This window comes from uncultured Parabacteroides sp., assembly GCF_947855115.1.
In the GTDB taxonomy this organism is placed as follows: Bacteria; Bacteroidota; Bacteroidia; order Bacteroidales; family Tannerellaceae; genus Parabacteroides.
On record NZ_CANTZW010000032.1, the window covers coordinates 1 to 45272 of the forward strand.

At 45.6% G+C, this 45272-nt stretch carries 31 protein-coding genes and 1 pseudogene; 18 read left to right on the forward strand and 14 right to left on the reverse strand.

Features of this window, described 5'->3' with window-relative positions; genetic code table 11:
• Positions 1-152: 152 nt before the first annotated feature.
• From Q0110_RS15660 to Q0110_RS15675, 4 genes are all read left to right on the forward strand, one after another.
• Positions 153-3350 (forward strand): TonB-dependent receptor, encoded by a 3198-nt coding sequence (locus Q0110_RS15660; protein WP_297908496.1) that lies wholly within the window; start codon positions 153-155, stop codon positions 3348-3350.
• Positions 3351-3370: 20 nt separating this feature from the next.
• Positions 3371-4975 carry a SusD/RagB family nutrient-binding outer membrane lipoprotein gene (locus Q0110_RS15665; RefSeq protein WP_297908498.1) on the forward strand — a complete coding sequence of 535 codons (1605 nt, stop codon included), beginning with the start codon at positions 3371-3373 and terminating at the stop codon, positions 4973-4975.
• Positions 4976-5092: 117 nt separating this feature from the next.
• A complete protein-coding gene (locus Q0110_RS15670; RefSeq protein ID WP_297908501.1) occupies positions 5093-7291 on the forward strand; it encodes a DUF4838 domain-containing protein in 2199 nt (732 codons plus the stop codon).
• A 97-nt stretch (positions 7292-7388) separates the two neighbouring features.
• Positions 7389-9623, forward strand: a complete 2235-nt coding sequence (locus Q0110_RS15675; RefSeq protein WP_297908504.1) for a glycoside hydrolase family 20 protein — start codon at positions 7389-7391, stop codon at positions 9621-9623.
• 190 nt (positions 9624-9813) lie between these two features.
• Here Q0110_RS15675 and dprA read toward each other — a convergent pair whose 3' ends face one another.
• The 3 genes from dprA to Q0110_RS15690 are packed head-to-tail and all read right to left on the reverse strand — an operon-like array spanning position 9814 to position 12605.
• On the reverse strand, positions 9814-10932 hold the full coding sequence (dprA, locus tag Q0110_RS15680) for a DNA-processing protein DprA (RefSeq protein WP_297908508.1): 1119 nt from the start codon (positions 10930-10932) through the stop codon (positions 9814-9816).
• Positions 10933-11346 (reverse strand): acyl-CoA thioesterase, encoded by a 414-nt coding sequence (locus Q0110_RS15685; protein ID WP_297908511.1) that lies wholly within the window; start codon positions 11344-11346, stop codon positions 10933-10935.
• On the reverse strand, positions 11346-12605 hold the full coding sequence (locus tag Q0110_RS15690; RefSeq protein WP_297908514.1) for a peptidase U32 family protein: 1260 nt from the start codon (positions 12603-12605) through the stop codon (positions 11346-11348). Before Q0110_RS15690 ends, Q0110_RS15685 begins: the two co-directional genes overlap by 1 nt.
• A 190-nt stretch (positions 12606-12795) precedes the next feature.
• On the opposite strand from Q0110_RS15690, the gene dusB reads away from it, so the two are divergent.
• The 13 genes and pseudogenes from dusB (at position 12796) to Q0110_RS18360 (ending at position 32643) form a co-directional block, all read left to right on the forward strand.
• Positions 12796-13785 carry a tRNA dihydrouridine synthase DusB gene (gene dusB / locus Q0110_RS15695; protein ID WP_297908517.1) on the forward strand — a complete coding sequence of 330 codons (990 nt, stop codon included), beginning with the start codon at positions 12796-12798 and terminating at the stop codon, positions 13783-13785.
• A gap of 312 nt (positions 13786-14097) precedes the next feature.
• Positions 14098-15141 carry a sugar kinase gene (locus Q0110_RS15700; protein ID WP_297908520.1) on the forward strand — a complete coding sequence of 348 codons (1044 nt, stop codon included), beginning with the start codon at positions 14098-14100 and terminating at the stop codon, positions 15139-15141.
• A gap of 22 nt (positions 15142-15163) precedes the next feature.
• Complete coding sequence (locus Q0110_RS15705) at positions 15164-15832, forward strand: bifunctional 4-hydroxy-2-oxoglutarate aldolase/2-dehydro-3-deoxy-phosphogluconate aldolase (protein ID WP_297908523.1); 669 nt, start codon at positions 15164-15166, stop codon at positions 15830-15832.
• A gap of 2 nt (positions 15833-15834) precedes the next feature.
• Complete coding sequence (uxaC, locus tag Q0110_RS15710; protein WP_297908526.1) at positions 15835-17244, forward strand: glucuronate isomerase; 1410 nt, start codon at positions 15835-15837, stop codon at positions 17242-17244.
• 137 nt (positions 17245-17381) lie between these two features.
• Positions 17382-17963 carry an RNA polymerase sigma-70 factor gene (locus tag Q0110_RS15715; RefSeq protein ID WP_297908529.1) on the forward strand — a complete coding sequence of 194 codons (582 nt, stop codon included), beginning with the start codon at positions 17382-17384 and terminating at the stop codon, positions 17961-17963.
• 54 nt (positions 17964-18017) lie between these two features.
• A complete protein-coding gene (locus Q0110_RS15720) occupies positions 18018-18998 on the forward strand; it encodes a FecR family protein (RefSeq protein WP_297908532.1) in 981 nt (326 codons plus the stop codon).
• An 889-nt stretch (positions 18999-19887) separates the two neighbouring features.
• On the forward strand, positions 19888-23031 hold the full coding sequence (locus Q0110_RS15725; RefSeq protein ID WP_297908584.1) for a TonB-dependent receptor: 3144 nt from the start codon (positions 19888-19890) through the stop codon (positions 23029-23031).
• A gap of 42 nt (positions 23032-23073) precedes the next feature.
• Complete coding sequence (locus tag Q0110_RS15730) at positions 23074-24705, forward strand: RagB/SusD family nutrient uptake outer membrane protein (RefSeq protein ID WP_297908535.1); 1632 nt, start codon at positions 23074-23076, stop codon at positions 24703-24705.
• Positions 24706-24863: 158 nt separating this feature from the next.
• Positions 24864-27737 (forward strand): GH92 family glycosyl hydrolase, encoded by a 2874-nt coding sequence (locus tag Q0110_RS15735; RefSeq protein ID WP_297908538.1) that lies wholly within the window; start codon positions 24864-24866, stop codon positions 27735-27737.
• A gap of 143 nt (positions 27738-27880) precedes the next feature.
• Positions 27881-29032 carry an alkaline phosphatase gene (locus Q0110_RS15740; protein ID WP_297908541.1) on the forward strand — a complete coding sequence of 384 codons (1152 nt, stop codon included), beginning with the start codon at positions 27881-27883 and terminating at the stop codon, positions 29030-29032.
• Between the two features lie 140 nt (positions 29033-29172).
• Complete coding sequence (locus tag Q0110_RS15745; protein ID WP_297908544.1) at positions 29173-30801, forward strand: trehalase family glycosidase; 1629 nt, start codon at positions 29173-29175, stop codon at positions 30799-30801.
• Between the two features lie 141 nt (positions 30802-30942).
• Positions 30943-31704 (forward strand): annotated as a pseudogene (locus tag Q0110_RS18355) (metallophosphoesterase); the annotation flags it as partial.
• 180 nt (positions 31705-31884) lie between these two features.
• Positions 31885-32643: a hypothetical protein gene (locus Q0110_RS18360; protein WP_366139692.1), complete on the forward strand. Its 759-nt coding sequence runs from the start codon at positions 31885-31887 to the stop codon at positions 32641-32643.
• 455 nt (positions 32644-33098) lie between these two features.
• Here the strand turns inward: Q0110_RS18360 and Q0110_RS15755 are convergent, their stop codons facing one another.
• The 11 genes from Q0110_RS15755 to rpoN all read right to left on the reverse strand — a co-directional run bounded on the left by Q0110_RS15755 (position 33099) and on the right by rpoN (position 44338).
• Positions 33099-33332: a trypsin-like serine protease gene (locus tag Q0110_RS15755; protein ID WP_297908549.1), complete on the reverse strand. Its 234-nt coding sequence runs from the start codon at positions 33330-33332 to the stop codon at positions 33099-33101.
• A gap of 21 nt (positions 33333-33353) precedes the next feature.
• Positions 33354-33836: a hypothetical protein gene (locus Q0110_RS15760; protein ID WP_297908552.1), complete on the reverse strand. Its 483-nt coding sequence runs from the start codon at positions 33834-33836 to the stop codon at positions 33354-33356.
• A gap of 1105 nt (positions 33837-34941) precedes the next feature.
• Positions 34942-36261, reverse strand: coding sequence for a M23 family metallopeptidase (locus Q0110_RS15765; RefSeq protein WP_297908555.1), 1320 nt, complete (start codon positions 36259-36261; stop codon positions 34942-34944).
• A 6-nt stretch (positions 36262-36267) separates the two neighbouring features.
• On the reverse strand, positions 36268-37113 hold the full coding sequence (locus Q0110_RS15770) for a DUF4292 domain-containing protein (protein ID WP_297908558.1): 846 nt from the start codon (positions 37111-37113) through the stop codon (positions 36268-36270).
• The gene (locus Q0110_RS15775; RefSeq protein WP_297908561.1) at positions 37110-38831 is read right to left on the reverse strand and encodes a tetratricopeptide repeat protein; all 1722 of its coding nucleotides are present in this window, start codon (positions 38829-38831) and stop codon (positions 37110-37112) included. The genes Q0110_RS15770 and Q0110_RS15775 overlap by 4 nt, the downstream gene beginning before the upstream one ends.
• 28 nt (positions 38832-38859) lie before the next feature.
• On the reverse strand, positions 38860-39294 hold the full coding sequence (gene dut / locus Q0110_RS15780; protein ID WP_297908564.1) for a dUTP diphosphatase: 435 nt from the start codon (positions 39292-39294) through the stop codon (positions 38860-38862).
• 111 nt (positions 39295-39405) lie between these two features.
• Entirely contained in the window at positions 39406-41241 is a 1836-nt protein-coding gene (locus tag Q0110_RS15785; protein ID WP_297908567.1) for a 4-hydroxy-3-methylbut-2-en-1-yl diphosphate synthase, read from the reverse strand.
• A 106-nt stretch (positions 41242-41347) separates the two neighbouring features.
• Positions 41348-41854, reverse strand: a complete 507-nt coding sequence (purE, locus tag Q0110_RS15790) for a 5-(carboxyamino)imidazole ribonucleotide mutase (RefSeq protein ID WP_297908570.1) — start codon at positions 41852-41854, stop codon at positions 41348-41350.
• 2 nt (positions 41855-41856) lie between these two features.
• On the reverse strand, positions 41857-42237 hold the full coding sequence (gene gcvH / locus Q0110_RS15795) for a glycine cleavage system protein GcvH (protein WP_297908573.1): 381 nt from the start codon (positions 42235-42237) through the stop codon (positions 41857-41859).
• Positions 42238-42253: 16 nt separating this feature from the next.
• Positions 42254-42874: a hypothetical protein gene (locus Q0110_RS15800; RefSeq protein WP_297908576.1), complete on the reverse strand. Its 621-nt coding sequence runs from the start codon at positions 42872-42874 to the stop codon at positions 42254-42256.
• A gap of 6 nt (positions 42875-42880) precedes the next feature.
• On the reverse strand, positions 42881-44338 hold the full coding sequence (gene rpoN / locus Q0110_RS15805; protein ID WP_297908579.1) for an RNA polymerase factor sigma-54: 1458 nt from the start codon (positions 44336-44338) through the stop codon (positions 42881-42883).
• Positions 44339-44725: 387 nt separating this feature from the next.
• On the opposite strand from rpoN, the gene Q0110_RS15810 reads away from it, so the two are divergent.
• The coding region (locus tag Q0110_RS15810) for a GAF domain-containing protein (protein ID WP_297908581.1) at positions 44726-45272 on the forward strand (547 nt) is incomplete at its 3' end.

The window sequence follows — 45272 nt, forward strand, 5'->3', positions numbered from 1 at the left end:
AGTTCTATCAGGACAAAAGCCTTATTCGTTAAAATTATAATCCTAACATCTTAAACACTAATAAATTAATGCCTATGTAGAAACACGCTAGCAGAACCGGTTGTGCCGGAATTAAACAAAGTCATCAGTTAATCTTATAAACAAAAAAACGTATGAAAAGAAAAAGTAAAAACATTACTTCTATCATGCATTTATGTGTCGGACTATCCCTATGTTGCGGTATCACAGAAGTACAAGCTACGTCCGATAAAAATGCGGCAGGAACACCTAATTATGTTTCAGCAACAGCACAACAAACAAAAAAAATCACCGGTATCATAACAGACGCCAACGGCGAACCGATTATCGGAGCGAATGTAGTAGAAAAAGGAACAACTAACGGCGTGATTTCCGGACTAGACGGAAGCTTCATGCTCGAGGTTCCCGGCAATGCGGTAATCGAAATCAGTTATATCGGCTACACACCACAAACAATCGCCTTAAAAGGGCAGACAACCCTTAACGTGACACTAACAGAGGATACACAGAAAATAGACGAGGTTGTCGTAACCGCATTAGGTATCAAACGCCAGGCTCGTTCATTAGGATATTCTACCACTCAAGTAGAGGGAGATGATTTCACCATGGCACGCGACCCGAATATAGGTAACGCCCTTTCCGGAAAAATCGCCGGAGTAAGCGTATCCGGTAACGCTACAGGTACAGGCGGTTCCAGCCGTGTCGTAATTCGAGGTAATGCTTCTTTGACAGGAAATAACCAACCTTTATACGTAGTAGACGGGGTACCCTTCGATAATACCAATATGAGTAGCGCCGGACAATACGGAGGCCTCGACTTGGGCGATGGCTTGTCTAACATCAACGCGGATGATATCGAGAGTATCCAAGTATTAAAAGGAGCGGCCGCTTCCGCTTTGTATGGTTACAGGGGAGGTAACGGCGCAATCTTGATCACGACTAAATCCGGAAAGAAGAACCAACCGGTCAGCATTGATTTCAATAACAACCTTACATTTAACACGATATACGACTATCGAGATTTCCAAAACGTATTCGGACAAGGCTCCGAAGGGCAACGCCCGTTAACAGTAGACGCTGCTAAAGCGACAGAAACATTAAGCTGGGGTGAACCGATGGACGGAGGAAAAGCCGTGAACTTCCTGGGGAATGAATACACCTACTCGCCGGTTAATAACTGGGACAGTTTCTACCGTACAGGTATCAACAATACGACCTCCTTATCACTTAGCGGTGGCGGAGAGAAAATCACATATCGTTTCGGCGTGTCCAACATGGCGGAAAAAGGTATCCTGCCCAATGCCCATATCAATCAACAGGCATTGAACATGAACACGACATATGATATTTTAAAGAACCTTCACCTCACGGTAAACGCCAACTACGTATTCGAGAAAAACCAAGGCCGTGCTAGCTTGTCTGATGGAAACGGTAGTACGAACGCTTCTCTGCTATATCGAGCCAATACATTCGACATCAATTGGTTGCAACGTGAGAATGAGAATTGCGACTGGGGTACTTCCGCTGATGGAAAAGAATTGATAGGAGGAACCAATGTATACTTCAACAACCCGTATTTCCTGCAATATAGAAAAGTTAATACGACCAACAAGAACCGTTTGACAGGGGGTATTACGTTGAAATACGATATTTTCGACTGGTTATATGTGCAAGGGGCCGTAACTCGAGATGGTTATAGCTTTGAATATAGGAATGTCCAACCTTACGGAGCCGCCGCAGATGCTTCCGGTTACTTAGACGAGTACGAGAAGAATTTCTCTGAGATGAACCTGAACTACTTGATCGGTTTCAATAAGGAATTTGGAGATTGGAGCATCGGGGCTACATTAGGAGGTAACAGACAACGTAACATATTAAAACAATGGGGTACAGACGGTAATATCAAAGGATTCTTATTCCCCGGTTTTGAAGGAGCCAATAGCGTAAGTAACCGTCTTTACAAAAAAGATTATACGGAGTATCGGGTAAATTCTGTTTATGCGACCGCTGATTTCGGCTGGAAAAACCAATTATTCCTGAACCTAACAGGACGTAACGACTGGTTCTCTACGCTGAACCCAAACAACAATAGCTATTTCTACCCTTCCGCAACTCTATCATGGGTATTCACCGATAGTATAGAGATGCCGGAATGGTTCACATTCGGTAAAATCAGAGGTTCTTACGCTTCTGCCTCCAATGGAACAGACCCGTACCAGAACTATTTGACATACAAAATCCAAAGTTACAAGATCAACGGAAACTCAACCGCTACGGTCAATAACTCGTCATTACCCAACACAAACCTAAAACCGGTTCGTATATCTGAATGGGAAGTCGGCTTAAACGTAGCGTTCTTCAATAATCGTTTGTCTTTGGACGCCGCATACTACACGAAAAATACGAAAGACGATATCGCCCAAGTATCTATCAGTAACGCATCCGGTTTCTCTTCAGCGATCATGAATGTTGGCGAGATCCAGAATAACGGTGTGGAAGTCATGTTAAACGGTGTCCCTGTACACACAAAAGATTTCCAATGGAACTCTACGTTCAACATCGCTTACAACAACAGTGAGGTCAAATACTTAGGAGAAGGTGTAAAGAACCTGACTATTAACGGAGCGATCGCCCGTAGCGGTAACGTATCTGTCCAGAATATCGTAGGACAGCCATATGGCGAATTGGTAGGTTTCAAATATTTACGTGACGAAAATGGAAATATCGTTCACAAAGACGGTATACCGCAGGCTACCTCCGAGACATATAGTTTAGGTTCCGGCGTATATAAACTTACCGGTGGTTGGAGAAACGAATTCTCTTACAAAGACTGGACTCTCTCATTCTTGCTGGATTTCAAGGTCGGCGCTAAATTATTTTCCGGAACGAACTATAACCTATATTCCAACGGTTTGCACAAGAACACATTGGAAGGTCGTGGTAGCGATGGAAAAGGTACGATCGTAGGTGACGGCGTGAAGCTAGATGCCAACGGCAAATATGTACAAAACGATGTCGCGGTAACCGCACAATCTTATTGGCAAGGAATCGTCAACAATAATATCGGAGAGGAGTTTATTTATAACGCCAATTTCCTGAAACTACGCGAATTGTCTCTCGGTTATACATTCCCGAAAGCATTCTTGGCTAAACAAAACGTAATCAAAGGTATTACTTTATCATTGGTAGGGCGTAACCTCTGGACAATCATCAAGCATACGGACAATATAGATCCAGAATCCGCTTACAATAACGGCAATGGTCAGGGCCTTGAGTTAAATGGTTATCCCGCTACGAGAAGCGTTGGTTTCAACGTAAATGTTAAATTCTAAATAAAAGGAGAAAAGACGATATGAGAAAAACTATATTTTATGCCTTGACAACACTTACCTGTCTTGCGGGTATGACTAGTTGCAGTGATTTTGACGACGTGAACAACGATCCGGAACAGATACTAGACGAGACGATGGACTACCGCATCATGTTCACCAGCGTAGTAGCCCAAGCTTGTGGCTCGGACTGGGATGTATGGCGTAACGGTTTAATTTATGGGGCCAACATGATGCAACATACATCTTCGGTAGACTGGCAACACGGAATATTTTATACTTATTCCGACAGTTACAATTCTGCCTATTGGGATGCGCTTTACAGCGGCGACCGAGGTGTCTTACGCGACGTAATCTTAATCATGAACTCGTGGAAAGATAAGGAAGGATATGAGAATGAATATCAAATGTGTCGTATCATACGTGCCTATATGTTCCATCGTATGACCGACTTATATGGAGATATTCCCTATTCGGAAGCCTCTCACGCATATGATCAGAACATCCTTTACCCGAAATATGATACACAAGAATACATTTATAACGACCTATTGAAAGAATTGGATGAGGCACAGGCAGCCATTGACCCATCGCGGCCGGCGGCGATGACGAACCAAGACCTGATTTATGGAGGAGATGCCTCGAAATGGAAAAAGTTTGCCAATTCTTTAATGTTACGTATCGCGATGCGATTGACAAAGGTAGATCCGGCAACCGCACAGACATGGGTGAAGAAAGCAGTTTCCAATGGATTATTCACCAGCGCGGACGACAACGCCATGGTTAAGCATCCGGACGGCTCCGGCCTTGATGATGGTTCTGAACCTTACGGAAAAGTATTCACGCATGAAGATCCTCAAGCATTCTATATGAGCGACTATTTCATCAACATGCTGAAAGATACAAACGATCCTCGCTTGGCCTTGATCGCTACCGTTTGTGAAAACCCGGGAGAAAAATGGGAAGGTAGTTTCGATTTCGGAGATACGACCCCTGAAAAACAGGTAGGATTACCCATAGGCTATGACCTGAAAGGTGGTGAATGGGATTTATCCAAGGCCCCCGGTTATCCAGGCGCCGAGTGGAGAAGCTACTATTCTTTACCTAATCGTTACACTTATGCCCGCCCAGATGTTCCGACAATGCTGGTTACTTATACAGAGAATCAACTGTTATTGGCAGAAGCTGCTTACCGGGGTTGGGTAACAGAGAAGAGCGTAAAGGAGTATTATGAAGAAGGGGTAAGAGCGGCTATGCAACAATTTTCCGTATATACCGCCGCGAAGGATCTGTATAATAAGTATCTGACATCCTCGGCTATAGATACTTACTTAAAAGAGAATCCGTTCGATATGAACAAGGCTCTTGAGCAAATCAATACTCAATATTATATCACGACCTTCTGCGATGAGTATGAGACATTTGCCAATTGGCGCCGCACTGGTTACCCGGTATTAACACCGGTTAATAAGGGATATTCCACTTGTGTAACCAACGGTACGATCCCACGTCGTTTCACATATCCGACAACCGAGTCGCAGGTAAACGCCACCAATTATAAAGAAGCCGTATCCAGGTTGTCTGGTGGAGATGTCATGACATCACGTGTATGGTGGGATAAAGAATAATCTCAGCAACTACCAAATATCCAAATAACCGGTCCCTAAAAAGACCGGTTGTTTTTTATTTACTCATATCCCCTCGCCCTATCCGGCCCGACCGGGGAATAATCTAAAATAAATATCATGAAACGATTTATTCAACACCTGAGTTTATGTGTGCTGGCTTTATCTTGTACACTAAACGTAAAGGCTCAACTAACGATTGTAAAAGACAAGAAAGCCTACTCTCGCATCATCCTGAAAGAAAAAACAAACGTAAACGAGCAAGCCGCAAATTTATTACAAGACTTCATTAAACGAATCAGTGAGGCCACATTACCAATTGCCACCGATACGAAAGCCCGAAAAGGTGATATCCTGATCGGTTCCGGAAATACCGGAAACATAGGAGAGGATGGCTTCTCTTTACAAACTGAGAACGATCAGCTACACATTTATAGCGGGGGTGGGAAAGGTGCGATCTACGGAGTTGTCACCTTGCTGGAACAATATTTGGGTGTCTCTTATTATGCCAAAGACTCCTATACGCTAACTACAAGACCGACGATTACCCTCCCGGCTATCCATCGGGCAGAAACTCCCGCTTTTCGTTATCGCCAGACCTGGAGCTATAACAACGATGACCCGATCTACAAAATGTGGTTTCGTCTGGAAGAGCCAAGCGATCTATTTATAGAGAATATGTGGGTACATACCTTCAACCGTATCCTTTCTTCCGACGTATTTGGCAAGAAACATCCTAAATATTACTCATTCATCAACGGGAAACACCGTCCGGGGCACAATAGCCAATGGTGTCTTACCAACCCCGACGTATTCGATGCTGTTGTTTATCAACTGGATTCTATCTTTAAGGTACATCCTGATATGAAGATGATCTCTGTCAGCCAAAACGATGGTAACAATACGAATTGTTCCTGCCCGGCCTGTAAAGCGGTCGATGAGTACGAAGGCTCACCCTCCGGCAACATCATCCGTTTTTTAAACAAACTGGCAGAACGTTTTCCGGACAAGGAGTTCTCCACGTTGGCTTATCTTTATTCTATGCAGCCCCCCAAGCACGTAAAACCACTCCCCAATGTCAACATCATGCTATGTGACATAGATTGCAAACGGGAGGTTCCTCTGACAGACAACGCTTCCGGCCAGGAGTTCATGAAAGCCCTAGAAGGATGGTCTAAAATATCCAATAACATCTTTGTGTGGGATTATGGGATCAATTTCGATAATATTATCTCGCCATTCCCCAATTTCCATATCTTACAAAAGAACATGCAATTATTCAGGAAAAACCATGCCACAATGCTTTTCTCGCAAGTAAACGGTATCAAAGGTGGGGATTTCTCTGAGATGCGGGCTTATATGATCGCTAAATTAATGTGGAACCCATACCAAAACGCAGATTCTCTCATGCGTACTTTCATGGACGGATATTACGGAAAAGCCGCACCTTACCTCTATCAATACCAGAAGATCATGCAAGGAGCCCTGCTCGCCAGCGGACAACCGTTATGGATATACGATTCTCCAATCTCCCATAAAAACGGAATGCTGAAACCGGCTTTGCTAAAAACCTACAACGAGCTATTCGATCTAGCGGAACGGGAGGTAGCTCAAGACACACTCCTTTTGCATCGTGTACAACAATCCCGTCTTTCCCTCCAATACGCGGAACTGGAGATCGCACGTACGCAAACGGAAACAGACAAAACAAAAGTTCGCGAATTACTGGATTTATTTAAGCAACGTACGCTCCATTTTGGTATCGCTACCCTGAACGAGCAAAAAAACACACCCGATAAATATTGTGATTTATACGAGAAACGTTTTCTTCCGCAAGCTGAACCCAATAAAGCGGCCAATGCCAAACTTACGTGGATCATTCCTCCGCACGACCGTTACAAGGCGCTGGGGGAGACGGCTTTGACCGACTGCCTGTTTGGAGGAACAACTTACGTAGAAAGCTGGGTAGGCTGGAACGGTACAGACGGCGCTTTCATCCTCGACATGGGAGAGGAAAAAGATTTCTCGCGGATCGAGACCGATTTCCTACATCAATTGGGAGGATGGGTCTTACTGCCTCATAGCGTTACTTATTCCGTATCTTCCGATAACCAGACATTCCACCCCTTCGGATCTTACACCTTTACAGAAGACCGGGACCTACAAGTAAAATTCGTAAGCAGTACGGTTCAATCAAGAAAAAACATCAAAGCTCGTTATATAAAAGTAGAGGTTAAAGGGATCGGTTTATGCCCGGCTTGGCATTATGGAGTCGGTTATCCGGCTTGGTTTTTCATAGATGAAGTAAGCGTATATTAAAATAACAGGAGATGAAAAAATGAGAAAATTATTTATAGGTATATTGGGGTTAGTTTTTTCTATAGGACTCATGTCCGGATGTAAAAAAACTCCCGATATGGCCACGAGCGATTACCGGATAGTACCCTTACCCCATTCAATAGAACCTCAAAAAGGAAGCCCTTTTATACTGACGGCCTCTACCGGCATCGTTTATCCACGGGGAAACGAATCGCTAAGACAAACAGCTTGCTTCTTGGCTCATTATATCCAAGAGACATACGGCTTCACGCCAGAGGTAAAAGAGGGAGAAGCCCAGCCTAACTGTATAAATCTGGTGACAGACAATACGGAGGTTCTACCCGAAGAAGGTTATCTATTGGATATATGTAAAAGAAACATCGTTATTACGGCCCGTTCGGGCGCCGGTTTTTTCTATGGCATACAAACCTTACGTAAATCAATGCCAGTAACCGACCAAAAAAAGCTCTGTTTCCCGGCCATCCGTATCAAAGATGAGCCCAGATTCCGGTACAGAGGGGCACATTTGGATGTAGGACGTCATTTTTTTTCGGTCGATTTCATCAAAAAATATATCGATATACTGGCGCTTCACAATCTCAATACATTTCATTGGCATCTGACGGAAGACCAAGGTTGGCGTATCGAAATCAAAAAATACCCGCGGTTGACCGAGATCGGTTCCAAACGTAAGGAGTCACTCCTGAATGATGGCTCCGGAAAATACGATGGCACACCTTATGGAGGATTTTATACGCAAGACGAGATACGGGATATTATACGTTACGCAGCAGATCGTTATATCACTATCATCCCAGAAATAGATATGCCCGGTCATATTACTTCTGCCTTAGCAGCTTATCCGGAACTAGGTTGCAACGGAGGTCCTTATGAGGTAGCGACCTCTTACGGGGTCCATAAGGATGTCTTATGCGTCGGTAACGAACAATCCCTGCGTTTCATGAAAGATGTCTTATCCGAGGTAATAGATATCTTCCCTTCCCGCTACATACACGTGGGAGGAGATGAATGCCCACACGACCGATGGTTACACTGTCCTAAATGCCAAGCCCTGATCCGCAAGAATAACTGGAAGGCTGCCGATGGGCATAAACCCGAAGATAGACTTCAAAGTTATTTCATAGCCGAAATAGAAAAATTCGTAAATAGTAAAGGACGGAAAATCATCGGATGGGACGAGATATTGGAGGGAGGACTAACTCCCAATGCGACTGTCATGTCATGGAGAGGAACAGAAAATGGTGTGAAAGCCGCCGGGGAGGGACATGACGTGATTATGACTCCCGCAGGAATCACTTACCTTAGCAGCCGGCAGTTGGAAGAATTGGATGGGAACCGGAACATCCGTCGTATTTACGACTTCGACGTAGTACCGGACACATTATCCGAAACAGCGGCCAGACATATCATCGGGATACAAGCTTGTCTATGGTCTGAGAGGATAAATACGCCCCAACGAGCAGAATACCTACTCTTGCCGCATCTAGCCGCATTGAGCGAGCTGGCTTGGTCTGATCCGGGGCAACATGATTTCAACGCTTTTATGGAACGTCTCTACCGGTTGATACCGATCTACGACAAAAATGATTACACATACTCGAGACAGGTCTTCCAAATCACGGAAGATTTTCACGTGGATACGGTACATAACATCCTCGAAGCCTCCTTTTCTACCATCGGACAACGTCCCATCTATTACACATTAGACGGGAGCCTCCCGGATACATCCTCGCTTCTCTACACAGGGCCTATACAGATCAAGAAGGAGGCTAAACTACAGGCGGCCGTAATCACGCCGGATGATACCAGCGATATATTCACTGAGCAAATCCACGTCAATAAGGCAACCTTCAAACCCGCCTGGTTAGCCAATCCTCCACACAAGGATTATACGTTCGGAGGAGTCAGTACCCTGACGGACGGGTTATCTGGTAACCTAAATTATAACACTGGCAGATGGCTCGGTTTCCTAAAAGATATGGACTTGACCGTAGACCTGCTCACCCCTACCCAGATATCTTCAGTGTCTCTCACCGTCAATGTATCGAAAGGGGCAGCGGTAATGGATGCCACAGGCCTGGAAGTATGGTGCTCGGACGATAAGAAAACCTTCCGCAAGCTAGCGTCTGCCGTTTACCCTGTCTTGAGAAAAGAAGATAAAGATGGTATTTATACTCACTCTCTTTTCTTCACCGAAACCCAAGCGCGATATATACGTGTCATCGCAAAGGTTACCCCTCGATTACCCGCTTGGCATATGTGGCCTGGCAACCCGGCTTTCTTATTTGTAGACGAGGTCTGTATAAACTAAATAAAAATCCTTTTCAAAAGGAAACATTTTTTATACACGAAGAAGGTTCCATTTAATATATATTATATCTAAAACCCTTGACAAAAAGGTCTTACAGGCTTATCTTTGCACTGTGGTTTTTTCATAATAGTATTAGATTTAAGGTTAACAAAGTTTGATTAGGGCTTGTCGTGAGACAGGCTTTAATTATTTATAGGGGTTTCGTCCGCTTATAAGTACTTCCCGGCATTGCTTTTATCTTTCCATCCAACTCCAACTCAAAAAGTATAGAGGATAATTGATGTACCGGTAGATTCAAAGCCACAGATAATTCATTGATATGAGATTCTTTTCGCCCTTCTAGGAATGACAATATTCGCTCGCTTTCCGTATTCTCCGGAAACAGTAATTGAGCTTGGACCGGTAACGCAGTTGTTTTTTGAGCGACACTCCAACGCATAGCGGCGATTAAATCGCCCGCACAAGTTATCAGGCCTCCTTTATTCTGCCGGATCAAGTTATTACACCCTCTTGAATTCATATCCGTTACCCGACCCGGAAAGGTGTAGACATCTCGACTATACGAAAAAGCGATATCCGCTGTAATCAAAGAACCTCCTTTCTCTGCCGATTCAACAACGATCGTGGTATCAGCCAGACCAGCGACGATACGGTTGCGCCGGATAAAATTCTGCCGATCCGGATTCGTTCCTCCCGGGAAATCAGTCAGCAGACCTCCTCGCTCCAACATCTCGACCGCCGTAGAGCGATGCATAGGAGGATAGATACGATCCAAGCCATGTGCCAATACACCTACCGTGGGCAATTGGTTCTTCAACGCGCTCCGATGAGCGCAAATATCGATGCCATACGCAAGACCGCTAACGATCAATAAATCCGGGAAATCTACAGATAAATCCCGCAATAAGCTCTCTGTTAATTCCCGCCCATAAGCCGATGCCCTGCGAGTCCCCACCACGCTGATGATATGAGTAGCGTTTAAATCCGTATTCCCCTTAAAATAAAATAAAACCGGAGCGTCTGGGCATTCCCGCAGCCGCTCCGGATAATCCGTATCATTCAAAAAATAGATGGAGATACCATTCTTTTGGGTAAAAGCCAACTCTTTCTCTGCCCGCAAGAGCGTATCAGCCCGCTTAATCTCGGCAATAACCGAAGGACCGATACCCGGAACCTTCTCTAAAGACTGGCGCTTTTCCGTGAACACGGCTTCCGCATCGCCCAATGCTTCCAGAAGATGGCGGGCCAAGATATCTCCCACTCCATTTATCATAGTAAGGCCAATTTGGTAAATCTGTTTGTCTGTCATTTATTCTTTTTTTGATTCTATTCGTTTCAGCATCTCATCAAAATATTCTCCTCTTGTCAACTTACCATTCTCCACAACGACCGACTCCACAATGCCTTTAGTTGCCAGTACCCCATCGGATACCCGGTAAATATCTTGCTCGAATACCAATTTTACCCCTTTCTTATATACATTCAGGCAGGAAATATAACGATCCCCGCTCCTTAGGGAATTCTTGAACTGGATATCCACACGAGCCACAAAAGCATCAATCCCCTTCTCATGCATAGCGCCGAAGTTCTCGCCCAACGATTCCAAGAACTCGTGCCGCGTATGCTCCATATAATGCTGGTAATTGGAATTATTGACCACACCTTGCAAATCGCACTCATAATCGCGAACCTTATCTGTCAGCTTAAAAACATATTCCTTCATTATGCTAGTTCTTTTTCGATTTGTACTTTCTCCATCTTATAAAGACGATCGGACGGACGAATCTTCTCGGATACCTTTATCGAGAAGCGCTCTCCTTTCACGGTCTCTCCCACCGGTTTTAGATCTACCCGTATCTCATCAACAGTCTGCATGATAGCCCCGGTCGTAGGGCCTGTTATCAAGATCTCATCGCCTACTTTCAAGGAGCCGGATTCCATCTCGAACTCAGCGACACCAATTCCGCTGAAGTATTTGATACCCCGCGCCACATACACTTTCTTACGGGTAGCGCCCGAACCATATTTACTACTCCATTCTCCCAACCGTTGCCCCAGATAATAGCCATCCCAAAAACCGCGATTGAAGACCCTGCGCAAACGTTCGTCCCAAACCGCCACCTTCTCCTCATCGAAGGAACCTTCGCAATAAGCTTTCACCGCCTCCTTATAGCACTCGGTCACGAGACGTACATACTCCGGTCCGCGGGCACGTCCCTCCAACTTGAACACACGTACACCGGCATCCATCATCTTATTCATAAAATGAATCGTCTTCAAGTCTTTCGGCGACATAATATACTGGTTCTCCACATCCAGCTCGATCTGGCTATCCTTATCACGCACCGTATAGGCACGACGGCAAATTTGCATACAAGCCCCCCGGTTGGCCGAGGCATTCATCTCGTGCAAACTCAAATAGCATTTACCGGAAACGGCCATACATAACGCTCCATGGGCAAACATCTCTATACGGATCAATTCCTCTTTCGGGCCTTTGATCTGCTGCCTCACGATCTCTTGATAAATCTCATGTACCTGCTTTAAATTCAATTCGCGGGCTAGTACGACCACATCAGCAAAGCGAGCGTAAAACTTCAACGCCTCCACGTTCGATATATTCAATTGCGTAGATAAGTGTACCTCCTGCCCGATGCTATTCGCATAACTCATAGCAGCCACATCAGCGGCGATAATGGCAGAGATACCCGCATCCTTAGCGGCATCTATAATTTCCCTCATCAACGGAAGATCCTCACCGTAAATGACCGTATTAACCGTCAGATAACTTTTGATCCCATGTTCTTGACAGATAGCGACGATCTTACGCAAATCCTCCGTCGTAAAATTATTCGATGAGCGAGAGCGCATATTCAATCCTTCGATTCCAAAATAAATGGAATCAGCGCCCCCTTGTATGGCCGCCATTAACGATTCATACGAACCGACGGGCGCCATTATTTCAAAATCCTTCTCTTTCAAGGTTATATGTTTTAATATTACGGTAGCAAAGGTACGAATAATATTTGAGAAGAGTAATATGAATAAACTCATCCGCAACTAAGTATAAGCCTTCTCTTTACGAGATTAATCCGGTCATCTTACAAGATAGAAGATTATTCCCTAAAAAGAAGTACTTTTGTAATCTCTATTTAGTTAGCAAACAGAAGGTATGAAGATTGGTTCAATAGATTTAGGAGAGCGTCCGGTATTCTTGGCGCCGATGGAGGATGTGACGGATATCTCGTTTCGCTTGATGTGTAAACGCTTCGGGGCAGATATGGTATATACGGAGTTCGTGTCGAGCGACGCTTTGATCCGCAGTGTAAACAAAACACAGCAAAAACTAAATGTCTCCAACGATGAGCGTCCCGTCGCTATCCAGATTTATGGAAAAGATGTAGCCTCGATGGTAGAGGCCGCACGCATTTGCGAGGAAGCACGTCCGGATATATTAGATATAAATTTTGGTTGTCCCGTGAAGAAAGTAGCGGGCAAGGGAGCCGGCGCCGGTATGCTACGTAATATCCCGTTGATGCTGGAGATCACGAGAGAGGTAGTGAAAGCCGTAAACATCCCTGTTACTGTAAAAACACGCTTGGGCTGGGATGCCGACAACCGTATTATCGTGGATCTAGCCGAGCAGCTACAGGACTGCGGTATCGCCGCCCTCTCTATCCATGGACGTACACGGGCACAGATGTATACGGGCGAGGCAGATTGGACTTTGATCGGAGCCGTAAAAAATAATCCTCGCATGCGAATCCCCATTATCGGGAATGGTGACGTGACTTCTGCCGAGATATGCAAACAGCGCTTTGAAGATTATGGCGTAGATGCCGTAATGATTGGCAGAGGCAGCATAGGTCGTCCTTGGATCTTCCGGGAAGTAAAACACTATCTTACAACCGGGGAATTATTGCCCCAAGAATCTTTTTCCTGGTATCTGGATATCCTGAAAAAACAAGTGGAACAAAGCGTAGAACGGTTAGACGAACGCAGAGGTATCTTACATATCCGCCGTCATCTGGCAGCGACTCCTCTCTTCAAAGGTATTACCGATTTCAAGCAAACACGAATCGCTATGCTACGTGCAGAGACTGTTAACGAATTATTCGAAATTATGAATAATATTCCTAAAAAGTACGGAATTTTAGAATAACAAGTTTGATATATATCAAATTGAAACCTCTTTGTGACATTTTTACAATAAAATGTTACAAATACTATTGACGCATATTATAAAAGCTCTTATATTCGCGTCGAGTTTTTTTCATAGTATTTTAGATCTAAGGTTAACAAGTCTTTGCAAGGGGGGAATCGTGAGATTGTTTCATTGAGGAGCAAAAAAAGCCGCATCCGTATTGGGACTAGCGGCTTTTTTGTTTTTTCCGAAGCCCATGTTTTCGCACACACGCTATACATTATTCGGAATAAACCCTTACATTTGCGAAAAACATAATACTATACCACCATGAGTAAGAAAGTCATAACTTTCGGAGAGATCATGCTTAGGCTGGCTACTCCGGACTATTTACGCTTTTGCCAAGCCAATCAGTTCAACGCTACTTTTGGAGGAGGAGAAGCAAATGTTGCCGCCTCACTCGCCAACTATGGCATAGAGACCGAGTTTGTAACCCGTTTACCACAAAATGACATCGCCCGTGCCTGCGTTATGGAATTACGTAAACAGGGCATAGGAACTTCTCAGATCATTTACGGAGGGGAGCGGTTAGGTATTTATTTTCTGGAGACCGGAGCGGTCGCTCGTGCCAGCAAGGTGGTATACGACCGAACTCATTCTTCCATCGCCGAGATCCAACCGGGGATGATTGATTGGGATGCGGTATTCAAGGATGCCTCTTGGTTTCACTGGACAGGTATCACGCCAGCCATATCTGAAGGTGCCGCCAATGCATGTCTGGAGGCAATACAGGCAGCAAACCGATTGGGTATCACGGTATCCTGCGACCTCAACTATCGGAAAAATCTCTGGAAATACGGAAAGACAGCCAATGAGGTCATGCCGGAACTAGTAGCCGGATGCGATATCATCTTAGGAAACGAGGAAGATGCCGAGAAGGTTTTCGGTATCAAGCCCGAAGGTTTCGACGCTTCCGCTACGGAAGGTGAGGTACATGCTGCCTCTTTCCAGTCGGTATGCACCCAACTAATGGCTCGATTCCCACGTGCCCGGAAAGTTATTATCACGTTGAGAGGTTCCATCAATGCCAATCATAACACATGGGGTGGAGTATTATACGCAGACAACCGGTTGTACGAATCTCGCCGGTATGACATCACCCATATCGTTGATCGTGTAGGCGGAGGCGATTCTTTTATGGGAGGTCTTATTTACGGCTTGCTCTCCTATCCCGGCGATGACCAGAAAGCCTTGGATTTTGCGGCAGCCGCTTCCTGCCTGAAACACACGATCTACGGCGATTTCAACCAAGTAACCGTAGAGGAGGTGGAAAAACTCATGTCCGGCGACGCTTCCGGCCGTGTCTCCCGTTAATTTTCAATTTTTAATTCCCAATATGGCTCGATTCAATAAAATACAAACATTACAGGCTATCATCCAAACCGGAATGGTACCCGTCTATTATAATAAAGATGTAGAGATCGCTAAACAGGTTGTAAAAGCCTGTTATGAGGGAGGTGTCAGAGCCTTCGAGTTTACCAACCGGGGAGATTTCGCCCATGAGGTATTTGGCGAGTTGGTTAAATACGCCACCCAGGAATGCCCGGAATTAATATTGGGCGTAGGTTCAATCGTAGATCCGGCGACAGCCGCCTTATTTTTGCAGCTAGGGGCAAATTTCGTGGTCGGTCCGTTGTTCAACCCGGAGATAGCAAAGATATGTAATCGTCGCCTCATCCCTTATACACCCGGTTGTGGTTCCGTATCCGAGATAGGTTTCGCCCAAGAAGCAGGTTGCGATCTTTGCAAGATATTCCCTGCCGGGAATGTAGGAGGTCCCTCATTTGTCAAAAATATAAAGGCTCCTATGCCATGGGCCATGATTATGGCGACCGGCGCAGTGGAACCGACAGAGGAGAATTTATCCGCTTGGTTCAAGGCTGACGTAACGTGTGTGGGAATGGGATCTAAATTGTTCCCCAAAGAAGCAATCGCGCAAGGAGATTGGCCATCTATCACCAATTTATGCAACAACGCCTTATCCATTATTCAAAAGTACCGTTAAGTATGAAAAACTTTTTAGATCAAGATTTTTTGCTCCAAACCGACACGGCCCGCGAGTTATATCACAAGCATGCGGCTAAGATGCCCATCATCGACTATCACTGCCACCTAGATCCCCGGCAAATAGCGGAAAATCATCAATTCGAGGATCTTACGGAGATATGGCTTGGTGGAGACCATTATAAATGGCGGGCCATGAGAGCAAACGGAGTTCCCGAAGAATACATCACCGGCAACAAACCTTCTTACGAGAAATTTACCAAATGGGCCGAGACGATGCCTTACACGATGCGAAATCCACTTTACCATTGGACACATCTGGAACTTAGCCGTATATTTGGAATCCATAAAGTTCTTAATCCGGTTTCTGCCGAGGAAATCTATAAAGAATGTACGGAAAAGTTACGTACTCCCGAATATCGTGCGCAAGCCATCATGAAACGGATGAACGTAGAGATCGTGTGTACTACCGATGATCCTATCGATTCATTAGAATACCATCAGAAAATACGTTTAAACGGATGCCACACCCATGTGTACCCAGCATGGCGCCCGGATAAGGTACTCGCTATCGATAATTTCAAAATGCTCAATGACTATTTGTCTAAGCTAGAGGCTGCCGCCGATAAGACAATCCTTACCTACAAGCATTTATTGGAGGCCTTACAAATACGTCATGATTTCTTTGCGACCCAAGGATGCCGGTTATCAGACCATGGGTTGGATACATTTTACGCAGAACCTTATACCGAGCAAGAGATCGAGGTTATTTTCCTCAAAGCACGTATGGGTAAGTCGCTCACCGACCAGGAAGTTCGTAAATACCGCTCGGCATTGCTATACGAATTGGCAGCGATGGATGCGAGAAGTGGGTGGGTACAACAATTCCATATTGGCGCAAACCGGAATAATAACAAGCGAATGTTCAAACTGCTAGGACCGGATACAGGCTTCGATGCTATCGGCGACCAGCCTATCGCTGTTTCCATGAACCGTTTTTTCAGCCGTCTAGACCAAGAAGGCCTGTTAGCGAAAACCATCGTTTACAACCTTAATCCCTGCGATACAGAGTTGATGGTAGCCAATGCCTACAATTTCAACGATGGCAGTATCCCCGGAAAAATGCAATATGGAGCGGCTTGGTGGTTCCTCGACCAAATCAAAGGTATGGAAGACCAATTAAACGCACTCTCTAGCCTCGGACTTTTAAGCCGCTTTGTCGGTATGTTGACAGATTCCCGCAGTTTCTTGTCATATCCCCGCCATGAGTATTTCCGTCGAATCCTTTGCGACATGCTAGGTAATGAGATTGAGAAGGGGTTATTACCTGCCTCCGAACTCTCTTTCATAGGACAGATGGTTGAAAATATCAGTTACAACAACGCCAAACGATACTTTGACTGGTCCCTATGACACTATTCTTATGGGGTAGGTTGGTTTGCAAACAAAACCAGCCCCATAATTTTCATAAGATGATGTCTACAAGACAACATTGCTTTCTTCAGAATTAGTTCTAACTTTGCCCTAAGACTCGTTAGAACTAAATTCAGATGGATACGACTTCACTGATAGAAAGAGTTAAAAAAGGAGATCGTATTGCCTTCAATGAGCTATATAGGCAATACTATCTTTCTTTACGTTCATATGCGGAGTTGTTTCTGGATGAGGTGGAAGCGGAAGATGTGGTACAAGATGTTTTTCTGAACGTATGGTTACGGAAAGAAGGGCTGGATGATTCTCAATCTTTACAAGGTTATTTGTTGCGTTCCGTGTATAACTCGTCGTTGAATGTATTAAAAAAGAAAATACATTCCAATGACTATCGGTCTACATATGAACAAGAAATCGAAGAAATAGGATACAGATATTATGATCCGGATGCCAACGAGGTGATACGCAGACTTTATAACCAAGATTTACGGTCAGAGATAAATGCCGCGATCAATAGCCTTCCCACAAGATGCAGGGAAGTATTTACGTTAAGTTACCTTCATGATATACCCAGTAAAGAAATCAGTTTACAACTAGGTATCTCATTAAGTACGGTTGATAATCATATTTATAGTGCCTTAAAGCTTTTACGTAAGAAATTAAAGATACATTATATAAGTAAAAAAGATAGTTTTCTATAGGTAGTTTTAGATGAGTAATTGTATTTAGCACAAAGAAGAGAGTTTATATTTAAGATGGACGATTCTATTATATATACATATTTATCTGGTAATGCGACAGAAGAAGAGAAAGAACAGCTAAGAGACTGGTTAAATCAGTCTCCAGTACATCGTGCTTATTTTTTTGATGTAAAGGCAATTTGGAATGCCCAACGAGTAACCAATAAGATCAACGCGAAAAAGATAGAGGATTCATTAACACGTATGAATAAACGAATCGACACAATCTCCGGTGTTTCCCAACGGACAATCGTAAATACTTGGTTAAAATATGCCAGCATCGCCGCTCTTTTATTTGTTTGTGTTAGTTTATCCTATTTGTATATTATCAACCGGGAAGATGTAACCGAATCCGGTAATGATCTTATTACTTATACGAATGAAACCACCGACCATTCCGTGAAAATGATCCATCTTTCCGACGGGACGGTTGTATGGCTTGGAAGCCGTACCGTATTAACCGCTCCCTCAATCTTTATCGGAGAAAAACGTTTGGTATACCTAAATGGAGAGGCTTTTTTTGATGTTAAGAAAGACCCTGCACACCCCTTTGTTATTCAAACAAATCTACATAAGGTACAGGTTTTAGGTACTTCGTTCGAGATTAACACAGATGAAGAAACCGGTATTTGCAAAACGATTCTAATGACAGGTTCCGTGCAAATCCAAGATAAATCCGGAAATAAACTGGCTGTACTGACTCCAGGGCAACAAGCCTTATATTCAGAAAAGACAAGAAATATAGAAATCGAAGAAGTAGATGTAAATGCACTTACTTCATGGAGATTCGGTTTGATATCATTATCGAATGTCACGATTACCGAGATCTTAAAATGCCTAGAGGAAACCTATCAAATAAATATTCAAATGAATACTTCCTCTCTGGAAAATCGCCGTTATAATTTCTCTTTTAAGTATTCAAAAGGAGCCGAAGCCGCATTAGAACAACTCTTTTACATAACAGGAAAACCTGCTAAAATTCAACTTCCACAATAAATATTATATAAATCCCATAAAAAACCGGAGTCTCATAGGTAGTTTGTCCTTCCCAATTGTATATATAAATAAAAAGAAAGAGCGACAGTTTCTTACTGGACGCATCAAAGCAAGGGTAACATGTTTGTAACACTTTATTCATCCTTTGTTAACCTTGATTTTTGTGAATGTGTGACAAAAATTTTCGAATTTTGCGCCAAATAACAAAGCGTATAAAATTCTCAAGTTCATGAAGAACTTGACATTTTTGATATAAATTACAGTGAAAAAGTATATGAGGTCACCCATCGCCTCGTCATTTATGACGAGAAAACGGTTTTAAATGAACAAAAAGAAAATTGTAATGAAAACAAAAAAGACTTATAACATTAAAAGAACAGTTAAAAATAACCAAGTTCTTCATGAACTAAGTTCATGGGTCTCTTTCCCGGCACAACTAAAAAACAACCATGTGGATAGCGTCTTATTAATGTAGAAGTCATGAGCTGAACATTAAAAGAAGAAATACTGAACAAGGAAGAATTTGTGTATCAATTTTACATAAAACAGCAAAAGTATGAAGAAAAGTTTTTATGATTTTACCTCCGTCAAGCGTTTATGCGTAGGGATGTCTTTATGCTGTATGGTCGTGGGAGCTCAAGCCACTCCGACTTCCAGTGCATTTGACCAACGGTTTAACGTTGAGTTCTCACTCAACAACACCACATTAAAAACAGTGGTTAATTCCTTGAAAAAACAAACGGATATCGTATTCTCATACGATACATCTTTGGAATCTTTACGGGTAAATAATGTATCGGTCAAAGCCGAGAATGAGAAAATCGAAGCTATTCTAGATCAAGCGTTCCGTGGTACTGGGATCAAATACAAGATTGAAGACCGGATCGTAATGCTTTACTCAGGTAAAGAACTTTCAGCCAAAACAAATGCTAAACAACAAAGCACAAAAAAGATTTCCGGTATCGTTAAAGACCCGATGGGAGACCCTGTTATCGGGGCGAACGTGGTAGTAAAAGGAACCACAAACGGTATAATCACCGGGCTAGATGGAGATTTCCAATTAGAGGTTCCGGAAAACGCTATTTTAGAGATCAGCTACATTGGCTATGTGACACAGAGTATACCTGTGAGTGGAAAGACTACTTTCAACATCATACTGAATGAAGATACCCAGAAACTAGACGAGGTGGTGGTATTAGGTTATGGTGCCGGGCAACGTAAACAAGACTTATCGGCCTCTGTTGGTGTATTGGACAATACGGAGGATTTAGTAGCCCGTCCGGTTACCTCTACCGAAAGTATGCTGCAAGGACAGTTGGCAGGCGTCACCGTGCAAGCCAACGGTGGAGACCCGACAGCCACACCTTCGATCGTGATTCGTGGACAAGGTTCGCAGAATGGCGATAACGTATTGTGGGTAGTAGACGGCGTTCCCGGAGCGCCAATTGCCTCCATAAACGATATCGAGACGATCGTTGTCTTGAAAGACGCCGCTTCTGCCGCTATCTACGGAGCGCAATCCGGAGCTGGCGGTGTTATCTTGGTAACCACCAAAAAAGCCAAAGAGGGCAAAACATCATTGAGCTACGACGCAACGTTCGGTATTCGAAAGGCTAGCAACGTAATCGAGCCGTTAAATGCGGAAGAACAACTAGAGATGCGGAAACTCTCCTACGCCAACGCAGGACTTACGTTGCCTACCGGTTGGGACTTGACCAAGAATCCATGGGTAGGAACCACACGTACCAACTGGATGGACGAAATATTCCGTACCGCTTTCTATCAACGTCATAACGTGGCCCTAAATGTTGGTTCTGAAAATGCTTCTAACCGTGTTTCTTTCGCTTACGATAACGATGAAGGTGTATTGATCAACACCTTCAACAAGAATCTTTCACTCCGTTACAACGGTAAATTCAAACTGAATAAATGGGTAACCATCAGTGAAGACGTGGTTTGGAAGAATAACGAAAGCCGTTCGAAAGATACCGACAGTGGTTATACGGGAGTTGTCGCGGCGGCTATGTATATGCCTGCCAGCGCTACAGTTTACAATCCGTTAGACGGTACCTACGGTGGAACAACGACCGAGGATCCGGATTACATCGCTAAATACGGCTCCAATTTCGCAGATATCCACGGAGACGCAGTCAATCCGGTTCGTCTGCTACAAGCAGAGAATCAATATAACCGGACCAGCGACATCTGGAGCACAACCAGTCTGGAATTAGCCAACATTATCACTGGCCTGAAATTCACAAGCCGTTTCACTTATAATCTAAAGAGTAATCTATATAAGAATTTCAGCCCGATCCGCGATGAGGTAGGAAAACCCTCCCTAACAAACAATCTAGACGAAACTACTTACCGTACAGATACATGGAAAACAGAAAACACCTTGACCTACGATAACACGTTTAAAGACTTGCATACCGTAGGTGTCTTACTATCCACTACAGCCGATCATTACAACGAGCGAGGGCTTGAGGTTAACGGAAAAGACTTGTCTGACGAATCCGCTTATCTGCAATACCTATCATATGCGAATTCCATTTCTGCGACAGACTATATGACCGGCCCTGATGCGAATGTATCCTTGATAGCTCGTCTAGCTTATTCATTCAATGATCGTTATTTTGTTACAGCCTCTTGGCGTCGCGATTACGCAGGCCGTTTGCCTAAAGACAATAACTATGGCGATTTCCCTGCCGTAACAGCCGGATGGAAAATCTCTAACGAACCTTTCTTCCCGAAGAGCGAAACGTTGAACCTATTGAAAATCCGTGCTTCTTGGGGACGGGTCGGAAACTTGGGATCTATCGGTTACAATTATAAATCAGCCTTATTAGGTAAGAGCTACTGGTCGGAACAAGCGCAATACGGTGTAGAATCAAATAAGATCTGGGGTAATTTGGTCTACAACTCTACCGCATTAAACCCAAATCTTACATGGGAAACTTCCGAGCAATGGGATTTAGGTCTGGATGTGAATATGTTTGACAACCGTTTGAGCATGGCATTCGATTATTTTGACAAACGGACTTTCAATTTGATACAATCACAAACGATGAACTGGCCGGGAACGATTGGTATCGATGCCATGTTAGTGAATCAAGGAGAAGTTCGTAACCGAGGTTTCGAGGCACAAATCAATTGGAATCAACAAGTAAATAAAGATTGGTCGTACTTCATCTCCGGAAACTTCTCTTATTTAAAAAACTGGGTTTCAGACATTGGCGTAAAGAATGCGGACGGCACCCCGGGCGTTTGGACAGGTATTACCCGGAACGGAAGTTATTTCGACGGCAGCTATCGTAACCTCCCTTATATGTATCAGACAGCCGAAGGAGAACCATTGGCCTCTTTCTATCTGATCAAGACGGATGGTATTTTCCAAACCGACGCAGAGGCAGCCGCTTATGTAGACAAAGACGGGAATCGAATCCAACCGGACGCTGTAGCCGGCGACTTGAAATTTGTCGATGCCAACGGCGATGGAGTCATTAACGATGAAGACCGTCAGTATTGTGGTAGCGCTACGCCCAAAACTACATTCTCACTCTCCGGAGGATTTACTTGGAAAAAACTTTCTGTAAGCGCTATGTTCCAAGGTGTAGGTGGAGCGCAAGCCTTATATGTAGGTAAATACATGGCTTTAAGTGATGTGGAAGGCAACTTCAACCGCTCAAAAGAAATCATGAACGCTTGGAGCCCATCAAACGCAGGATCGAATATTCCTCGCTTATCGAAAAACGATCCGAACAGTAACTTTAGCACACCGTCTGACTGGTATTTGGAAGATGCTTCCTACCTGCGTTTAAAGAACTTCACCGTATCCTACGACTTAAGTGACGTTATCCGGAAATGCGCTCACTTACAAGAGCGTAATAGCATGATGTCGGTTTACTTTAGTGGTGAGAACCTCTTCACGATCACGAACTATTCAGGAATGGACCCGGAAACCGGCGGTTGGGATGCCTTAAAGTATCCGGTTTCACGCGTATTCTCTGTCGGAGTCAAATTGACGTATTAATCGTGTGTGTTTACATAATATTCAAATTAATAAAGGATCAAAATGAAAAGATATATTACAATATTAGCCTTATCTGCCTTGGTTTGTAGTTCTTGTAGCGACTTCCTTGACGTCCAGCCGGAAGGAAACGCAACTACGACCTCCTATTTCCTAAATGACCAACAAGCCATCGATGCCATCGACGGATTATACGAGAGATTCCATCAAGAGGGTTGTTACGGTCGCGAATTATTCTGGGAACAGGGAGCTGCATGCGACATTGTCTGGGGACGTACTCGCGGTTATAATACCCTGGCAACTCTAGCCTACACGGGCGATGAATCCCCTTTAAGAGATGTATTCAGCCGTATGTACTCTACCATGTCTCGTGCGAATTGGGTAATACAAGAATTAGTGAAGAAAGAGAAGAGAACGGAGCTGACCGATGTAGAGAAACGCAGCTTGGGTGAGGCTTATTTCTGCCGTGGCTGGGCACATTATCTGATCGCTTACCGGTATGGCACAGACAAGCAAGGAGTTCCTTTCGTCCGTTATGAGGATTTTCCCGACGATTACGATAACTCCATACCTCCTCAGCAAGCTACGGTCATGGAGAATTACAAACTGATCATCGAAGATATGGACAAGGCAATCGCCTACCTTCCGAACTTCGAATCCTATGATGCCGACAACCGAGGCCGGGCACATCAGGCTGCCGCTGTCGCTTTCAAGGCGAAAACTTACGCTTATTGGGCTACTTGGGACGCTACCCAATGGAACAATGTAATCGAGATGGTCAACCTGTTGGAGAACAACTACAATCGTGATTTGGCCCCGACATTCGCCGAGATCTTCTCCTCAGACTTAAAAGATTATTGGAACGCGGAATACCTCTGGACTATACCGGGTATAGGCGGGGCACTGCCGGGTGGCTCCGAATTCCCGGGTGTTATCCTCGAGAATAAAGGATGGGGCAAGTACAACGGCTGGGGACAAATAAAACCTTCTTACGACATCTATGAAGAGATGGCGAAAGATGGTAAAGGTAACGAGCGCCTCGTCCGTTCCATCCTGGAATATAACCAAGAGTTCCAGTTCTTCGGCGAGACACGCAAGTTCTGGTCTACCTCAGACCTTGAGGCTGGTTTCATGGTCAATAAATATATGGATGCGTTCAAATATTCAGATCCTATAGAAGAAGGCGCTGTTAGTGCAAACGGAGACTGGCCTACGACCCGTGTCAATTTCCCGATCATCCGTTTCGCCGAAATGTTATTGTTCCGTGCCGAGGCGTATTTAATGACTGGACAAGCCGATAAAGCGACCGCTGATATCAACCGTATCCGTTTGCGTTCCAACTTGAAGCCACTTTCCGGCAACGCGACGATGAAGGATCTATATCACGAGCGCCGCTGCGAATTGGCATTCGAGTTTACAGACCATCTCTTCGATTTAAAACGCTGGAACCGTTCTTCCAACGCCGACATAAAGGCTTTGGCCGACAAAGAGCTAAACTCTCGTCCTCGTATCCGAAGATATGAAGACCGGGCAAATCCGGAATCAGCGTTCACTATCATCAATTACGAAGATTATACCAACAAAAACGCATATCAAGACTATATGATGGTATTCCCGTATCCCAGTGAGGAAATTACCAAATCAAACGGTCAGCTGAAACAAAACGCCGGATATTGATCTATATCCCATAAGTTCATAAAATAACAATGGGATCAACCAAGGGCTGTTTCATCTTTTTTGAGACAGCCCGTATTATTTTCCGTCAAGTAAAAAGCATATCTCAAATAGGTAGTTTACCTTTGTCAATTGTATAATAATAAACAAATAGATATACCATGAGATTAATTCAAACTCTTTCCTCTTGTCTGTGCGCAGGAATCATATGTTTATCCACGGCCTGTAGCCAAGCACCACAATCTCCTGTCGATTCTGTTGATCCATTTATCGGCACGGGATTTCACGGGCATACGTATCCCGGGGCCACGGCTCCCTATGGAGCGGTCCAACTAAGTCCGGATACTCGGAAAGGTAATTGGGATGCTTGTTCCGGTTATCATTACAGCGATTCCAGCTTAATGGGATTTTCCCACACTCATTTGAGCGGTACGGGATGTATCGATCTTGGAGATATCCTATTCCGCCCGTCCCTCCAAACCCCTTTAGCGTTCTCGCACTCAGACGAGAAGGCTTCCCCGGGTTATTACTCGGTAAACCTCAAGGAGGCAGGAGTCTTAGCGGAACTTACCGCGACTCCACACGTCGGGGTACACCGGTATACCTATAAAAAAGGGACAGACGCTAAATTGGTGGTCGACATGGACCATTTATTGGATAACGAATATATATACGAGGGTTGGGTAAAGCAAACCGGAGAAAATGAGCTTACCGGCATGAGACGTACCCGGGGCTGGGTAGACAATCAATATGTCTTCTTTGTAGCGCAATTCTCGCAACCGCTCACTTCTGTGGAACAACCTTCCGAACGACAAGCCGTGCTTACCTTCGATACGACCACCGGAAAGCCTATTGTATGCAAGGTCGGAGTATCGATCGTGAATGAGGAGAACGCCCGCCTGAACCTTGAGCAAGAGACGAATTCCTATGGTTTTGATTTCGATGCCATCCATCAGGCGACACGCTCCGATTGGGAAAAGGAGTTAGACGCTATTACGGTAGAAGGAGGAACCGAGGCCGAACGTACGAATTTCTATACGGCGCTATACCATAGCAAGATCATCCCGAATATAGCGAGCGACGTGAACGGACAATATCGCCGTCACGACATGAGCGTAGCGACAGTCTCCGCAGGCCGCCGCCAGTTCTCTACCTTCTCTACTTGGGATACCTTCCGGGCATGGCATCCGATGATGACTTTACTGGATACTACCTTGGTGAACGATATGGTACAGTCTTTCTTGGACATGTACAATGCCAGTGGCGAACTTCCGTTATGGCCGTTATCCGCAGGCGAGACCGGAACCATGATCGGTTATCACTCCACATCTATTATTGCCGACGCTTATTTGAAAGGTATTCGTGGATATGACGCGGAACACGCTTTCGAGGCGATGAAAGTCTCAGCGGAGAAAAATAAGAAAGGAGCGGATTATTATATAAAGGAAGGCTTCATCCCAACGAATATCAAGAAAGAATCGGTTTCCTGCCTATTGGAATTCGCTTATGATGATTGGTGTATCGCACAAATGGCGAAGGCTTTAGGACATATGGATGATTATGAGATATTCATCAAGCGCTCACAGAACTTTATCAACGTATTCGACGGTAGTACCTGTTTCTTCCGGGGTAAACGGCAGGATGGGAATTGGGAGACTCCTTTCGATCCATTCGCCATCGGACGTTCCTATACGGAGGCTACGGCATGGCAATACCGGTTCTTCACGCCGCATGATGTATATGGATTGACCCAGTTGTTCGGGGGCCGTGAAGCGTTTATCGCAAATCTGGATAGCTTATTCGCAGTCACCTCCGAGGTAGTCGGCGACCTGGTAGACGTTACCGGATTGGTCGGTCAATATGCGCATGGCAACGAGCCTAGCCATCACATGGCTTATCTGTACAGTTACGTAGGTGAGCCGTGGAAAACCCAAGAATGGACCCGTCGCCTATTGGATGAGATGTACCAACCGACTCCCGAAGGGATTATCGGTAACGAGGATTGCGGGCAGATGTCTGCTTGGTACCTGTTGAGCAGCCTTGGTTTCTACTCCGTTTGTCCGGGTAGCAACCAGTTTATCCTGACTACACCACTCTTCGACAAAGCGACCGTGAAGCTAGGAAACGGGAAGACGCTTACAGTCACGGCGAACCAACCGGAAAAGAATAAATACATCACAGGCGTATCGCTGAACGGAGAAAAGATCGAGCATTGCTATATCACCTACGACCAGTTGATGCAAGGTGGTACACTAAACTTCACGCTATCGGCAGTACCGGACAAGAGCTGGGGAACTGCCCCCGAGCATGCCCCCTATTCCTATACGGAGCAACCTACCGTATCTATTCCTTACATAGCGAATGACCTGGATCTGTTTGAAGGTGAGATCACCGCGGAACTAAAATCCACGACACCCGGAGCGATCATCCATTATACTCTCGACGGATCGGAGCCGGACGAGAACGCCCCGGTATACAGCGAGCCATTAGTCTTAAAAGAGACCACGACCATCAAGGCCAAAGGATACAAAAAGGGATTCATACCTAGCCGCACGTACTCGATCCAAGCGACAAAAGCTGTATTACGCCCCGCCTTATCCATCCAGCCGACAAAGCATGGGGTAGCTTACACCTATTACGAAGGAGAATTCCAATGGGTAACTGATCTGCGAAAGGCGAAGGTGGTCGAGACCGGAACGATGGCCGAGCCTTCTATCCTGAACGCCAAACTACCGGATCATTTCGGATACATCTTCACCGGATACATATATGCCCCGGAAGACGGTGTCTACGAGTTCAGTACCCGTTCGGATGACGGTAGCGTCCTCTATATCGGCAAAGAGAAGGTTGTGGACAATGATGCCTCCCACGCCGCTATCGACGCAACAGGACGCATCCCCCTACAAAAAGGCTATCACCCCTTCGCCTTGCATTATTTCGAGGATTACGAAGGTGAGTACCTGGGCTGGAGCTGGCGTACGCCAAGCATGTCCAAACTAGAAGCAATCCCAACCGAGAACCTTTATATAAACTGATAATACCTAGTTGTAGAGACGGGGCGTGCCCCGTCTCATCCCCTCGAAATAGTAACTTAAAGATACTATCAGACGGTGGGAGACGGGGCACGCCCCGTCTCTACAACCAAACAAATTAGATATATCATTAAATACTTAATCTTATGAAACGAACAATTCTATCTGTGCTATCAGCCTCAGCCATCCTGTTATCCGGCATGATGATGGTTCCGGAGGCTACCGCACAAAGCCGTCGAGACAAAGAACAAACGTACGTACTAGAGAAACCTTATGAGGTCAAGAAACTAGTCCCCCCTACCGGAAAGAAAATAAAGAACGTGATCCTAATGATCGGCGACGGAATGAGCCTTATGCACATGTATTCCGCCTGGACCGCTAACCGTGGCAAGCTCTGGCTGGACAACTCCCAATATACCGGCCTCTCGAAAACTTATTGCGCCAACAAACTCATCACCGACTCCGGAGCCGGAGGTACGGCACTGGCCACCGGCCATAAAACGAACTACCATATGGTAGGCGTAGATCCCGAAGGCAAACCCTTGGAATCATTGGCTACCTTGGCGAATAAGAAAGGTCTGTCAAGCGGTATCGCTGTCACCTGCCGCCTATGGGATGCTACCCCCGCTGATTTCTGCTGCCACAACACAGATCGTGATGCCGAGGCCGAGATCGTAACAGACTATGTGAACTGTGGTGTTGATTACGTATTCGGTGGTGGTTCCAAATTATTCGAGAACCGTGCGGATGGACGTGACCTTTTCAAGGAATTAAGAGAGAAGGGATACCAGACCCCTCGTAGCTGGGAGGAATTAGCAAAGATCCAAAAAGGCAAGGTCTTCTGCGTTACCGATACGGTAGATACTCCGCTTCCCGCCAAACGGGGTGACCTTTTAGCTCGCGCTTCCATGAAAGCGATTGATTTGCTGGGACAAAATCCGAATGGTTTCTTCCTTATGGTGGAGGGTTCTCAATTGGATGATTACGGACATTTCAACGATATTGACCTGTTGATGCAGGAGACACATGATTTCGATCGAACGATCGGACGTATCTTCGAATGGGCCGCCCAAGACGGGGAGACATTGGTTGTCGTAACCGCCGATCACGAGACCGGAGGTCTTACCTTGGTAGACGGAGATCTGAACGAGGGTAAGATCGTTTGCAAATTCTCCACCGGGGGGCATAGCGGCGTGATGGTTCCTGTCTACGCTTTCGGCCCAGGTGCCGAGAACTTCACAGGTATTTTCGAGAATACGGATATCTTCTGGAAAATCAAAAAGCTCTTAAATCTATAATCAAACATTATTCATTTGATTAGTTGTAGAGACGGGGCGTGCCCCGTCTCATCCCAGCAAAATGGTAACTTAAAGATACTATCAGACGGTGGGAGACGGGGCACGCCCCGTCTCTACAACTAAATATAAAATTCTAAAGAATGACAACAAGACGAAACTTCTTAAAGCAATCCCTGCTTGCGGCAGGTGCGGCTTCCGTACCCGCCGGGAGCCTTTTAGCGCAAGAGAAAGCAGAAGAGAAACGCCCCAAATACAACCTTCCTTACAAGAACACCTACCTGAAGGAACCCTTCGTGACAGAAAACGAGTTCCGGACCGCAAAACCGGAAACCATCGTCCCCGGAACCTTCGAGGAAGCTAAGCAAATCCTCCCCAGCCCGACTTGGAGCGGACACGAGAAGGAAATCGAGATGTATTGGAAGGCTTGGCAAATCGGTATCGGCAACATCAAGGCCCCGGAACCAGACTCCGGTTTCGTATGCAGTTACCTCGATGTCGCCTACAACGGCAATATCTTCATGTGGGATTCCGCTTTCATGATGATGTTCGCCCGCTTTGGTACTCGCTTCTTCCCTTTCCAGCGTACACTGGATAATTTCTACGCCAAACAACATCCGGATGGTTTCATCTGCCGGGAGATCAAGGCAGACGGAGCGGACTGTTTCGAACGTTACGACCCAACCAGTACCGGCCCGAATATTCTCCCTTGGAGCGAGATCGTCTACTACAAGCAATTTGGCGATATAGACCGCTTGCACAAGATCTTCCCCGCCCTTTGTGCCTATTATAAATGGCTGAAACTAAATCATACGTGGCGAAACGGCACGTATTGGACCAGCGGTTGGGGTACCGGTATGGACAACATGCCCCGGGTAGAGTCGAAATACAACCCGATATACAGTCACGGCCATATGATCTGGCTGGATGTTTGCTTGCAACAATACTTCACCGCCGGACATCTGCTTGAGATGGGTTTCTATCTGGAGCGTTGGCAGGAGATCGAGGAGTTCGAAGACGAGCAGAAGATGCTAAAGAAGTATATCAACGAGAACCTATGGGACGAGAAGGAACATTTCCTTTTCGATCAATACGCCGACGGAAGCCTCTCCTCCACCAAGGGAATCTACGCTTACTGGGCCTTATTGACCGATGTCCTTTCCAAGGAACGTATGGACGCTTTCGTAGCCGAATTGGATAACAAAGAGACATTCAACCGCCTGCACCGTATTCCTTCCCTCGCCGCCAATCATCCCAAATACAAGGATAACGGCCGTTACTGGCAGGGCGGCGTATGGCCGGGAGCGAACTATATGGTGATTACCGGCCTGTTGCAGCAAGGTTATCGTAAATTGGCTTACGAGATCGCACGTAACCATTATGATAACGTACTCAAAGTATATAAGAATACCGGAACGTTCTGGGAATATTACGCACCGGAACATGAGGAACCGGGCTTCATGGCTCGTCCGAACTTCGTAGGCTGGGGTGGATTGGCACCGATCTCCGGTTTGATCGAGCAAATCTTCGGTATCCGTTCCAATGTGTACGAGAAGAAATTGACCGTAGACGTAAACTTGACAGAGGCTTATGGCATCGAACGTTATCCTTTCGGCCTTGATGGTCAGGTAGCGATCAAAGTCAAGGCCCGCCCTTCCGTCAGCCAAGAGCCGCAGGTAGAGATTACCAGCGATGTCCCCTTAGAACTAAGTATCCTTTGGGGTGACAAACAGAAGAGTGCCAGCATAAAACCCGGCACGCAAACCGTATAAGTAAATCCATCAAACATCCAGTTGTAGAGACGGGGCGTGCCCCGTCTCATCCCAGCAAAATGGTAACTTAAAGATACTATCAGTCGGCACTGAGACGGGGCACGCCCCGTCTCTACAACTAGACTCAAAAACAATTAGTATATGAAACAGATTCTATCTTTATTCATTACCTCTCTCACACTCTGTACCGCTTGTTCCTCCCCTAAAGATAACCGCCTTGAGCGTGACATCACCGTAGTCGTAGCGGGCGATCTCCATTTCGATCTTCCACCGGAGACGGATCAATATTACCATGTCGTAACCATGAACCGTCTACCTGGCAATTTCACGTTTCCCGCAGACGCAACGCCGGGTATAGCCGGAGAAACCGTACAGAACGTGGATGGTGTAATCATCGCCGGGGATATGTTCGACAAGGCGCATCCCGAGATCCTCTCTCTTTACCGGGAACGATACGAGACAGGGCCGGGCGAGAAGACCATCCATTTCCCGGTATATCCCGGCTTTGGCAATCACGATATTGATCCTGTTTCCGACAAAGAGGCCGATAATCTGGCAGGCCGCGCTTTCTCCCTGCATTATCTGGATTCTATCTTGAATGACAAGCTAACGAAGAAGGAGATTCTAAATCTACACCCATCCAGCCGCAGTTACTCTTGGAACATCGGAGACGTACATTTCGTACAAGCTCAACGTTTCTCTGGCGACACCGCATATTGCGAAAGTAACCTCAATTGGTTGGCAGACGATCTTAAACAATATGCCTCCACAGGTAACCCGGTAGTCTATATCCAACATTATGGCGTAGACCCTTGGGCGATCAAATGGTGGCCGCAAGACGCTCGCAATCAATTATTCGATCTCCTAGACCAATATAACATAGCCGCTTTCTTGGTAGGCCATACACACGAGCCGTCTTTACGTTACTACCGTGGATATCCGATCTACCAAGTGAACAACGCTTGGCCGGATGAGGACGGGAACGGCTCGTTCGCCGTATTGCGCATAAAGGATAACGCCATTTCCGTGGCAAGTTGCCGCTGGACGGACGATAAAGGGAATTTCGAGGTTGTAGGCCCTTATCTGAACGATACCCTTCCCCGCCGTATCAATCAAGAAATCCATTACAATGCTTTCTCCCATAATGATTATTGGCGAGAGAATCCGTTGCAAGATGCCTTAGCCTTCCGGTATAATTGTGTAGAGGCCGATCTGTGGTTAATCGACGGAGAGCTATACGTTTCCCATGACCGTCCGGAGCCCAACCCGGCTATTACCTTCGAGAATCTGTATCTCAAACCGCTCGTGGCCCGTATACAAGCGAATGGCGGCAAGGTCTACCCCGGTAGCGACCGTCCTTTCTACCTGATGGTGGATTGTAAGGCACAAGGCGAAGAAATGTACAAGCTATTAAAGAAACAGATAGAGCCTTACAAGGAATACTTCTGCTCCGTCGATAACGGCGAATATAAAGAAGGCGCCGTCCTCTTCTTCCTTTCCGGCGACCGTCCTAAGAACAGCCTGCCGAAAGAGAACAGCCGCTTCACCTTCCTCGACGGACAAATCAAGGATTTGGGACAGGGTATCCCGGCCTCCCTCGCCCCGGTCGTAAGCGATAATTACGCTGATTTCTTCACATGGAAAGGCGAAGGCGAGATGCCCGCCGACCAACTACAAAAGATGCGTGAGATCATCCAGAAAGTCCACGATGAAGGAAAACTATTCCGTTGGTGGGGTGCCCCGGATACCGAGGTATTCAAACGCTTCTTCATCAAGGAAGGTGTAGACCTAGTAGGCGCTGACGATCTAGAAGGATTGTATAAGGTATTAACCGAACGGTAAGCGATACACGCTTGTTTTCCCTACTTGCCTATGTTTCGCATACTCTTTGGGGCTTTTTTGCCTATTTTTTGAAAAACACTGGATTTGTGAACTTTGCAGCCAGCGTACAACAAGAGGTATTCGGCATTCCGCTACTGGCCAATACATTGAGAGGCACTCTAGTGGAACAGCTCGTGGTGCAGACATAGAAGCCTGTGGATCCCATGTCTTAAACTGATCGAACATGCTCTCCAAGGGGGGGGGATGTTGATGTACTTTATAATTTCCATCGCCGTTTTCACATTCACCGACATTGAATGTAAAAACGGCAGTGGCGATTGTGTGATAGTTAACCCATCGTTGAAATAGCAATAAGTTGTATCACATTCGTAAAAGTTATAGGTGATGAAAGTTTTAATAAAGCTATATCTCCTTCATTATGAAGAATTACTTGACTGACTGTTCTACGATTCGTATCAGAAATAGGATTTGTGTGTCCCATGCTTATGGCTAACATGTGCAGCTGTTAATATCCACTGATTATTGATGATAACACCTCCACCAAATCCATAATCTGTGAAAATCGCGACTTGATAAGGGGCTTGGGATATATCAATACTCTGCCCTCCGATAATTCTTTGTTGCGCACGTAATATATGTATATTACAAATGACTAGTAAAAGTAAAACATGTAAAAGTTTTGTTCTCATGATGGCTTGCCTTTGTATATATCAGTTGTTTCTTATTCTCAGATCTATTAAATAAGCTTTTCGTTGGATAGGCTGGATGGACTTGTCAAACAGCCAATCTGCCTCGTCGAATATCCTTCCTCGATTTGTAACTTGCGCGGATACATACACCTTTGAGCCAATAGGAATCTTATATTTATCATAATCTTCTATCGCAACCCCAATTCTCCTGTCCATAACATCCTTTTCTATCTGTAAAAAAGTGGAGGAAGGAGTATCTTTGAAGAATTTCTCTCTATCCGTATAGAATTCATAAGCGTATTCCGCATAACAAATAGATACATAATTTTCATCTTCACAACTGACATAGGCTGGAGTATCTTTCAGCTCTAGAACGATCTCTTCATTATCCGTTCCTTCGAACGTGTCAGTTATGAATAAATCGTCATTACAACTTATCATACTCACAAATAATCCCAAATAGATTAATGGGAACATCAGGGTATTAACCGTTTGTTTTTTCATACGCTACATAAATTAAAAGTAAATATTATTTTAGCATTTATTCATTGATATAGTGTCGATAGCAGTTACGTCTATGTCACGATAAATCCCGGTGGTGCGAAGCTTAGTACATAATCACCTAGTTTCTCGGTTAGCACATTGTCATACAAATCGGCGTTTAAAGTGATTTTTCCTGCCATACTGTTTGTGTGTTTAATATTAATATTAGATTATAATCTCTCTCATCATCACCAACTCATCCGTATTACCTTATTCCCAACATAAAGGGGGAGAGCTAAGAACAGATCTTTTTATCCTTTCCGCACTGTCTTTTTAAGAATGAGACAAGGTAAATATACGCAAAATTAATAGAACAACCCTTTTATACTTAAAAAAGTCAATAAAAAGCAAGGGGGCATGGAAAAGATCACCAGCGACGTCCCCTTGGAGCTGACCGTCCTTTGGGACGACAAACAGAAGATTGCCAGCGTAAAACCCGGCACGCAAACCGTATAAGACAAGAACATGCGAAACATGGGAACACGGAACACACGGATATATTTTATGGTATCTCTATGTCCGTGTATTGCCGTGTGCTCCGTGTATTCCGTGTTCCATAATTTAAAATCATTCTAGTTATGAAACAGATTCTATCCTTATTCATCGCTCTGCTAGCCTTTGGCGCGACAAGTTACGCCCGGGACGGGCACATATGAGCATCGGGATGAAATGTCCAATGAAGGTTTATAGAGGAGAAATACCGGGGAAAAATCTTTGGAAAAAAGACATTTGATTTTTGCCAATCCATTTCTGACGCATTACATTTGTATGCCGAGAATATGGTTCACTCTGGTATTATCCATTGTCCGATCCTTATGACTAGTCTTTCTGGCGATTTGTTATGGGGTGACAAGTGATACTGAGGAACTGTGAATTTATTGACAAGTCAAGTCGTTTAACTACTCCAAAAACTGACAAGTGATTTTAGGGTGAAGCAACGAGCGTTAAACGAGAAAATTACAATAGGCATTATAAGGTTGTTACAATGGGCATTCTAGCATCTTTACAACAAGCATCGTAACAGCCTTATAATGCCCATCATAGTTTTAACATATCACAACCGCTTTTATTCCAACCAAGGCTGCGGATTCAGCTTTGTCTTTTCCTTCCACAACTGGAAGTGAAGGATTGTGGAATTACCATCTTCCGGGTCTGAATAGATTTTTCCGATCGCTTGGCGGGTAGAGACCCGGTCGCCCGCTTTTACATATACTTGGCTTAAATTACTATAAACTGTCAGGTAGTTACCATGACGGACGATCACGGAATTATTGTACCCCGGTACCACGAATACACGTGTCACCACTCCATTGAATACCGCACGGGCATCTGTCCCGGGGGCGGTTTGGATATCGATGCCGCTATTGCTGGTACGGACATATTTCAATTCCTGATGCTGTTGCTCGCCGAATGTAGCGACAATCGTATGTCTTCCGGCCACCGGATAAGGCAAACGCCCCCGGTTATTCGCGAAATTATCGGACAATTGCTTCTCGGCTTTTGTCATCGCATAGCCGCCTTTCGTATCTGCCACACGTTCCTCCCGGATAGGCTCGCTCTTGCTTTCCGGTACGGTCTTCCCCTTGGCTGCGGCCTGTTCACGGGCGCGGCGCTCACGCTCCGCACGCTCACGGGCAGCTTTGGCCTCTGCCTCGGCACGGGCAATTTCCTCAGCGATCTGCTTCTCTATCTGCCGGTTTAAAGCCTCGGCCTGACGGCGCTTCTTCTGAAGAACCGCTTTCAAATCCTTCTGTTTCTTATTCAGTAATTGAACCTCCTCTTTCTGGGAAGCTTCCTCGCTTTCTAATTTCTTACTCTCCTCCTGGCGAGTTCCCAAAAGGGCAAGCTTCTCCGCACGAGTCTTTTCCATCTCGGTTTGCTTACGACCGATCTCGGCCTGCTTTTCGATTATATCATTCGCTTGCCTTTTTTGCCAATCCGCATATTCGCGCAGATACCGTATACGCCGCATGGATTGGGAGAAACTCTCGGCAGACAGGATAAACAACAATTTATCCTGCGAGCTACGGTGTTTATAAAGTCCTCGCATCGACTTTCCGTAATTTGTCTGCTTATCGCCCAGTTCCCGCTTTAAGACACGTAACTGACCTTGGATATTCGAGATATCTTTCTCGATCTCACCCAACTCTTGATTCAATAAACCGATGACTTTCTTACGGGAAAGTATCTGCTTGGATAATAAATTCAGACGGTTCAAAGAAGTTTTTGCCGTCCGGGTTGTCTCCTGCAATAATTTATTCGTCTCCTCGATATCGGCCAACGCTTCCTTGCGTTGCTGCTCCAACTGACGGACAGCAGCAGATTTCTGACCGTAAATCACGGTAGATAAAGACAAGGCCAATAATACGATCCAGACGTACCTCATGATAGATTATTGATTCAGATTCGTAATCGTTTTCAATATTTGCGCAAAGGTAATACGTTTATATCTAGAAGGAACCGAGAAATCCAAATTTACCGGCTCATCCAACTGGATACGGGAGTAATGGATCTTCACTCCCCCCTCGGAATTCCCGCCCTTCAGTACCTGCACATCCATCAACATCGGGAATGGTTGCTGGTCTACCAAACGAAAGTCCTCGTATAACCATTGCAAAGCATAACGGCCAGAAGGGTCTGCCACATAGGTAGAGAGAAGTTTTTCCTCTCCATCTGCCTTAAAGGTATAGAAAAGCCCCATGGCATCCTTTGTCTTTATTTCGGCGACCGGGCCTTCCTGAGTCAACTTAAAACGATTATAATGCTCGCGGGAAACGCCCTGTTCCCCCGGTATAAACAAGTGATTCGTGAAAAGAGCCTGTAAATTATAGAAGTTGAACTCAATCGGGGTCTGTCCTTGTAAATTGGAATAATTCTCGATCATATAGCGTTTATTCATGCGGTCTACTACCTTGATCGTATCCCGGCTTAACTCGATACGAAAGATCTCGATCCCGAGAAAAGGCTGTACCGACAACTGGAAAGCGCTATCCTTGACCATCTTCATATCCACCCGAGAGCTCATCTGCTTACCGGGAATGTCCAAGTCCACATTCAACCGGGCCGTTAAGGTACGGAATTGGAAAGACCGCTCTTCCACCGACTGGAAGAACTCATTATGAGCCTTAACGCTAGCGGATTCCACCGTCCCGACTTTCTTGGACGATTTACAGCCTGTCAGCATCGAAAGTAAAAGACCTCCGCACAGCAGGAAGGTCAAGAAATAATCTCTTTTCATTTCGCGTTCTCGTCTTCTATATATTGTTGCTCGGCGATCTTACGGTTCAAGACCTCGGAATCCTTACCCATCTCTTTCGCCTTCTTCCATTGTTCCACCGCCTTCTCCTTGTCTCCGTTCATGAAAAGGATATCTCCATAATGATCCACAAGTTCGGCGCTCTTTGTCTTATCTTTCTCCAAGGCGCTCTCGATATAGATTTTCGCCAAGGTATAGTTTCCCTGCACGAAGAATATCCACGCATAGGTATCCAGATACGTGGCATTATCCGGTTCCAGCTTGATACATTGGGCGCTCATACGCTCCGCTTTCTTCAAGTCTTTCTTCTCCAAGGAAAGGAAGTAACTGTAATTATTCAGCACGACCACGTTCTTGTCATTGTACTTCAACGCCTCATCGTACGCCTTATACGCTTGCTCCAGTTGCCCGCCCATCTGGTAATAAATATCACCGATCTGGCCGTAGAAATCCGACTTCAGCGGCAGGTTCTCCTTCGGGATGATATTCAAGCCCGCATAATAGGTATTCAAGGCTTCTTGATATTTCTCTTGCTGATAATAAGCGATACCCAGATAGAAATAATATTCCGGCGACTCGGGGAACAACTCCATGCAAGCCGTACAAATACGGATCACCTTCGGGATATCCTCCCCTTTCAAGGCCAGATTCAACAATTGCTGCCACGCCCCGGCGTTACCCGGCTCCATCTCGGTTACCAACTGGAACTGAAACTTCGCCTCCTCCGTCTTCCCTTGGGCCATCAAGAGACCGCCATACATTAGTTTTAAGTCGATATCCTCCGGATGTTGCTCCAAAAGCGTTTGGAACAAATGGTTCGCGTTCTCGGTTCCCTGCTTTGTTTGTTGCAGTTTCAAGATATACCGGGAAAGGATGTTCACCTTAGTCTCCACATCCAGCTTCTCATTTACCAAAGCGCTGCGGATTTGTTGCTCGGCCGCCTCCTTATCCCCTTTCGCCTCGTAGTAATTGGCCATAGAGACGATATAATAAGGATTGGTCGGATCAATCTCATTGGCTTTTTGATAGCAAGCCAAAGCCTTGTCCATTTCCTTGTTTTCCAAATGAAGATCGCCCAACACGATCTGGTAACGGGCCTCCATAGGATATTTAGCCGCTAGCTTCTCGATCTCCTTGAAAGCCTCCTCCGGCTTCTCCAACTGGATGTATAACTTGTATTTCTGCATGGAGATCGCCTCATTCATACCCATTACCGACTCCAACGCATCATAAGCCTCGATCGCTTTTCCGATCTCACCGGCCTGTGTCAAAGCGTCGGCCAGATAATAATTCAGCTCCTCCTTCTCCGGATAATCCCGGACCAGTTCCTCGTATTCCTCGGCGGCCTCGCCATACATACCCAGATTCCGGGTGATAGAGGCCAAGGCCATTTTATACGTAAAATTATCCTTATCATTAGCCACGGCCTTTTTTAACATCTCGACCGCCTTTTCCGGACGGTTCAATTGTACGTAAAAAGAAGAAAGCTCATACAAGACCGGAGCCGCTGTCGAGTCGATCTCCAGGCAATGGTTGAAGGCATCATAGGCGGCGTCGAACTTCCCGGCGTTCTTCAAATTCAAGCCCTCGTAAAAGAAGTAATCGAATTTACGTTGATCCTTCTCCGTATCTGTAGCACCCACCGGAAACACAGCGACCAACGAGAGGAGAGAGATGATATATATCAGTTGCTTAAACATCCTATTATTCTTGTTAACCTTATTATCCTTATTCTTTTCCGGTATGGCCGAACCCTCCGGCCCCCCGCTCCGTATCGTCCAACGTATCCACGGGTTCCCACTCCACATGGCTATGGGCGGCTATAACCATCTGGCAGATACGCTCACCATCGTTAACCGTAAAAGGCTCGGAAGACAGATTCACGAGAATAATGCCGATCTCTCCCCGGTAATCCGCGTCGATCGTACCCGGCGTATTCAGCAAGGTTATCCCATGCTTTAAAGCCAACCCGCTACGAGGACGCATCTGGGCCTCATAACCTTCCGGCAGGGAGATATAAAGTCCGGTCGGGATTAATTTACGCTCCAACGGTTTCAACACGACCGATTCCGACAAATTCGCCCGGATATCCATCCCGGCAGATAAAGGAGTCGCATATCCCGGTAGCGGGTGATGCGATTTATTGATAATTCTTACTTTCATATATTATCTTACATTCTTTATTCCCGAACGGAGGCTATTCGGATTACACCGAGTGCACCAGAACGAGGCGATAGGTTCTAATCCTTGATCCCCACAAAGATAATGAATTAACTAATTAACCCAATCCCCGTTCTCTTTTATTAACTGAACTAAACGTTCTACAGCGTCTTCCTCGGGGATGTTCTTAAGGACACATTCCTTGCCTTTATACAGGCTGATTTGTCCACGTCCGGCACCCACATACCCATAGTCGGCATCCGCCATCTCGCCGGGGCCATTTACGATACAGCCCATGATACCGATTTTCAGACCTTTTAGATGGGAGGTAGCCTCCTTGACACGAGCGATCGTTGTTTGCAAATCGTACAAGGTACGTCCGCAACTCGGACAAGAGATATATTCCGTCTTGCTGATACGAGCTCTCGTAGCCTGCAAGATCCCGAACATACAACGATCCGAGATAACCGTCTCGCATCCCTCGTTATGCAGCATCAAGCCATCCCCGAAACCGTCTAGCAAAAGCGTACCGAAATCCGCGGCAGACTTCAATTGCAACAACTCCACATCCGTCTCCCGGAAATCACGATGCAAGACAACCGGCACGTCACAACCCGACAACAATAATTTATGCATAGCCGCACGTTGCGAGCCAACCCCATTCCGATGATGTGTGCTCAACAAGACCACCACGCTCTTATCCGCTCTCAAGATCTCCAACATACGATCCGTAAGATCCATATACGTCAGACGGATAAACTTAAGCGGGCAATCGTAATCCTTTAACTCCTCCGCTTCCGAAGCGATAAAGCAAGGATAGGCGTTCGGACGCTCTTTCCAGAAATGAGCGTCTACCAATAAACGGAAATTATCCGGCAAATTATCCGGGTCTTCCTTCCCAATATATATATAGTCCGGCAAGGACAAATAATCAAACTCAAAATCCCCGTTACTACGATCGGAGATCACGACCGGCGGGAAAGTACCTCCGATACCCTCCACCACACGGCTCGTACGACGGCTTGTCGCCACCGCATCGAAACCGGGAGCCATGACAGCCTCGATAGGCCGATGATTTTCCCGTTCCCTAATATAATCCACCAATTTACGGGCTACCGGCATTTCCGCCTCAGGATCCTCGCTCAAGGAAACCCGGATCGTATCGCCGATACCGTCGCACAGAAGCGTTCCGATTCCGACGGCGCTCTTGATACGCCCGTCCTCACCGTCACCAGCTTCCGTCACCCCAAGGTGCAAAGGGTAATGCATATCCTCGGCCTCCATCGTACGTACCAGTAGCCGCACGGTCTTCACCATGACTACGGTATTGGAAGCCTTGATCGAAATAACCACATCCGGGAAATTCTCCTCCCGGCAAATACGAAGAAACTCCATGCAACTCGCTACCATCCCCTCGGGCGTATCACCATAACGGCTCATGATACGATCGGAGAGCGAGCCATGATTCACGCCGATACGTATAGCGGTACCGTGCGCCTTACAAATATTCAAGAAAGGGACGAACCGCTCACGGATCTTCTCGATCTCGGCGGCATATTCCTCATCCGTATATTCGAGATGGCTGAATGTCTTTACCTTATCTACATAGTTTCCCGGATTGATACGTACCTTTTCCACCTCACAGGCGGCGGCATCGGCCGCTTTGGGATTAAAATGGATATCAGCGACCAAAGGAGTCGTATACCCTTGTTCATTCAATTGCCTGCGAATCTCGCCCAAGTTACGAGCTTCCCGTTCCCCTTGTGCCGTAAAACGCACATACTCAGCACCGGCCTCAATCATACGGATCGCCTGGGCTACCGCTGCTTCCGTATCCATCGTCGATACATTGGCCATGGATTGAATACGGATGGGATTCTCCCCTCCCATAGGGGTGTCGCCAATTCGCGCAACAGAAGATTTACGGCGGTTGTAATTAAAGTAAGCCATTATTCATTGAAAGTTGAGAATTGAAAATTGAAAATGAGTGTTGAGAACTGAAAACCTAAAGAGAGTCTTTCTCCTCAATTTCCAATTCCCAACTTTCAATTTTCAATTAATTCGTTTTGTATTTAAAAGAAACCTTAGACAACTCCTCGTTAGCCTTTACGATTTTCTTCTTTAAATCCTCCTTATAAGCGGACAGTCTCTCTTGCAATCGCTCATCGCCAACGGCAAGCATTTGCACCGCGAGGATACCGGCGTTCAAAGCGCCGTTGATGCCGACAGTAGCCACAGGAATTCCCGGCGGCATCTGTACGATAGCCAACAGAGCATCCATACCGTCTAGCGTAGAGTTGATAGGTACTCCGATCACCGGAACCGTCGTCATGGAAGCGATCACACCGCAAAGATGAGCGGCCATTCCGGCAGCGGCGATAATAACCTTGATCCCACGCCCTTTAGCTCCTTTGGCGAAAGCCTCTACCTCTGCCGGGGTACGGTGCGCGGACAAAGCATGCATCTCAAACGGAATCTCCATCTCATCCAAGAACTTGGCAGCCTTCTCCATGACGGGTAGATCCGAAGTGCTACCCATGATAATACTTACAACAGGTGTCATCCTTATTTAGCGATTAATTTTTGATAGTCATCGGCAGATAATAAGCCATCCAGTTCTCCCGCGTCAGAGATAGATATCTTGATCAACCAGCCTTTACCGTAAGCGTCTTCATTAACCAATTCCGGAGCGTCTTCCAACTCAGCGTTCACTTCCAATACCTCGCCTCCTACCGGCATGAAAAGGTCGGAAACAGTCTTAACAGCCTCGATCGTACCGAACACTTCCTCTTGAGCGACAGTCTCGCCCTCCGTCGTGATGTCTACATAAACGATCTCACCAAGCTCGCCTTGAGCGTAATCCGTAATACCAACGTAAGCAACGTCACCTTCTACACGAATCCATTCATGGTCTTTTGTGTACTTTAAATCTGCAGGAAAATTCATAATCTTAGTGTTTTTATTAGATGAATAAATAGATATAACTCATTAATGAGGCTACAAAGGTACATATAAATCCCAGACAAAACCCCGCATATACCTGCATTGGCGTATGCCTTTTCAAAAAGATACGCGAGGTACCTAACAAACCGGCGATGATCAACACGGCGATGAAGGCCCAATACGGATTTATCATATGGATATGCGCCACTCCCATAATACCGCCCAACAACCCGCCGATACCGATGGCATGCGCGCTTATCTTCCACGCGAAGTTGATGCACAAGGCGATTACCAAGGCTATGCAAGCCCCGATCAACATCGCCAACAACCAAAACGGCATCAGCATCCTATACAGGAAAAAAATACAAAGCAGGATGGAAGTGATAAAAATCAGATAAGGAACCACCCGCTCTTTCCGGTCGGAAAGCTCGATATCGCCCGCCGCGCCATTCTTCACCAACAAGAAAATAAAAAGGGCGGGAACTATCGCTGTCGATATAAAAGTGCCTCCGGCGATCAGCATCTTCACAGGCAACGGGTAAATAGCGAGAAATGTAAACATCAACGCCAGCACGATCCCATAGGTCACCATAAGCAACGGATGGAACACGAAGGATATTATATTCGAGAATAGTTTCATACGCTTTTATATTTCCTTTCTCAGGCGAGCCACCGGAATCCCCAACTGCTCCCTGTATTTCGCAACCGTACGCCGGGCGATGACATATCCCTTTTCTTTCAGGATGGTAGCCAATTCCTCATCGGTCAACGGTTTTCGTTTATCTTCGGCATCCACATGTTCTTTCATGATCTTTTTCACCTCGCGGGTAGAGATCTCCTCGCCGCTATCGGTCTGCATAGACTCGGAGAAAAAGTATTTCAGCGGATAAATGCCGAAATTCGTTTGGACATACTTACTGTTACTCACCCGGGAGATGGTGGAGATGTCATATCCGGCACGCTCCGCCACGTCTTTCAAGATCATGGGGTGGAGCGTAGCCTCGTCTCCTGTCAAGAAAAAATCCCGTTGCAAATAGATTATCGCCTCCATGGTGCGCTGCAACGTCTCATTACGTTGCTTGATAGCGTCGATGAACCATTGAGCCGAGTCAAGCTTTTGTTTCACGAATTGTACGGCATCCCGCTTCTCGGCGGTCTGGTTCGCTTTATTGGCCGTATAATCCTGAAACATCTCGGCATACTCCCGGTTGATACGCATGTCCGGTACCCCCCGGTTATTCATGCTCAAGGTTAGCTCTCCGTTATTCGCCTCTACCACGAAATCCGGGATGATATGGCTCATCGCCATCTCCATAGAGCCCCCCCAGCTACTTCCGGGTTTCGGATTCAACATGGTAATCTCGTGAATGGCTTTCTTCAATGTCTCCTCATCGATATCAAGGCCTCGTAAGATCTTATCGTAATGCTTGCGGGTAAACTCCTCGAAATATTCGGTCAGTATGCGGATCGCCAAACTGGTGACCGGAGTCTTCTCCTTTTTATCCAACTGGAGCAACAGGCATTCTTTCAAATCGCGGGCACCCACACCGGCAGGCTCAAAGTCTTGTATGACACTCAAGATAGACTCGATCTCTTTCTCTTCTACCTCTTGTCCGGCCTGGAAGATCAAATCGTCCGCTATCGCCGAAAGGTCCCGGCGCAGATAACCGTCATCGTCTATATTCCCGATGATGTACTCCGCTATCTTCATTTGCTTATCCGGCAAATCCCTTAATCCTAGCTGCTGTAACAAAAACTCGTTCAGTGATTGACTTACGGAGAAGGGAACATCCTCTTTCCGCTCTGCCCGCTCGGTTATTTCCCGTAGCTTATAATCGGGTATATCATCTTCCGTCAAATAATCTCCTAAAGAAAGATCGGTCTCGGTATCAATAGAAGGGAGCTCGTCTCCCCCGTCCTCGGTATCAGTACGCTCAAAATCATCAACAGGCTCTTTTCCTTCCTCCAAGGCAGGGTTATCTTCCAGCTCGTGCTTCACTCGTTCTTCCAGCTCGATCGCGGGAAGCTCCAGAAGCCGTATCAACTGTATCTGCTGAGGGGATAGCTTTTGCTGTAACTTTTGTTGTAACTGCTGCTTTAACATAATCTAAATCATTGCACGATAAAGGCAGGACAATCTGCCTGCCCCTTCTATCTATCAACATGCAAATATAAGTTTTTAGTTTTAACAGTACAGCTATTAAACTATAATAGTTCTAAACATCGAAAACATTTAAACAACGATATCGAATTCAGAAAAGAGCCTTAGCATTCTGAATAGCAAGTATAACGTATATATACCCGTCTCCATAAAACCGCGACACTTGGGAATCTGGCCATTTCCCAAAATAAACCAAAAAAGCCCAACGATATTCCATTTTTCATTATTTATAATCAATGTATCAAATTATTTATATACTTTCACCGCCATTAATTTCATCTTTTCCAATAGGATATGTGAGTTGATACAAACACCGTCACCAAAAAGCTTATGGATCTTTTAAAAGAGAAAAACAGAAAATCAATCTTGGTACAAACAGAGAATAGGGTGAATGATAGGGATCTCAAGGAAATTATATCTCAAATCCTTACCGTTCTTCTTGGCGAAGAAGATAACGCCATTGAAATATCCACCCGTCTGTTGTTAGAATATTTCGACGCAGATCAGGTATACATAGCCCTTTTCGATGACAAACAGGAGAAAATATTTTTCTTGCAGAAGTCTTTAAGCGATTTGGATGCCACTACATTAACAGACCTAAAGGAGCTTCCATACGAGGAGGTGCCGTGGACTGTTCAATGTATTAAGCAAAAGATCGATATAGTTTGCGATGATTTGAGCCAACTCCCCCCTGAAGCGGACATAGACAGGAGACTGCTGGTTGAAAAACAAAAACTGAAGTCAATGCTCGTTCTTCCTTTAGTGCTCCAAGATAAAGCACAAGGGGCTATCGGGTTTGACTTCTCAAGGAATACTCATTATTGGACAGAGAAGGAAATCAGTGATCTGCGTATCATTGTCCGGGCATTAGCCATTC

Excerpts from the sequence above, each read along its gene's own strand:
- purE (WP_297908570.1), bottom strand. The coding sequence starts at position 41,854 with ATGACACCTGTTGTAAGTATTATCATGGGTAGCACTTCGGATCTACCC.
- Q0110_RS15735 (WP_297908538.1), top strand. The coding sequence starts at position 24,864 with ATGAGATTAATTCAAACTCTTTCCTCTTGTCTGTGCGCAGGAATCATA.
- Q0110_RS15800 (WP_297908576.1), bottom strand. The coding sequence starts at position 42,874 with ATGAAACTATTCTCGAATATAATATCCTTCGTGTTCCATCCGTTGCTT.
- Q0110_RS15660 (WP_297908496.1), top strand. The coding sequence starts at position 153 with ATGAAAAGAAAAAGTAAAAACATTACTTCTATCATGCATTTATGTGTC.
- Q0110_RS15725 (WP_297908584.1), top strand. The coding sequence starts at position 19,888 with ATGCTTTACTCAGGTAAAGAACTTTCAGCCAAAACAAATGCTAAACAA.
- dprA (WP_297908508.1), bottom strand. The coding sequence starts at position 10,932 with ATGACAGACAAACAGATTTACCAAATTGGCCTTACTATGATAAATGGA.
- rpoN (WP_297908579.1), bottom strand. The coding sequence starts at position 44,338 with ATGTTAAAGCAGCAGTTACAACAAAAGTTACAGCAAAAGCTATCCCCT.
- Q0110_RS15675 (WP_297908504.1), top strand. The coding sequence starts at position 7,389 with ATGGCCACGAGCGATTACCGGATAGTACCCTTACCCCATTCAATAGAA.
- Q0110_RS15700 (WP_297908520.1), top strand. The coding sequence starts at position 14,098 with ATGAGTAAGAAAGTCATAACTTTCGGAGAGATCATGCTTAGGCTGGCT.
- Q0110_RS15705 (WP_297908523.1), top strand. The coding sequence starts at position 15,164 with ATGGCTCGATTCAATAAAATACAAACATTACAGGCTATCATCCAAACC.
- Q0110_RS15685 (WP_297908511.1), bottom strand. The coding sequence starts at position 11,346 with ATGAAGGAATATGTTTTTAAGCTGACAGATAAGGTTCGCGATTATGAG.
- Q0110_RS15665 (WP_297908498.1), top strand. The coding sequence starts at position 3,371 with ATGAGAAAAACTATATTTTATGCCTTGACAACACTTACCTGTCTTGCG.
- Q0110_RS15730 (WP_297908535.1), top strand. The coding sequence starts at position 23,074 with ATGAAAAGATATATTACAATATTAGCCTTATCTGCCTTGGTTTGTAGT.
- uxaC (WP_297908526.1), top strand. The coding sequence starts at position 15,835 with ATGAAAAACTTTTTAGATCAAGATTTTTTGCTCCAAACCGACACGGCC.
- dut (WP_297908564.1), bottom strand. The coding sequence starts at position 39,294 with ATGAAAGTAAGAATTATCAATAAATCGCATCACCCGCTACCGGGATAT.
- Q0110_RS15755 (WP_297908549.1), bottom strand. The coding sequence starts at position 33,332 with ATGAGAACAAAACTTTTACATGTTTTACTTTTACTAGTCATTTGTAAT.
- gcvH (WP_297908573.1), bottom strand. The coding sequence starts at position 42,237 with ATGAATTTTCCTGCAGATTTAAAGTACACAAAAGACCATGAATGGATT.
- Q0110_RS15745 (WP_297908544.1), top strand. The coding sequence starts at position 29,173 with ATGACAACAAGACGAAACTTCTTAAAGCAATCCCTGCTTGCGGCAGGT.
- Q0110_RS15720 (WP_297908532.1), top strand. The coding sequence starts at position 18,018 with ATGGACGATTCTATTATATATACATATTTATCTGGTAATGCGACAGAA.
- Q0110_RS15760 (WP_297908552.1), bottom strand. The coding sequence starts at position 33,836 with ATGAAAAAACAAACGGTTAATACCCTGATGTTCCCATTAATCTATTTG.
- dusB (WP_297908517.1), top strand. The coding sequence starts at position 12,796 with ATGAAGATTGGTTCAATAGATTTAGGAGAGCGTCCGGTATTCTTGGCG.
- Q0110_RS15715 (WP_297908529.1), top strand. The coding sequence starts at position 17,382 with ATGGATACGACTTCACTGATAGAAAGAGTTAAAAAAGGAGATCGTATT.
- Q0110_RS15670 (WP_297908501.1), top strand. The coding sequence starts at position 5,093 with ATGAAACGATTTATTCAACACCTGAGTTTATGTGTGCTGGCTTTATCT.
- Q0110_RS15785 (WP_297908567.1), bottom strand. The coding sequence starts at position 41,241 with ATGGCTTACTTTAATTACAACCGCCGTAAATCTTCTGTTGCGCGAATT.
- Q0110_RS15765 (WP_297908555.1), bottom strand. The coding sequence starts at position 36,261 with ATGAGGTACGTCTGGATCGTATTATTGGCCTTGTCTTTATCTACCGTG.
- Q0110_RS15775 (WP_297908561.1), bottom strand. The coding sequence starts at position 38,831 with ATGTTTAAGCAACTGATATATATCATCTCTCTCCTCTCGTTGGTCGCT.
- Q0110_RS15740 (WP_297908541.1), top strand. The coding sequence starts at position 27,881 with ATGAAACGAACAATTCTATCTGTGCTATCAGCCTCAGCCATCCTGTTA.
- Q0110_RS15770 (WP_297908558.1), bottom strand. The coding sequence starts at position 37,113 with ATGAAAAGAGATTATTTCTTGACCTTCCTGCTGTGCGGAGGTCTTTTA.